The sequence below is a fragment of the Sphingomonas sp. TZW2008 genome (assembly GCF_002117915.1).
Classification (GTDB): Bacteria; Pseudomonadota; Alphaproteobacteria; order Sphingomonadales; family Sphingomonadaceae; genus Sphingomonas.
In genome coordinates, this window is sequence record NZ_BDJB01000011.1 from 114,890 (window position 1) to 165,900 (window position 51,011).

The 51,011-nt window shown below is 69.0% G+C and carries 48 protein-coding genes (1 of these 48 cut by a window edge); 23 read left to right on the forward strand and 25 right to left on the reverse strand.

The features are described 5' to 3' along the window. Positions 1 to 206, reverse strand: partial view of a tRNA 2-thiouridine(34) synthase MnmA gene (gene mnmA / locus B7L05_RS14010; RefSeq protein WP_085810953.1) — the 5' portion only. 898 nt of this gene lie to the left of the window's left edge; 206 of the gene's 1,104 nt are visible here — the first part of the coding sequence; its start codon is at positions 204 to 206; its stop codon lies off the left edge, out of view. Positions 207 to 372: 166 nt separating this feature from the next. Between mnmA and B7L05_RS14015 the strand changes: the two genes are divergently transcribed. The 3 genes from B7L05_RS14015 to B7L05_RS14025 all read left to right on the forward strand — a co-directional run bounded on the left by B7L05_RS14015 (position 373) and on the right by B7L05_RS14025 (position 1,350). Beyond that, entirely contained in the window at positions 373 to 600 is a 228-nt protein-coding gene (locus B7L05_RS14015) for a hypothetical protein (protein ID WP_085810906.1), read from the forward strand. Between the two features lie 102 nt (positions 601 to 702). Further along, positions 703 to 1,002, forward strand: a complete 300-nt coding sequence (locus B7L05_RS14020) for a DUF1153 domain-containing protein (RefSeq protein ID WP_085810907.1) — start codon at positions 703 to 705, stop codon at positions 1,000 to 1,002. 90 nt (positions 1,003 to 1,092) lie between these two features. Beyond that, positions 1,093 to 1,350, forward strand: a complete 258-nt coding sequence (locus B7L05_RS14025; protein WP_085810908.1) for a GlsB/YeaQ/YmgE family stress response membrane protein — start codon at positions 1,093 to 1,095, stop codon at positions 1,348 to 1,350. A gap of 62 nt (positions 1,351 to 1,412) precedes the next feature. Here B7L05_RS14025 and B7L05_RS14030 read toward each other — a convergent pair whose 3' ends face one another. Then, on the reverse strand, positions 1,413 to 2,144 hold the full coding sequence (locus B7L05_RS14030; protein ID WP_085810909.1) for an SIMPL domain-containing protein: 732 nt from the start codon (positions 2,142 to 2,144) through the stop codon (positions 1,413 to 1,415). Positions 2,145 to 2,356: 212 nt separating this feature from the next. Here B7L05_RS14030 and B7L05_RS14035 point away from each other — a divergent pair, with 212 nt between their 5' ends. From B7L05_RS14035 to B7L05_RS14065, 7 genes are all read left to right on the forward strand, one after another. Then, complete coding sequence (locus tag B7L05_RS14035; RefSeq protein ID WP_085810910.1) at positions 2,357 to 3,553, forward strand: efflux RND transporter periplasmic adaptor subunit; 1,197 nt, start codon at positions 2,357 to 2,359, stop codon at positions 3,551 to 3,553. A 4-nt stretch (positions 3,554 to 3,557) separates the two neighbouring features. After that, positions 3,558 to 6,827: an efflux RND transporter permease subunit gene (locus tag B7L05_RS14040; protein ID WP_085810911.1), complete on the forward strand. Its 3,270-nt coding sequence runs from the start codon at positions 3,558 to 3,560 to the stop codon at positions 6,825 to 6,827. A gap of 57 nt (positions 6,828 to 6,884) precedes the next feature. Further along, positions 6,885 to 8,150, forward strand: a complete 1,266-nt coding sequence (locus B7L05_RS14045) for a DUF445 domain-containing protein (RefSeq protein ID WP_256926747.1) — start codon at positions 6,885 to 6,887, stop codon at positions 8,148 to 8,150. Positions 8,151 to 8,249: 99 nt separating this feature from the next. Beyond that, positions 8,250 to 9,347: an ABC transporter permease gene (locus B7L05_RS14050; protein ID WP_085810912.1), complete on the forward strand. Its 1,098-nt coding sequence runs from the start codon at positions 8,250 to 8,252 to the stop codon at positions 9,345 to 9,347. After that, positions 9,338 to 10,237, forward strand: a complete 900-nt coding sequence (locus tag B7L05_RS14055; RefSeq protein ID WP_085810913.1) for an ABC transporter ATP-binding protein — start codon at positions 9,338 to 9,340, stop codon at positions 10,235 to 10,237. Before B7L05_RS14050 ends, B7L05_RS14055 begins: the two co-directional genes overlap by 10 nt. Further along, positions 10,237 to 11,199: an MlaD family protein gene (locus B7L05_RS14060; protein WP_085810914.1), complete on the forward strand. Its 963-nt coding sequence runs from the start codon at positions 10,237 to 10,239 to the stop codon at positions 11,197 to 11,199. The genes B7L05_RS14055 and B7L05_RS14060 overlap by 1 nt, the downstream gene beginning before the upstream one ends. A 1-nt stretch (position 11,200) precedes the next feature. Further along, positions 11,201 to 11,782, forward strand: coding sequence for an ABC-type transport auxiliary lipoprotein family protein (locus B7L05_RS14065; RefSeq protein ID WP_085810915.1), 582 nt, complete (start codon positions 11,201 to 11,203; stop codon positions 11,780 to 11,782). Between the two features lie 45 nt (positions 11,783 to 11,827). Here B7L05_RS14065 and B7L05_RS14070 read toward each other — a convergent pair whose 3' ends face one another. From B7L05_RS14070 to B7L05_RS14080, 3 genes are all read right to left on the reverse strand, one after another. Beyond that, entirely contained in the window at positions 11,828 to 12,724 is an 897-nt protein-coding gene (locus B7L05_RS14070) for a MipA/OmpV family protein (protein ID WP_256926748.1), read from the reverse strand. Between the two features lie 68 nt (positions 12,725 to 12,792). Further along, entirely contained in the window at positions 12,793 to 13,179 is a 387-nt protein-coding gene (locus B7L05_RS14075) for a DUF2141 domain-containing protein (RefSeq protein WP_085810957.1), read from the reverse strand. Next, a complete protein-coding gene (locus B7L05_RS14080) occupies positions 13,148 to 13,960 on the reverse strand; it encodes a sterol desaturase family protein (protein WP_375601264.1) in 813 nt (270 codons plus the stop codon). The genes B7L05_RS14075 and B7L05_RS14080 overlap by 32 nt, the downstream gene beginning before the upstream one ends. 211 nt (positions 13,961 to 14,171) lie before the next feature. Here B7L05_RS14080 and crtY point away from each other — a divergent pair, with 211 nt between their 5' ends. From crtY to B7L05_RS14115, 7 genes are all read left to right on the forward strand, one after another. After that, positions 14,172 to 15,341: a lycopene beta-cyclase CrtY gene (crtY, locus tag B7L05_RS14085; RefSeq protein ID WP_085810916.1), complete on the forward strand. Its 1,170-nt coding sequence runs from the start codon at positions 14,172 to 14,174 to the stop codon at positions 15,339 to 15,341. Next, complete coding sequence (locus tag B7L05_RS14090; RefSeq protein WP_085810917.1) at positions 15,338 to 16,819, forward strand: phytoene desaturase; 1,482 nt, start codon at positions 15,338 to 15,340, stop codon at positions 16,817 to 16,819. The genes crtY and B7L05_RS14090 overlap by 4 nt, the downstream gene beginning before the upstream one ends. Beyond that, positions 16,816 to 17,397, forward strand: coding sequence for a TIGR00730 family Rossman fold protein (locus B7L05_RS14095; RefSeq protein WP_085810918.1), 582 nt, complete (start codon positions 16,816 to 16,818; stop codon positions 17,395 to 17,397). The genes B7L05_RS14090 and B7L05_RS14095 overlap by 4 nt, the downstream gene beginning before the upstream one ends. Before the next feature lie 162 nt (positions 17,398 to 17,559). Further along, positions 17,560 to 18,507 (forward strand): phytoene/squalene synthase family protein, encoded by a 948-nt coding sequence (locus B7L05_RS14100; RefSeq protein WP_085810919.1) that lies wholly within the window; start codon positions 17,560 to 17,562, stop codon positions 18,505 to 18,507. 586 nt (positions 18,508 to 19,093) lie between these two features. Further along, positions 19,094 to 21,037, forward strand: coding sequence for an HAD-IIB family hydrolase (locus B7L05_RS14105; protein WP_256926758.1), 1,944 nt, complete (start codon positions 19,094 to 19,096; stop codon positions 21,035 to 21,037). After that, a complete protein-coding gene (locus tag B7L05_RS14110; protein ID WP_085810921.1) occupies positions 21,034 to 22,182 on the forward strand; it encodes a glycosyltransferase in 1,149 nt (382 codons plus the stop codon). The genes B7L05_RS14105 and B7L05_RS14110 overlap by 4 nt, the downstream gene beginning before the upstream one ends. Continuing rightward, a complete protein-coding gene (locus tag B7L05_RS14115; protein WP_085810922.1) occupies positions 22,179 to 23,078 on the forward strand; it encodes a galactosyltransferase-related protein in 900 nt (299 codons plus the stop codon). The genes B7L05_RS14110 and B7L05_RS14115 overlap by 4 nt, the downstream gene beginning before the upstream one ends. Here the strand turns inward: B7L05_RS14115 and B7L05_RS14120 are convergent. The 3 genes from B7L05_RS14120 to B7L05_RS14130 form a co-directional block, all read right to left on the reverse strand. Then, positions 23,021 to 24,133 (reverse strand): glycosyltransferase, encoded by a 1,113-nt coding sequence (locus B7L05_RS14120; RefSeq protein ID WP_256926750.1) that lies wholly within the window; start codon positions 24,131 to 24,133, stop codon positions 23,021 to 23,023. The two genes, B7L05_RS14115 and B7L05_RS14120, sit on opposite strands and share 58 nt — an antisense overlap. Before the next feature lie 7 nt (positions 24,134 to 24,140). Then, entirely contained in the window at positions 24,141 to 25,730 is a 1,590-nt protein-coding gene (locus B7L05_RS14125; protein ID WP_218776033.1) for an amidohydrolase, read from the reverse strand. A 104-nt stretch (positions 25,731 to 25,834) separates the two neighbouring features. Next, positions 25,835 to 26,212, reverse strand: a complete 378-nt coding sequence (locus B7L05_RS14130; protein WP_256926752.1) for a hypothetical protein — start codon at positions 26,210 to 26,212, stop codon at positions 25,835 to 25,837. Positions 26,213 to 26,287: 75 nt separating this feature from the next. Here B7L05_RS14130 and B7L05_RS14135 point away from each other — a divergent pair, with 75 nt between their 5' ends. Both B7L05_RS14135 and B7L05_RS14140 read left to right on the forward strand, forming a co-directional pair. Beyond that, positions 26,288 to 27,679, forward strand: a complete 1,392-nt coding sequence (locus B7L05_RS14135) for an RNB domain-containing ribonuclease (protein WP_085810924.1) — start codon at positions 26,288 to 26,290, stop codon at positions 27,677 to 27,679. A 192-nt stretch (positions 27,680 to 27,871) separates the two neighbouring features. After that, complete coding sequence (locus tag B7L05_RS14140; protein WP_144037302.1) at positions 27,872 to 29,212, forward strand: O-antigen ligase; 1,341 nt, start codon at positions 27,872 to 27,874, stop codon at positions 29,210 to 29,212. 16 nt (positions 29,213 to 29,228) lie between these two features. Here B7L05_RS14140 and B7L05_RS14145 read toward each other — a convergent pair whose 3' ends face one another. The 9 genes from B7L05_RS14145 to B7L05_RS14185 form a co-directional block, all read right to left on the reverse strand. Then, complete coding sequence (locus B7L05_RS14145; protein ID WP_085810926.1) at positions 29,229 to 30,701, reverse strand: UbiA family prenyltransferase; 1,473 nt, start codon at positions 30,699 to 30,701, stop codon at positions 29,229 to 29,231. Between the two features lie 80 nt (positions 30,702 to 30,781). Continuing rightward, a complete protein-coding gene (locus tag B7L05_RS14150; RefSeq protein ID WP_085810927.1) occupies positions 30,782 to 31,444 on the reverse strand; it encodes a bifunctional 2-polyprenyl-6-hydroxyphenol methylase/3-demethylubiquinol 3-O-methyltransferase UbiG in 663 nt (220 codons plus the stop codon). A gap of 64 nt (positions 31,445 to 31,508) precedes the next feature. Next, positions 31,509 to 33,029 (reverse strand): hypothetical protein, encoded by a 1,521-nt coding sequence (locus B7L05_RS14155; RefSeq protein ID WP_085810928.1) that lies wholly within the window; start codon positions 33,027 to 33,029, stop codon positions 31,509 to 31,511. A gap of 111 nt (positions 33,030 to 33,140) precedes the next feature. Beyond that, the gene (locus B7L05_RS14160; RefSeq protein WP_179187230.1) at positions 33,141 to 33,548 is read right to left on the reverse strand and encodes a PilZ domain-containing protein; all 408 of its coding nucleotides are present in this window, start codon (positions 33,546 to 33,548) and stop codon (positions 33,141 to 33,143) included. A 52-nt stretch (positions 33,549 to 33,600) separates the two neighbouring features. Next, positions 33,601 to 34,416: a transporter gene (locus B7L05_RS14165; protein ID WP_085810930.1), complete on the reverse strand. Its 816-nt coding sequence runs from the start codon at positions 34,414 to 34,416 to the stop codon at positions 33,601 to 33,603. Between the two features lie 17 nt (positions 34,417 to 34,433). Next, a complete protein-coding gene (locus tag B7L05_RS14170; protein WP_085810931.1) occupies positions 34,434 to 35,534 on the reverse strand; it encodes an acyl-CoA dehydrogenase family protein in 1,101 nt (366 codons plus the stop codon). Positions 35,535 to 35,590: 56 nt separating this feature from the next. Continuing rightward, a complete protein-coding gene (locus B7L05_RS14175; protein WP_085810932.1) occupies positions 35,591 to 35,959 on the reverse strand; it encodes an EthD domain-containing protein in 369 nt (122 codons plus the stop codon). 22 nt (positions 35,960 to 35,981) lie between these two features. Then, complete coding sequence (locus B7L05_RS14180) at positions 35,982 to 37,181, reverse strand: acyl-CoA dehydrogenase family protein (RefSeq protein WP_218776029.1); 1,200 nt, start codon at positions 37,179 to 37,181, stop codon at positions 35,982 to 35,984. 72 nt (positions 37,182 to 37,253) lie between these two features. Beyond that, a complete protein-coding gene (locus tag B7L05_RS14185) occupies positions 37,254 to 38,720 on the reverse strand; it encodes an MFS transporter (RefSeq protein WP_256926754.1) in 1,467 nt (488 codons plus the stop codon). Between the two features lie 189 nt (positions 38,721 to 38,909). On the opposite strand from B7L05_RS14185, the gene B7L05_RS14190 reads away from it, so the two are divergent. Then, complete coding sequence (locus B7L05_RS14190; RefSeq protein ID WP_085810934.1) at positions 38,910 to 40,409, forward strand: GGDEF domain-containing protein; 1,500 nt, start codon at positions 38,910 to 38,912, stop codon at positions 40,407 to 40,409. 7 nt (positions 40,410 to 40,416) lie between these two features. On the opposite strand, the gene B7L05_RS14195 is transcribed toward B7L05_RS14190, so the two are convergent. The 4 genes from B7L05_RS14195 to B7L05_RS14210 all read right to left on the reverse strand — a co-directional run bounded on the left by B7L05_RS14195 (position 40,417) and on the right by B7L05_RS14210 (position 44,830). After that, positions 40,417 to 41,505: an NADH:flavin oxidoreductase gene (locus B7L05_RS14195; RefSeq protein WP_085810935.1), complete on the reverse strand. Its 1,089-nt coding sequence runs from the start codon at positions 41,503 to 41,505 to the stop codon at positions 40,417 to 40,419. A 43-nt stretch (positions 41,506 to 41,548) separates the two neighbouring features. Continuing rightward, positions 41,549 to 44,203 (reverse strand): M1 family metallopeptidase, encoded by a 2,655-nt coding sequence (locus B7L05_RS14200; RefSeq protein ID WP_085810936.1) that lies wholly within the window; start codon positions 44,201 to 44,203, stop codon positions 41,549 to 41,551. A 76-nt stretch (positions 44,204 to 44,279) separates the two neighbouring features. Beyond that, a complete protein-coding gene (locus B7L05_RS14205; protein WP_085810937.1) occupies positions 44,280 to 44,582 on the reverse strand; it encodes a YciI-like protein in 303 nt (100 codons plus the stop codon). Between the two features lie 38 nt (positions 44,583 to 44,620). After that, on the reverse strand, positions 44,621 to 44,830 hold the full coding sequence (locus B7L05_RS14210; protein WP_085810938.1) for a hypothetical protein: 210 nt from the start codon (positions 44,828 to 44,830) through the stop codon (positions 44,621 to 44,623). 109 nt (positions 44,831 to 44,939) lie between these two features. Between B7L05_RS14210 and B7L05_RS14215 the strand changes: the two genes are divergently transcribed. The 3 genes from B7L05_RS14215 to B7L05_RS14225 are packed head-to-tail and all read left to right on the forward strand — an operon-like array spanning position 44,940 to position 48,753. Beyond that, the gene (locus tag B7L05_RS14215) at positions 44,940 to 46,364 is read left to right on the forward strand and encodes an amidase (RefSeq protein WP_085810939.1); all 1,425 of its coding nucleotides are present in this window, start codon (positions 44,940 to 44,942) and stop codon (positions 46,362 to 46,364) included. Next, a complete protein-coding gene (locus B7L05_RS14220) occupies positions 46,361 to 47,623 on the forward strand; it encodes a D-arabinono-1,4-lactone oxidase (RefSeq protein ID WP_085810961.1) in 1,263 nt (420 codons plus the stop codon). The genes B7L05_RS14215 and B7L05_RS14220 overlap by 4 nt, the downstream gene beginning before the upstream one ends. Then, a complete protein-coding gene (locus tag B7L05_RS14225; protein WP_256926755.1) occupies positions 47,620 to 48,753 on the forward strand; it encodes a DSD1 family PLP-dependent enzyme in 1,134 nt (377 codons plus the stop codon). Before B7L05_RS14220 ends, B7L05_RS14225 begins: the two co-directional genes overlap by 4 nt. An 18-nt stretch (positions 48,754 to 48,771) precedes the next feature. On the opposite strand, the gene B7L05_RS14230 is transcribed toward B7L05_RS14225, so the two are convergent. The 4 genes from B7L05_RS14230 to B7L05_RS14245 all read right to left on the reverse strand — a co-directional run. Further along, positions 48,772 to 49,200 carry a hypothetical protein gene (locus B7L05_RS14230; RefSeq protein ID WP_256926756.1) on the reverse strand — a complete coding sequence of 143 codons (429 nt, stop codon included), beginning with the start codon at positions 49,198 to 49,200 and terminating at the stop codon, positions 48,772 to 48,774. 368 nt (positions 49,201 to 49,568) lie between these two features. Further along, positions 49,569 to 49,778 carry a hypothetical protein gene (locus tag B7L05_RS14235; protein ID WP_085810940.1) on the reverse strand — a complete coding sequence of 70 codons (210 nt, stop codon included), beginning with the start codon at positions 49,776 to 49,778 and terminating at the stop codon, positions 49,569 to 49,571. 56 nt (positions 49,779 to 49,834) lie between these two features. Continuing rightward, the gene (locus B7L05_RS14240) at positions 49,835 to 50,587 is read right to left on the reverse strand and encodes a TetR/AcrR family transcriptional regulator (RefSeq protein WP_218776030.1); all 753 of its coding nucleotides are present in this window, start codon (positions 50,585 to 50,587) and stop codon (positions 49,835 to 49,837) included. Positions 50,588 to 50,815: 228 nt separating this feature from the next. Continuing rightward, positions 50,816 to 51,011: hypothetical protein (locus tag B7L05_RS14245; protein WP_144037303.1), on the reverse strand; the 196-nt coding region annotated here is incomplete at its 5' end.

Here is a 51,011-nt window from a genome sequence, read left to right on the forward strand (position 1 = left end):
TCCCGGATGTCGCGCCCGGCACAGCATGCGCCCGGCCGCGCCGTCGCCTCGCCGTGATCGTAGAGCTGGAGCGTGACGCCGATCGTTTCTGCGCCGCTCGCCGCGGCGAGCGCCGCGACGACCGAACTGTCGACCCCGCCCGACATGGCGACGACGATGCGGCGCGGGCGCTGGCCGCCCGCAAGCTGGAAATCACCCGGTTCGATCACGGGCGTTTATCTAGGGCGGGCTATCCCTCGGGGCTAGTGAGGGAACGGCGCCGTGCGGCGTGCGATCTTCATCAAGCAGGCGCGAGCCCCGGCTTTACCGCGCGTTCACCTCGCCCGCCTAGACGGGAGATCGCCGTGGAATTGCACAGGAAATCAGCGTCGCGTGGATCTGAGCTTTTTTCGTTTCGACCGCACGACGCCGCTCGTCACGCTGCCGACGGATCTTGCGGTGCTGATGGTGGAGATGACGGCGCGGCAGGCGGCATCGCCGACCGCGACGATCTACGCCCGGTCGGCGCGCGTGCGGCTCGATTCGGCGCTTTTCGCGCCCGTCGACGGGGCGTTCAACGGTCCGGTGGCGGCGGCGATGGTACGATGGAAGGACGAATGAACGCGCTGTTTACCCATACCCTTTAGCGAGCCTTCAAGCGCCCAGATTACAGAAGGCTCACGTGTTGGCGAAGGGGCCCCCGCCCCGAACCGAGGTTTAGGAATGATCGAGAACCAGAAAATCCGTCCGGCACGTGTCATCGGCCCGCTCGGCGAGCCGCTGACGCTGGATAGCCTGCCGCCACCGTCGACGACGCGTTGGGTGGTACGGCGCAAGGCCGAGGTGGTCGCCGCGGTGAACGGCGGGCTGCTGACGGTGGACGAGGTGTGCCAGCGCTACGGATTGACGGTCGAGGAATTCGCCGGGTGGCAGCGCGCGATCGATCGATCGGGCATGCCGGGGCTGCGCGTGACGCGCATCCAGCACTATAAGTCCTTGTACGAGCGGCAGCAGAAGTTCTGATTCGCATTACGGCAGCGGAACAACATTCGCGCCCAAGAGTCTTTTCCCCAGCGCCCCACCGTGCGGGCGGTTAACGTAGGGGAATTAGTTATGGGTATCATTCTCTGGTTGATTGTCGGCGGTGTGATCGGCTGGCTGGCGAGCATCATCATGCGCACCGATGCGCAGCAGGGCATCTTCCTGAACATCGTCGTCGGCGTGATCGGCGCGTTCATCGGCGGCCTGATCATCTCGGGCGGGTCGATCAACAACGCCCCGCTGACGCTGACGTCGTTCCTGGTGTCGCTGCTCGGCGCGGTTGTGCTGCTCGGCATCGTCAACCTTTTCCGTCGCGGCAGCGTGCGCTAAGTCGCACCGCCACTACGGCTTGATAGACGGCCGCCCGAGCAATCGGGCGGCCGTTCTTGATTCTAGCGCAGGATGAAGCGCACGCGGACGGTGGCGCTGATCTCCGTCTCGCCAGGCATCACCCGCGTCGCAGCGTCGCTCGCCATCTCGGCGCGGGCGAACTGCACCATCGGCGGGCGAGGGCTATCGCCGCGGTTCTCACCCGCCTCGTCGATCGCCGCGATGCGGTCGACGCGCAGCCCCGCGGCTTGGGCGTAGAGTTCCGCACGAGCGCGGGCGCGCTTCACCGCATCCGACCGCGCCGCGTCGAGCGCCGCCTCGGGCTGATCGACCGCCATCTGCGGCCCGTCGATCTGGTTCGCGCCTGCCTTAACGAGCGCGTCGAGCGCCGCGCCACTCTTGGCCACGTCACGGAACTTGACCGCAACGGTATTAGTCGCCTGATAGCCGGTGATCACCGGCGGCTGATTGTCGGTGTAGCGATATTGCGGCTGCAGCCCGACGTTGGCAGTGGCGATGTCGCGCGCGGCGATGCCGGCAGCGCGCAGCGCCGCGATTACCCGGTCCATCCGCTGTGCATTCTCCGCCAGCGCCGCGGCGGCGGTCGGCGACTGCGTCACCACCCCGGCGCGCAGCGTCGCGACGTCGGGCGTGCGCATCGTCCGGCCCGTCGCCACCACGTCGAGCACGGTCGCGTCGGGTAGGATCGGCGTAGTCTCGAGTGGCTGCGCCGCGGCCGGGCTCGCGGCGGCGGCGAGCGCGAGCAGCGCGGCTGTGGCGAAATGGTAACGCATGCAATTAATCTCCCGTTGGATCGGTGCAGTCGCTGTGGCCGCGCCGCGGCGAACGCAAGCTGAACGGAAGGAATATTGAGGCAAACCGATTTTTCTGCCATCGCGCCGGCGGGGCAATCCGGCGCTTGAGCCGGGTGATATATTTCGATAATACAGCTAGTATGACTGGCGGACGATCCTGCGATGGCGGATCGAAACGGGATGTGAGGGGCATGAACTACGAAGCCGGCAACCTTGAGGGCGAGACCCTGATGCTCGAGGGGCCGGAGTCGGGCGCCGCGCGGCGGCGCCGGCGGTGGCTGATCGTAGCGCTGGTGGCCGTGCTCGTGATCGCCGCGGCGGCGTGGTTCTTCTCGCGCGGGGACGCGCCGGCGCCCAAGGGATCGGCGGCGGATCAGGCGCCCAGCGTCACCGTGGTGGTGCCGGGTCGTGCCGCGGTGGACCGGGCGATCAGCGCCAACGGCACGCTCGCCGCGCGCCGCGAGATGCCGGTCGGCGTCGCAGGCGAGGGCGGCATGGTGACGCGCGTGCTCGTCGAACCAGGCCAGTGGGTCGGGGCGGGGCAGGTGCTCGCCACGGTCGATCGGTCGGTGCAGACGCAGACCGCGGCGAGCCTCGCCGCGCAGGTCAACGTGGCGCGCGCCGACCTGACGCTCGCGCAGTCCGAGCTCGATCGCGCGCAGCAGCTCGTCGGGCGCGGCTTCATCAGCCAAGCCGACGTGCAGCGCCGGATCGCGACGCGCGACGCGGCGGCGGCACGCGTCAAGGTGGCGACGGCGTCCGCGTCAGAGCAGCGCGCGCGCAACGGCCGGCTCGACATCCGCGCGCCAGCCGCTGGGCTGGTGCTGACGCGCCAGGTGGAGCCGGGGCAGATCATCAGTTCGGCATCGGGCACGCTGTTCCGCATGGCCAAGGGCGGCGAGATGGAGCTGCGCGCGCAGCTTGCGGAAAGCGATCTCGTCACGCTGCGCCCCGGCGCGCGCGCGCGCGTGACTCCGGTGGGCGACACGCGATCGTTCGACGGCCAGGTGTGGCAGGTGTCACCGGTGATCGATCCCACGACCCGCCAAGGCATTGCGCGCATCGCGCTCGGCTACGATGCCGCGCTGCGGCCGGGCGGTTTCGCCTCGGCAGTGATCGTCGGGGGGACGGCCAACGTGCCCGAACTGCCGCAATCGGCGATCATGAGCGACGACAAGGGCAATTTCGTCTATGTCGCCGACAAGGGCAATGTCGTGCGGCGGCGCGACGTGCGGCTGGGCACGGTGAACGACACGTCGGTGGCGATCGCCGACGGGCTGGACGGCAGCGAGCGCGTCGTCGTCTCGGCCGGCGCGTTCCTCAACCCGGGGCAGAAGATCGCGCCGGTGCTGACCAAGCGTCAGCCGACGACCAACAGCGGAGTGTGACGCGATGGGTTTCCGCAACATCTCGGCCTGGTCGATACGCAATCCGGTGCCGTCGATCGTCCTGTTCGTCATCCTGACGGTTGCAGGCATCGTCAGCTTCATCCGCATGGACATCAACCGCGAGCCGGACATCGATTTCCCGGCGGTCGCGGTCGAAATCTCGCAGCCCGGCGCCGCGCCGAGCGAGCTCGAGACGCAGGTGACGCAGCGCGTCGAGGCGGCGGTGCGCACGATCGAGGGCGTCGACGAGATCCAGTCGTTCGTCAGCGAGGGCAGTTCCGAGACGCTGATCCAGCTCGACATCGGCACGCCGGTGGACCGCGCGGTCAACGAAGTGCGCGACGCGGTGACGCAGATCCGCTCGAACCTGCCCGAAGGCATCCTCGAGCCGCAGATCAGCCGCGTGAAGATCAACGACGGCGATCTCGGCAGCTATTCGGTGATCGGCACCGACATGACGATCGAGCAGCTGAGCTGGTACATCGACAATACGGTGACCAAGGAGCTGCTTTCGGTTGAAGGCATGGGCTCGGTGGAGCGCAACGGCGGGGTCGATCGCGAGATCCGCGTGATCCTCGATCCGGCGAAGCTCGCCGCGTACGGCCTCACCGCGACGCAGATCAACACGCAGCTGCGGCAGGTAAACCTCAACGCCGCGGGCGGGCGCGCGGAGATCGCGGGCGCCGAACAATCGGTCCGCGTGCTCGGCAACGCGCGCAACGCCTATGACCTGGGACAGACGCAGATCGCGATCGGCAACGGGCGCACGGTGAAGCTGAGCGACGTCGCGACGGTGCGCGACCTCTACGCCGAGCAGCGCACAGCGGCCGGCGTCAACGGGCTGCCGGTGCTGAGCTTCGACTTCAAGCGCGCCAAGGGCTATTCCGAAGTCACCGTCTTCAAGGAGGCCGCGAAGAAGCTCGAGGAGCTCGAGAAGCGCAATCCCAAGGTGCGCTTCCAGCTGCGCATCAACGGCTCCGAATATGCGATGGAGCAGTATAAGAGCGCGATCCACGCGATGATCGAGGGCGCGGTGCTCGCGGTGTTCATCGTGTTCCTGTTCCTGCGCGACTGGCGCGCGACAATCATCTCCGCGCTGGCGATCCCGCTGTCGGCGATCCCGGCGTTCTTCTTCATGGACATGATGGGCTTCTCGCTCAACAGCATGACGCTGCTGGCGCTCAGCCTCGTCGCGGGCGTGCTGGTCGACGACGCGATCGTCGAAATCGAGAATATCGTGCGCCACATGCGGATGGGCAAATCGGCCTATCAGGCGTCGATCGATGCCGCCGACGAGATCGGCCTCGCCGTGCTGGCGACGACGATGGCGATCGTCGCGGTGTTCCTGCCGGTCGGGCTGATGCCGGGCGTGTCGGGGCAGTTCTTCAAGAATTTCGGCCTGACCGTGGTCGTCGCGGTGCTCATGAGCCTTGCCGTCGCGCGTCTCATCACGCCGATGATCGCGGCCTATTTCCTGAAATCCGCCGGCCCCGAATCGCATGGCGAGGGGCGGCTGATGGACATCTACATGGCGGTGCTGCGCTGGACGCTCGAGCCCGGCCGGTCGATGGCGATCCGCGCGAAGGGCGGGATCCATCGCCTGACGGGCTATCTGCGCGATCACCGCATCTGGACGATGGGGATCGGCGGCATCGCCTTCGTGCTGACGGTGCTCGGCTTCGCGAGCCTGCCGATGCAGTTCCAGCCGTCGACCGACCAGGAACGCTCCACCGTGACGATCACGATGGCGCCGGGCACGACGCTGGCGCAGACGCAGGCGACGGTGGACCGCGTGTACGAGCTGCTGCGCAAGCAGCCCGAGTCGGAGACGGTCTATACCCGCGCGGGCGTCGGCAACGGGCGCGTCACGGTGCAGTTCAGGGACAAGCCCTCGTTCGGCAGCCGCATCGCCGCGTTCTTCAGCGGCGACGACGAGGGTAGCGCGCGCGCCAAGACATCGACCGAGTTCGAGCGCGCGCTGGCGCCCGAGCTCGCCAAGATCCCCGACGCGCGCGTCAACTTCCAGTCGCAGTTCGGCTGGGGCGACAACAATCGCGACGTTTCGGTGACGCTAGGTGGCGACGATCCCGTGCTGCTGCGCCAGACCGCCGACAAGATCGTCGCCGACATGGCGAAGATCCCCGGCTTCCTTGCGCCGCGCATTGCGGGCGACCTCAACCGGCCCGAAATCGTCATCAGGCCGCGGCTCGATCTCGCTGCCGACCTCGGCGTGACGACGAGCGCGCTGTCGAGTGCGATCCGCATCGCGACGCTGGGCGATATCGACCAGAACAGCGCGCGCTTCTCGCTCAACGATCGCCAGATCCCGATTCGCGTGGCGCTCGAACAGGCATCGCGATCGCGCATGGCGACGATCCGCAACTTGCCGGTGCAGACGCAGAACGGCGGATCGGTGCCGCTGTCGGTCGTCGCCGACATCGGCTTCGGCTCGGGCCCGACCAAGATCAACCGGCTCAATCAGCAGCGCCAGCTGACGATCGGCGCGGATCTCGCGCCCGGCCTCGTCCTGTCGAATGCGATGCAGCAGGTGAACGCGCTGCCGATCATGAAGGACCTGCCGATCGGCGTGCAGAAGATGAGCGTCGGCCAGGCGAAGTGGCAGATGGAGATGCTGATCAACTTCGTCTTCGCGGTAATCGCGGGCGTGTTCCTCGTCTTCTCGGTGCTGGTGCTGCTGTACCGCCGGCTGCTGCCGCCGCTCGTCAACATGGGCTCGCTGCTGCTCGCGCCGCTGGGCGGCGTGATCGCGCTGATGATCACCGGCAATCCCTTGTCGATGCCGGTGTTCATCGGGCTGCTGATGCTGCTCGGCATCGTTGCAAAGAATTCGATCCTGCTGATCGACTTCGCGCTGGAGGAGATGAACAGCGGCGTGCCGATCTACGAGGCGATCGTGGACGCCGGCCACAAGCGCGCGCAGCCGATCGTGATGACGACGGTGGCGATGGTCGCAGGCATGGTGCCGACCGCGCTGGCGCTGACCGGCGACGGCGCGTGGCGCGCGCCGATGGGCATCGTGGTGATCGGCGGGCTGATCGTGTCGACGGTGCTGACGCTCGTCATCGTGCCGGCATCGTTCAGCCTCGCGATCGGCACCGAGCGACGGATCGGCCCGTGGCTCGGCCGCAAGCTGCTGACCTATCGCCCCGGCGACGACGGCAGCGCGGTGATCGATCACAAGCCGGGAGGCGGGCCGCTGCCCGCGCCGCACGGCCGGATCGGCTATCACGAGGGCGAGGCACCGGCGGAGTGAGCGCGCGCCGCCCGGCCGGCACGTGAACCATCGCGCGCGTCGCGGATTGATGCGCGCATGATGCCGCCCGCGCTACGGCGCCCTTCGTCGACACGCCCGCCCGCCGGGCTGGTGCGCATGCGGCTCGTCGCGACCGGCATGCTCGTCGCGATGGCGGTGACGTTCCTCGTCGCGCGCGGTCTCCAGCCGCTGCATCCGGCATGGGGCTTCGTGCGCGCCTTCGCCGAAGCGGCGATGGTGGGCGGGCTGGCGGACTGGTTTGCGGTGACCGCGCTGTTCCGCCATCCGATGGGACTGCCGATTCCGCACACCGCGATCATCCCGCGCAACAAGGACCGGATCGGCGACCAGCTGGCGCAATTCCTGCGCGACTATTTCCTGATCCCCGTCGTCGTCGCGCGGCGCATGCGGCGGATGGATCTCGCCAGCGCCGCCGGCCGCTGGCTCGCCAACCCGACCGCAGGCAGCAAGCGCGTGACGCGCGGCGCCTCGCGCCTGTCGGTCGAGGTACTCCAGGCGCTCGATCAGGAGCGGCTGGGCGGCATGGTGCGCGGGGCGATGGTAACACAGGTGCGCACGATCGAGCTTTCGCCGCTGCTCGGCCGCGCGCTGGAGGCGGCGATGACGGAGAACCGCCACCAGCCGGTGATCGACGGCGCACTCCGCTGGGCGCGCACCGTACTCGAATCGAACGATTCGATCGTGCGCGCGATGGTGCACGATCGTGCCGGTGCGATCCTGCGCTGGACCGGGCTCGACGAGACGCTGGCCAACAAGATCATCGACGGGCTCGACAAGATGCTCGCCGAAGTCGCCGAGCAGCCGGCGCATCCGATGCGCGCGAAGGTGGAGGAGGCGCTGGCGGGACTGGCGCACGACCTGCAGCACAACCCAGAGATGCGCGCGCGCGTCGAGACACTGAAGCTGTCGCTACTCGAGAATCCGGCGATGCAGCAGTGGATCAACGGGCTTTGGGAGCAGGCGCGCCATGCGATGCTGCGCGCCGCGCGCGATCCCGAACGGCTGCTCGCGGGCAAGCTGGGCGAGATGCTGCGCCAGCTGGGCCAGACGCTCGAACGCGACGCGCGGCTGCGCACCACGATCAACCGCTTTGCGCGCCGCGTCGCGGTGGGCGCGGCGGCGGATTACGGCGACGTGATCGTCGGCCTTGTCTCCGAGACGGTGCGGGGGTGGGACGCGCAGACGATCACGCAACGGCTGGAACATGCGGTGGGCAAGGACCTGCAGTTCATCCGCATCAACGGCACGCTCGTCGGCGGGCTTGTCGGGCTCGGCATCCACGCGGTCGACGTCGTTCTGTAACGGCACATTGGCGTACGATCGCGGATTGAGCGTGCAACATCCCGTCGCACTGCACGTTCATCTTGTCGGCTAGCGGTACTTCCCGCTAGAGGCGGGGGAATGGGCGCATTGGCCGACTTCAGCGACGACGGGGGACGGTTGCGCTTTTCCGGCGACCTGTCGCTGGCGCAGATCGGTGACTTGCCGACCAGGCTCGACGCGCACACCGGCAGCGTGTCGGCGATCGACCTGTCGGGGATCGACCGGATCGATACGATCGGGGCGTGGATCGTGCACCGCTTTGCCAAGCGCACCAATGCGGCGATTGAGGGGCTGAAGCCCGAACAGCAGCACTTGCTGGAACAAGTGCAGCGCGCCGATCAGGCGGCCCCGATGCGCAAAGCCCCGATCAGCCCGTTCACCCGCGTGCTGGGCGAGATCGGCGAGGCGGTGGCAATCGCCGGGCGGACGTTGCTCGGGCTGCTCGGCTTCCTTGGTGCGACGGTGATCGCGTTCTTCAACGTCATCCGCCACCCGCGTCGCTTCCGCTTCAACGCGACGGTGCAGCGGTTCGAGGTGGTCGGCGTCTCGGCGCTCGGCATCGTCGGGTTGATGAGCTTCCTGATCGGTATCGTCATCGCGCAGCAGGGCGCGGTGCAGCTGCGCCAGTTCGGTGCGGAGGTATTCACGATCAACCTCATCGGGCGGATCACGCTACGCGAGCTCGGAGTGCTAATGACCGCGATCATGGTCGCGGGCCGATCGGGATCGTCGTTCGCGGCGCAGCTCGGCACGATGAAGCTGACCGAGGAAATCGATGCGATGCGCACGATCGGCGTCTCGCCGATGGAGGCGCTGGTGCTGCCGCGCACGATCGCGGCGGTGGTGCTGATGCCGCTGCTCGGCTTCTATTCCTCGCTGATCGCGATCATCGGCGGCGGGCTGCTGTGCTGGTGGCAGCTCGAGATCCCGCCCGTCACCTATATCGCGCGGCTGCGCGAGGTGGTGCCGATCACCGATCTTTACGTCGGGCTGATCAAGGCGCCGGTGTTCGGCGCGATCATCGCGGTCGCCGGCTGCTTCCAGGGGATGCAGGTGGAGGGCGATGCCGAGCAGGTCGGCACGCGGACGACCTCTGCGGTGGTGCAGGCGATCTTCCTCGTCATCGTGCTCGACGCGATTTTCGCGGTATTTTTCGAGCGGATCGGATGGATCTGATGCCGGCGGCGACAGGCGACAACATCATCGAGGTGCGCGGGCTGAAGAACGCCTTCGGCGATCAGGTGGTGCACGAGAACCTCGATCTCGACGTGCGGCGCGGTGAGATCCTGGGCGTCGTCGGCGGCTCGGGCACGGGCAAGTCGGTGCTGATGCGGTCGATCATCGGGTTGCAGAGCCCCGTCGCGGGCGAAGTGACGGTGTTCGGCGAGCCGACGCTCGGTCGCGAGGAGACGGAGGCGGTCGAGATCCGCAAGCGCTGGGGCGTGCTGTTCCAGGGCGGTGCCTTGTTCTCGACGCTGACGGTGGCGGAGAACGTGCAGGTGCCGCTGCGCGAATTCTATCCGCAGCTCGATCTGGCGCTGCTCGACGAGATCGCGTCGTACAAGGTCATGATGACAGGCCTGCCCGCCGACGCGGGGCCCAAATATCCCGCCGAACTCTCCGGCGGGATGAAGAAGCGTGCAGGGCTGGCGCGCGCGCTCGCGCTCGATCCCGAACTGCTGTTCCTCGACGAGCCGACCGCCGGGCTCGATCCGATCGGCGCGGCGGCGTTCGACGATCTCACCAAGTCGCTGCAGAAGACGCTGGGGCTGACGGTGTTCCTGATCACGCATGATCTCGATACGCTGTACGCGATTTGCGACCGGGTGGCGGTGCTCGCCGACAAGCGCGTCATCGCGGTGGGCACGATCGACGAGCTGCTCGCGCTCGATCATCCCTGGATCCAGGAATATTTTCGCGGACCGCGCGGGCGCGCCGCGGTGGCGACCCAGGAAGCACAGGAGCAGGCGCACGCTCAGGAGCACGCGTCCGCACAACAGACTACGCAGGCCGGTGCGCCGGGCGCGCGCAATGACGACACTCGCCAGATCTCAGGGGCAGATTGATGGAAACCCGTTCCAACCACGTCCTTGTCGGGGCCGTCGTGCTGATCCTGCTGGCGGTGCTTGCGCTGTTCACGGTGTGGATCGCGCGGCTCGGCGGGTCGACCGAGAAGGAATATGACATCTTCTTCAAACAGTCGGTCGACGGTTTGGCGAAGGGTTCGTCGGTCACCTATTCGGGTGTGCCGTCGGGCCAAGTCAAATCGATCCAGCTGTGGCGCAACGATCCGCAGTTCGTCCGCGTCCGCATCAGTGTCAATAACGAGACGCCGATCCTGCAGGGCACGGCGGCGACGGTGCAGGGCAGCTTCACCGGCACGAGCACGATCAGCCTCGACGGTGCGCGCAAGGGCGCGCCGCCGATCGTGTGCCCGGAAAACGACATGGCGAGCCAGTGCCCGTACGGCGTGCCGGTGATCCCGACCAAGACGGGCGGCATCGGTGCGATCCTCAATTCCGCGCCGCAGCTGCTCGAGCGGCTGTCAACGCTGACCGAACGGCTGACCGGGCTATTGACCGACCGCAACCAGGCGTCGATCGCCGGGATCCTGGAGAACACCAACCGGCTGACCAACGCGCTCGCCGATCGCGGGCCCGAGATCGCCGCGACGCTGGCGCAAACGCGGGTCGCGATCCAGCAGGCCGGCACCGCGGCGGAGCAGATCGGCGCGCTGGCGGCAACCACCAACGGCGTCCTCGCAGAGGATGTGAAGCCGGCGATGGCCAACCTCAACGAGACGATCCGCTCGGCCAAGCAGAGCGCCGACACGCTCAACGGCGCGATCCAGGATGCGCGGCCGGGCCTGCAGACCTTCTCCAAGCGGACCGTGCCCGAAATCAACCAGCTGGTGCTCGACCTGCGCCAGATGTCGCAATCGCTCGCCTCGGTGGCGGAGAAGGTCGACCGTCAGGGGGCAAGTTCGCTGATCGGCCAGCAGAAGCTGCCGGACTATAAGGGCAAGTGATATGAAGAAGCTTCTGATCGGCCTTGCCGCTTTGCCGCTCGCCGGCTGCCTGAGCTTCGGCGGGAAGACGCCGGATACGCTGCTGAGCCTGACGGCGGCGCAGCAGGTGCCCGTCGGTCAGGCGCAGTCCTCGGCCGGGGCGCGCACGATCACCGTTCAGGTGCCCAGCGTGCCGCAGGCGCTCGCCAACAACCGCGTGCCGGTGCAGGCGACGGCGACCGACATCGCCTACGTCAAGGATGCGCAGTGGATCGAGCCGCCGGCGCGGCAGTTCGCGCGCGTCCTGTCGGACACGGTGGCGGCGCGGACCGGGCGGGTGGTGCTGTCGGGCGCGCAATCGCTCGCCGATCCGGGCGCGCGGCTGGCGGGCGAATTGCGGATGTTCGGCGTCGATGCCGCGGCGTCGAGCGCGGTGGTGACGTACGACGCGGCGCTGGTGCGCGACGAGGGGGGGGCGCTGGAGAAGCGCCGCTTCGAGGCGCGTGTGCCGGTGTCGGCAATCGAGGCGGGGCCGGTCGGCGTCGCGCTCAACCAGGCGGCCAATCAGGTCGCCGGCGAGGTCGCCGACTGGGTCGGCCGTTGAGGCAGTGACGGCGCGCGCCGGGACGGACCCGACGCGCGCACCCCATCAGAAAGTAAAGGCGACGCCGACCGCGCCGAGCCACTGCGTGCGCGATCCGGCGATGCGGACGAGCGGGCTGTCGGCAACGTCGTTGATCATGCGGCGATAGGTCCCGCCGGCGACGAGCTTGAAGCCGCGCAGCAGGTTGCCGGTGAGCGAATAGGTGCCGAGCGCGCCAACGGTCCAGTTCTTCCATCCGCCGCGGCCGGTGGTGTAGGTGGGCAGGCCGCTGATCGCCGACTGGCCGACCGGGACGTAGAAATAGGTCTGGACGTATTTGGTCCCGACCCGCTCGGCCGAGGCGAACAGCGCGACCGCGGATTTCTCGCTCAATGGCGTGAAGTAATTGACGGTCGGCTGCCAGATGCCGCTGCGATGCACGCCGCTAACGTCGTGGCGATAGCTGACCGAGACCGACAATTTGTCATACTGACTGGTGATGACGCCGGTCTTGCCGATGCCGGCATAGCCGCCGAGCTCGATCGACGTATCGCGCTCGCCCAGCCGGCGAACGCGCGCGTCCTCGATGCTCTGACGGTTGCTGCGCATGAAATTGATCGCCGCAACGGGGCCGAGCTGGACATCCCACGACGGGCCGCCGGGGCTGGGGATGAGATCGGCGCTGGCGCGGCTGCCCAGCACCGAGAAGCTGATCCCGCCGATCGTGCCGATCGCCGCCGGCCCGGGCGCGAAGCGATAGTCGTTCGACCCTTCGTAATCGGGCAAATAGGCGAGCCCGAGCCCGAGCGTGATCGTGTCGCGACCGAAATCCGCCATCGCGTTGGGCGCGTCACTGGGCGCGGGCGCCGATGCGGCTTCGGCGGGCGGCGCATCCTGAGCGACGACGGCGGTCGGCAGCGCGGCAGCGACGGCCGCGCCGATGAGCAGATTCCTGGCGATCACGAGAAATTGTCCCCTTCTTACAAGGGACGCAAACCCGCCTAATCTGGTTTAGCTCCGGCCAGTATTGCTCACAGCATGTAGCGCATTTTGATCTGTTGCCTTTCGGCATCACCTTCGACCGAGAAGCGGGCGGCCGCGAAGCGCGGCGGGCCGAAGCGGATCGGCGGATTGCGCGAGAAGCCGAAGCCTTCGCGCGGGATACCGGCAAAGGTATCGAGCTTCTTGTTGCCGTTCTCGTCGTGGATCACGGCGATCGCGTAGGTACCGCGCGGCAGCCCGTCGAAGCGCAGCGCGTCGCTGCCCGCCGGGACGGAACGGCGCGTCGCGTTGTGATCGTCGACGCAGGTCGGGAAGTTTTCGGGATCGGCGGTCAGGCAGACGCGCAGCACGCCCTTGGCGGAGCGCACCGCATCGAACGAAACGTCAAGCCGCGCGACCGGCGCCGCGCCGATCAGCGTGCTCGCCGCGAGTGCCAGCAGCAGCACCTGCGCGGGCCTGCGCACGGGCGCGGTCGCGCGCGAAATCGCCGAGCCCGTCGTCGGTGCCGCACAGGCGATCCCAGAACCGGAAATATAGCCCATAATTGCACCCGTACCGCTCGTGATGACGCTGATGATGGCTCGCCGTGATGAGCCATGCCCCCAATGGCCCACGCCACATGAACCGGGGGAAAATCTCCCAACCCATGTGATTGGTGACGCCCATAACCGTCATGATCGTCAGCACCAATCCGAGCGCGGCGACGTGGATGGGAATGATGAACACCAGTAGCGGAATTACCACAGCGCCGGTCAGCGCCTCGATCGGGTGGAACGCCATCGCCGCCCAGGCGGTGGGCGGGCGGCTGGCATGATGGACGGCGTGCGCGAGGCGGAAGGGCTTCGGCCGGTGCATCCAGCGATGCGTCCAGTAAAACCACGTATCGTGCGCCGCGAGGTACAGCAGCACCGACAGCGGCAGGTACCATAGCGGCCAGGCATGGACGTCGCGATAGACCTGCGTCCAGCCATGATTCTCCCATCCCCAGGCGACGACGCCGGCAGGGATGCCGTAGATCGCGGCGGAGACGAGACTCCAGCCGATCTCGCGCCGGATCTGCGGATCGAGCCCGGTGTAGAGGCCGGGGTGCCGAAGCCGCGTGGCGAGCGCGAACCCGCCGCTGGCGGCCAGGTAGCGCACGCCGACGATCGCGGTCATCGCGGCGGCGGACAGGATAATGGCCAGAGCGACGGTCACGCCCCGCCTTACGCGCTGCAACGCCGGCAGAAAAGGCGCGGCGGCGAAACGGCCGAACCGGTGGCGGCCAGTGCGGCGAGGGGCGTGCTGGAAACGCGCGTGACGGCGATGTGCGCGGACGACACATGCGAGGTCGGCGTGGCCGGGGGTGGGACAATATGTCCGCCAATCGCCGCTTTCGCCGACTCGGCCGATCCGCTAGGCGGGACCGATGCCGGAAACCCACCATTGCGACCTGGCGATCGTCGGCGGCGGGCTGGCAGGCGGGCTGATCGCGCTGGCGGTGGCGCAGCGCCGCCCCGAGCTGATCGTGCGCATCGTCGACGCGGGCGAGAGCCTGGGCGGCAATCACGTCTGGTCGTTCTTCGATGCCGATGTGGCGAAGGAAGATCGCTGGTTGCTGACGCCGCTCGTCTGCCACGCGTGGCCGGCGTACGACGTACGCTTTCCGGCGCACGCGCGCACGATCAACCAGCCCTATTATTCGATCGAATCGGAGCGGTTCGACGCGGTGGTGCGCAAGGCGCTGCCCGCCGAGGCGATCATGCCGGGGCGCAAGGTGCTGGCGTGCAGCCCGACCGCGGTGGTGCTGGCTGACGGCGATCGGATCGAGGCGAAGGGCGTGATCGACGCGCGCGGCGCGGGTGATCTGTCGACGCTGGAGGTTGGATGGCAGAAGTTCGTCGGCCGCACGCTCGACATTCCTGCCGGCCACGGCATCACCCGCCCGACGGTGATGGACGCGACGGTGACGCAGCACGATGGCTATCGCTTCGTCTACCTGCTGCCCTTCTCGCCGACGCGCCTCTTCGTCGAGGACACCTATTACAGCGATACGCCGTCGCTCAACGTCGGCGCGCTCAACCGCCGCATCGACGTCTACGCCGCCGCGCGCGGCTGGGAAGTCGCCGCCGGGGCCAACGACACGCGCGAGGAGAAGGGCGCGCTGCCGGTGGTGATCAGCGGCGATTTCGAGGCCTATTGGCGGTGGGGCGGCGCGAAGGTCGCGAAGGCGGGCGCGCGTGCCGGGCTGTTCCACCCGACGACGGGCTATTCGCTGCCCGATGCGGTGCGGCTCGCGGTGCTGATCGCCGACGCCAAGGATTTGAGCGGCGACGCATTGCACACGCTGACCCACGATTATGCCCGCGCGCGCTGGGACGAGCGCCGCTTCTACCGGATGCTTGACGCCATGTTGTTCCGTGCTGCCGATCCCGATGCGCGCTATCGCGTATTGGAACGCTTCTATCGCCTGCGCTCCGGCCTGATCGGCCGCTTCTATGCCGCGCGGTCGACGCGGGCGGACAAGCTGCGCGTGCTGGCGGGCCGCCCGCCGGTGCCGGTAACGCGCGCGGTGCGCGCGCTGCGGGGCATCAAGTGAGCCGCGCAATCGTCATCGGATCGGGGTTCGGCGGGCTGGCGCTCGCGATCCGGCTGCAATCCGCGGGGATCGACACGACGATCCTGGAGGCGCGCGACAAGCCGGGCGGGCGGGCCTATTATTGGGAGCGCGACGGCTTCACCTTCGATGCCGGGCCGACCGTGATCACCGATCCCGCCTGCCTGCAGGAATTGTGGGCGCTGTCAGGCAGCGACATGGCGGCCGACGTCCTGCTCGAACCGGTGCAGCCCTTCTACCGGCTCAACTGGCCCGACGGCACCAATTTCGACTATACCAACGACGACAGCGTGCTGATGGCGGAGATCGCCAAGCTCGATCCCGCAGACGTCGCGGGGTACAAGCGCTTCCTCGACTATTCGGCCGGCGTCTATCACGAGGGCTATGAGAAGCTCGGCCACGTCGCGTTCCTCGACTTCGCGTCGATGATCAAGGCGGCACCGGCGCTCGCGAAATACCAGGCGTGGCGATCGGTCTATTCGATGGTGTCCTCGTTCGTGAAGAGCGAGAAGCTGCGCGAGGCGCTGTCGTTTCACACGCTGCTGGTGGGCGGCAATCCGATGACGACGAGCGCAATCTACGCGCTGATCCACAAGCTGGAACGCGACGGCGGCGTGTGGTTCGCGCGCGGCGGCACCAACCGGCTGGTGGCGGGGATGGTCAAGCTGTTCGAGCGGCTCGGCGGCACGATCCGGCTGGGCGACGCGGTGACGCAGATCGAGACGCTGGGCGACCGGGTGACGGCGGTGCGCACCGCCAGCGGCTGGCGGCAGGAGTGCGACACCGTCGCGGCGAACGGTGACATCGTCCACACCTATCGCGACCTTCTGTCGGGATCGAACAGCGCGCGGCGCAGCGCGGCAAAGCTCGAGCGCAAGAAGTTCTCGCCGTCGCTGTTCGTCGTCCATTTCGGCATCAAGGGAACGTGGCCGGGCATACCGCACCACATGATCCTGTTCGGGCCGCGCTATAAGGGGCTGCTCGCCGACATTTACGACAATGGCGTGGTGAGCGAGGATTTCTCGCTCTATCTTCACCACCCGACCGTCACCGATCCGAGCCTCGCGCCCGAGGGCTGCTCGACCTTCTACGCGCTGGCGCCGGTACCGCATCAGGGCAAGTTCCCCGAGGATTGGGAGCGAATAAAGCCTATCCTGGAGAAGCGCATCCTCGATGAGGTAGGACGGCGGCTGATCCCCGATATCCACGAGCGGATCGTCACCAAGTTCAGCTACTCGCCGGCTGATTTCTCGCGCGATCTCAACGCGCATCTCGGCAGCGCGTTCAGCCTCGAGCCGGTCCTGACGCAGAGCGCGTGGTTCCGCGTGCACAATCGCGACGATGCGATCCCCAACCTCTACTTCGTCGGCGCGGGCACGCATCCGGGCGCGGGCATTCCCGGCGTCGTCGGTAGCGCGAAGGCGACCGCGGCGCTGATGCTGGAGGATGCGCGGCGGTGAAGCGACTGGCGGTCTATTGCGGGTCGGCGACGCCGCGTGATCCGGTGTATCTGGAACTGGCGCACACTGTCGGCCGAACGCTGGCGGAACGCGGCATCGGGCTCGTCTACGGCGGCGGGCGGCTGGGGCTGATGGGTGCGATCGCCGACAGTGCGCTGGCGGCGGGCGGCGAAGTGATTGGCGTCATCCCGCAGGCGCTGGTTGATGCCGAAGTGGCGCATCGCGGCCTCACCGAGCTTCACGTCGTAGAGGGAATGCACGATCGCAAGCGGCGCTTCACCGACCTTGCCGACGGCTTCGTCACCATCCCCGGCGGGACGGGCACGATGGACGAACTGTGGGAGGCGTTGAGCTGGGCGCAGCTCGGCTACCACGCCGATCCCGTCGGGCTGCTGAATACCGCGGGTTATTACGATCACCTCGTCGCCTTCTGGGAGAAGATGGGCGAGGTCGGCTTCCTGCGCCCGCAGCACCGCGATCTGCTGATCGTCGCCGACACGCTCGACACGCTGCTCGACCGGATGGCCGCGCACGTGCCGACGCAGCCAATCGTGCGGATGAGCGCGGCGGATCTTTGATCGAGCTAAGGCTCACCTCCCGTTTTTCCTGAGGAAGTGCCGAGCGTAAGCGAGGTGCCGTCTCGAAGGGCATGGTCCGCAACGCTGCTGCGAGACGGCGCTTCGCCAGCGGCTCAGCACCTCCTCAGCACGAACGGAGGCTTTGGAGAACGTGACGCAGTGATGGTGCAACACCAGTCCGACCCGAGCGAACGCGCCGCGCTGGTCGTCGCCGCGCGCGATTCGATCGTCAAGGGATCACGCAGCTTCGCCACCGCGAGCAAGCTGTTCGACGCGGCGACGCGCGAGCGCGCATGGCTGCTCTACGCCTGGTGCCGCGCGTGCGACGATATAGTCGACGGGCAGGACCACGGCCATGGCGCGAGCCACGTCGCCGACGCCGAGGCGCGCGTTGCGATCATCCGTGGAAAGACCACGGCGGCGCTGGCGGGGCGCGTCGTTGGCGACATGCCGTTCGACGCGCTGCGCGTCGTCGCGGCGGAGACGCGACTGCCGCCGCGCTTCGCGCACGATCTGATCGACGGGTTCGAGCTCGACGCCGCCGAGTGGCGGCCGCGCAGCGCGAACGACCTCTATCGCTACTGCTACCATGTCGCCGGCGCGGTGGGGTGCATGATGGCGGTGATCATGGGGGTCGATCCTGCCGACGACGACACGCTCGACCGCGCGTGCGATCTCGGCATCGCGTTCCAGCTCGCCAATATCGCGCGCGACATCGAGGAGGATGACCGCGTCGGGCGCTGCTACGTCCCCGAGGAATGGTTGGTCGAGATGGATATCCCGCCGGGCCAGCACATGAAGCCGCCGTTCCGCGACCGGCTGGTGGTACTCGCACGGCGGATGGCGGCGAGTGCGGCGCTGCACGAGGCGAGCGCGCGCGTCGGCGCGGCGCGGCTGCCCGCCCGCGCGCGCTGGGCGGTGCTGGCGGCTGCGGGGATCTACGGCGATATCGCGCGCGAGGTGGCGGCGCGCGGCGCGCATGCTTGGGACCATCGCGTGACGACATCGAAGGCGGCGAAGCTCGGTTGGGTGGGGAAGGCGGGGGTGGCGGCGCTGCGCCCGGTTCCGGTGACGCAGCGCGACGCGCGGCTGTGGACGCGCCCGCGCTGACTGCAGGCGGCGAACCGTCCCTCCGCGATAGACGCACGGTAGCCGCCCGCTTCGATCTCGGCGCTTCCAAATGACCGGGATGCCTTGGGCGACATCAGATCTCAGATGGCGGCGCTTCGTGATGCAAAACGATCGGGCGGAGCCTGGCGGGACTGGCCGCGATGGCTCTCGATGGTGAAACCTGCCTTGGCTGTTCCGGCATAGGTCAGTCCGGCTTTCTGCGGATCGGCACGGCATCGGTGCCGGCGCTATGCCCGAGGAGCGGGCCGTAGAGGTTCGCGGCAGATCGTCGGTTTGCTGTAGTACGCTGCGTGCTTCCACGGCCACCGGACGGCACCGTCGATACCCTTGCTCATTGCCGATCGGCTGACGGATGACTCACGATATGACTAATTCAGATCAACATCTTATTTTACAGCCGAGCCGAAACCGCGCGTGAGGGATCTTCGTTGAGGAAGCGAATCGAAGTGGCTGGCATTTCGACGTTCCGGGGGGCGCGCCGCTGCTTATCCTTTCCATCGCGCTTGGTGGCTGCCTGAAGGGGCCGCCGGTCGAGTTCGGTCTGACGGCTGATACCGGCGGCCACATTACTTACGCACTCGGCGCAGCGCAGGCACTCGCCGCGCGCGACGACGTTACGGGCGTCGAAATCGTCACCCGCCTGATCGACGATCCAACCCTCGGGCCGGCCTATGCGCTGCCGTACGAGCCGATCGACGCCAAGCTGGCGGTGCGGCGCATTGCCACCGCGAACCGCGCCTATCTGTCGAAAGAGGCCAACGCCGCGGACCGCGACGCCTTCGCCGAGGCGCTGATCGCGCATCTCGCCACGGCGCCGCACCTGCCCGACGTGATCCATGCGCATTTCGCCGACGCCGCGGAGGTCGCCCGCAAGGTGCGCGACCGCTTCGGCATCCCGTTCGTCTACACCGCGCATTCGCTCGGTATCGATAAGCTGCACAGCGGCGTCGGTGATCCCGGCATGGCGCGCCGGCTGGCGGAGGAGACCGACGCAATCGGTGCGGCGGACCTGATCGTCGCCTCGTCGCGCGATGAGGCCGAGCGGCAGCTGATGCTCTATCCCACCGCCTGCCCGACGCGGATCCACTGCCTGCCGCCGGGCGCCGGCATCGCGGAGAGCACGCCGACCGATCTCGACGCAGCGCGCCGCCTGATCGCGCCGTTCCTGCGCGATCCGGACAAGCCGATGATCCTGGCGATCGCGCGCGCGGTGGCGAAGAAGAACCTCGCCGGGCTGGTCGACCTGTATGGCGCCGACGCCGATCTGCGCGCGCGCGCGAACCTGGTGATCGTCGCCGGGCTGCGCGACGGCCCCGACAGCGGCGAGCCCGAGCAGCGCGCGGTGATCGCCTCGCTGCTTGCGGGGATGGACCGGCACGATCTCTACGGCTCCATGGCACTGCCCAAGCGGCACAGCCGCGCGGACATCGCCGCGCTCTACGCGTTGGCGCGTGCGTCAGGCGGGGTGTTCGTCAATCCCGCACTGGTCGAGCCCTATGGGCTGACGCTGACAGAGGCGGCGCTGCACGGCGTACCGGTGGTCGCGACCTGCCACGGCGGGCCGGCCGACATCGTCGCGACGCTGCACCACGGCCGGATCGCCGACCCGCGCGATCCGCGCGCCTTCGCTGACGCGATCCGTGCGCTGCTCGACGACGGCATCGAATGGGCGCGCTGCTCGGCGGAAGGGGCGATCCGCAGCAAGACGCTCGACTGGCACGGCTATGCCGCGCGCTTCGTTGAGATCGTGCGATCGCTCCGCGCGGTGCCGGCCGCAAGCCCTGCGCCGACCAGGCTGCTATTGTGCGATATCGACAACACTCTGACGGGCTGCACCGCCGGGGCGGCGGACGTCGCGCCGTTCCTCGCCTCGCAACCGACGCTCGCGTTCGGCGTCGCGACGGGGCGCTCGCTGCAAGAGGCGGAGCGGCTGCTGCGCGAGTGGCGCATGCCGACGCCGCGCGTGCTGATCACCTCGGTTGGCAGCGAGATCTACTGGCGCGACGGGACACGGCTGCGGCCCGACACCGGCTATGCGGAGTGGATCGACGAAGGCTGGGATCCGGATGCGTTCGACGCGGTGGTCGGCGCGCTCGAAGGCGTCGAGCGCCAGCCGGCGGTGGAGCAGCGACGCTACAAGCGCAGCTATTTCGTCGAGGCGCGCGGCGCGATCGCGGCGGTGCGTGCGGCCGTCGCGCATCTGCCGGTGCGCGTGATCCACAGCCATGGCCGCCTGCTCGATATCCTGCCGGCGCGGGCGGGCAAGGGCGCAGCGATGAAATGGGTCGCCCGCTCGCTCGGCATCGCGGCGGAGCACGTCTACGCTGCCGGTGACAGCGGCAACGATCTCGACATGCTGAGCCAGGTGCGCAACGGCATCCTCGTCGCCAACCACAGCGCCGAGCTGAAGCCGCTGATCGGCCGCCCGACGATCTACGTCTCGCGCCGACCACATGCCGGCGGCGTGGTGGAGGGGATGCGCGCCTTCGCCGGCCGCGCCGCGGCATGACGCGCCCGATCGGCTATTTCGTCCACCATCAGGGGCGCGGCCACGCCGAGCGCGCGGCGGAGATTGTCAACGCGATGCCGGAGCGCCCGGTGACGCTGTTTTGCGCGCGCAACGACATCTTTCCGCCGCTCGGCGCCCATGTGCACATCGAGACAATCCCGTCGCTGTTCGAAGCACCCGCCGATGCCGCACCCGCGCTCGCCAACGCACGCACGCCGGCAACGCTGCACTGCGCGCCGCTCGGCTGGAGCAGCATCACCCGTGCGATCGCAACGATCGCGCAGTGGTTCGACACCGCGCGCCCCGCGCTGTTCGTCACCGACGTGTCGGCCGAACTCGCACAACTGGCGCGGATTGCGTCGATCCCCTGCGTCAGCGTGCTGCAGCACGGCGACCGCGACGATGCGGGGCATATGGCGGCGTATGAAGCGGCGCTGGGCATTCTCGCGCCCTATGCGCCCGCGCTGGAGCAGCCCGGCCGGCCAGCCTGGATGCTGGCTAAGACGCATTATGCACCGGGCGTGGGCATTGACCCCGCCACGATCGGCGCACCGATCGACAAGGCAGCGGCGCGCGCCGCGCTCGGCTTGCCTGTGGCGGGCGAGATCGTCCTGGTGATCGCGGGCGGCGGCGGCAACGGGACGCCGGCGACGCCGCTGACGCTCGGCGCGCGCGCGATGCCCGACACGCAGTGGCGGACGATCGGCGCGGTCGAGCGCGAATGGCATGAGACAATGCCGGGCAACCTCCACCATCTCGGCTGGGTCGATTGTCCGGCGACCTATATCGCGGCGGCCGACCGGATCGTCTCGTCCGCCGGAAACACGACGGTGCACATGATCGCGGCCGCCGGGCGGCCGTGGATCGTGGTGCCCGAGTGGCGCTATTTCGACGAGCAGTTATGGAAGGCGCGGATGCTCGACGCCGCGGGCGCGGCGGTGATGCTCGATCACTGGCCGGCGCACGGCGGCGCGTGGGCAGCAGCGTGGGCACGCGCCGACGCGCTCGATCTGACGCGCCAGCGTGCGCTTGTGAACCACGATGCCGCGACCGAAACCGCTGCCTGGCTGTGCACGCTGGCCGACGCGGGCTGGGCAGCGCCCGACGTCGAAATCCTCTCCCTCCTGCCGGAACAACGCGCATGATTTCTGTTTGCACGCTCGCTGGTGGCCGCGCCGCGCACTTGCACAACATCGTTCTGGGGCTCGATGCGCAACTGGTGCCGCCCGACGAACTCGTCATCGCGGTGATGCAGGACGAGCCCTATGTGCTGCCCGAAAAGCGCTTTCCGGTACGCCAGCTGATGATCGGCGGCGGCGGCATCCCGCTCGCCGCGGCGCGCAACGCCGCCGCGCGCGCGGCCGAGGGCGAGACGCTGATCTTCCTAGACGTCGATTGTATTCCCGATCCGGCGTTCGTCGGCGACTACGCCCGGTTGCTTGATGAAATGAACGCGGTGCTGATGGGCGAGGTGCTGTACCTTCCCGCCGGTGCGACCGACGCCGGGATCGATATCGATCGGTTCGCGCGGATCGGCGTCAAGCATTCGGAACGCGCGGGGCCGCCGGTCGAGGCGACGGGCGCGTGCAGCGACTATCGCTGCTTCTGGTCGCTCAACTTTGCGATGCGTCGCGCGACGTTCCTCGCACTCGGCGGGTTCGACGAGCGCTACGTCGGCTATGGCGGCGAGGATACCGATTTCGGGCGGTTGGTGGTGGAGGCGGGCATTCCAATCCGCTGGTGCCGCGGCGCGCGCGTCTATCACCAGCATCACGCGCACCACATGCCCCCGGTCCACCATGTCGACAGCGTGATCGCCAATGCCGCGCGCTTCCGCGACAAATGGGGGCATTTCACGATGGAACACTGGCTGCGCGCGTTCACGCTGATGGGGCTGGTGCGGCTGGAGAACGGCGAACACGTCCGGCTGCGTGACGTTAACGAGGCGGATCTGGCGCTGACGCGGCAGCAGGCGGACCAGCCTTATGCCAGCACGGCGACCGTGCTTGCGCTGCTCGAGGCGCGGATGGCGGCGGCATAAGCCGCCTCGTAGCCGTCGATCATCGCGGCGACCGAGAAAGCGCGCTCGATCCATGCGCGGCAATCGGGCCGCGGCACCGCCATCGCGGCGCGGATCGCGCGGGCGAGATCGGCCGGATCGTCCGAGGCGTAGGCACCCGCTTCGCCGACCACTTCGCGCATCGCGCCGCGATCGATCGCCGCGACGGGCACGCCGCATGCCAGCGCCTCGGCGGCGACTAGCCCGAACGGCTCGTCCCACATCGGCGTCGAGACGAGCACCGATGCGGCGCCGATCGCGTCGACCAGCGCGTCGCCGCCGAGATGGCCGTGATAGACGCAGGCCTCGCCGAGTAGCGGCGCGACGTGGTCGCCGAAATAATCCATGCAGTCGATGGGTCCGTAGATGTCAATCGGCAGGCCCGCGATCGCAGCGGCCGCCGCTGCCACCGCGGTGCCCTTGTTCGGCGTGATCCGCCCACACCAGATCGCGCGGCCGTTGCCATGCGCCGAGAAGCGCCAGCGCGCGGTGTCGATCCCGTTGTGGACGACCGAGGCGGTGGCGGGTGCGTCGGCCCACCAGCTGCGCGCGTGGCTGCGCGACGTCACCGTCTGTCGCAGCCACGGCGCGGCGTAGTCCGCGATCGTATCGGCCAGCCCTTTGAAGGGCGGAACGTGGAGCGACGTGACCATCGGCTGGCGATCGCGCAGCGCCCAGCGATGCAGCGCGGGGTGCATCGCATTGTTGTGTACTACGTCGAAGCCGCCGTGCGCGATCGCCGCCCAGGCGCGCCCGAACGCCGCATCCTGGAACGCGGTGAGCTCGTCGGTACCGTGCCACAGCGCCCACGGCAGCACCGCCTCGTAATGCTGCGGGACGACGCCGTGCAGCGGCAGCGCGGCGTCGCTGTCGGCGCTGGCGAACAGCGTCACGTCGTGCCCGCGCGCGACGAGCGCGTCGGCGAGCTGGTGGCAATGCGCCTCCATCCCGCCCATGAAGGGCGAGGCGATCGGATGGCGCAGATGCGCCACCACCGCGATGCGCAGCGGCCGCTCGTCTTCGGGCAGATCGATCATCGTGGCGTCACTCGGGCTTGGTGATGCTTGGCCATTTGACGCCGAGCTGCTCGAGATAGCTGCTGTACTTCTTGGGGTTGTAATAGGTCGGGCGCATGCGATCGCGGAATTGCGCCATGATGTCGGCGTTCATCTCGATATAGGGTTTCTCGTTGGTCAGGGTCGGCTGGTACTTCACCGTCTTGGTCTGCACGTCGGTGAAATAGCTCTTTGCCGCGGTGACGAGTTCCGGGCGGGTCAGCAGATCGAGCAGCGTCATCGCCATCACCTTGCCGCCGGCGACCGCGCCCTTGTGCGCGATCGGCGTCGCCATCGCGATCGCGTTCGACCAATTGTGCCCCGGTAGCTCGGGAATGTTCGAGGGGTAGCGGATGGTGATCGTCGGCTTGGTCCACGATACGTCACCGATATCGTCCGATCCGCCGCTTTTGGGCTCGGCTTCGGGCGGCTTCATCGGCTCGAGCGCGGTGTCGAGCCCCTTCTGCTCGCCGCCGACCAGCTTCTGCACCGCCTTGGCGAACTGCTGTTCCTCCGCGGTCCAGGTCGGCAGGCCGACCTTCTTGATATTCTCGTATGCCGCCTCCGCCATCGGGCGGTTCATGTGCTGCGGGGCGGCGGTGCCAATGATGCGGTGGGAGACGGTGGTATCGGTCATCATCGCCGCGGCGGTCGCGATCTTGCTGCCGATCTCGTAATTCTTGCGGATTGCGTCGAACGACTGCTCACGGAAATAATACCAGACGGTCGCGGTCGAGGGCACGACGTTGGGAAAGTCGCCGCCGTCCTTGATGACATAGTGCGAGCGCTGCTCGGGGCGCAGATGCTCGCGGCGGAAGTTCCAGCCCGCGTCCATCAGCTCGACCGCGTCGAGCGCGCTGCGCCCGCGCCACGGCGCGCCGGCCGAATGCGCGCTCTCGCCATTGAAGGTGTAGAGCACCGACACGCCGCCGGTGCCCGATGGCTGGCCCCAATTGGTCTGCAGGTTCGAGCTGACGTGTGTGAACAACACCGCGTCGACGTCCTTGAACAGGCCGTCGCGCACGAAGAACGCCTTTGCCGCGACGGGTTCCTCGGCGACGCCGGGCCATAGCAGCAGCGTGCCCGGGATCTTCTCGCGGATCATGATGTCCTTCACCGCCAACGCCGCGGCGATGTTCACCGCCTGCCCGCTGTTATGCCCCTCGCCATGGCCGGGCGCGCCGGCGATCATCGGTTCGCGCCATGCGACGCCGGGCTTCTGGCTCGCCTTGGGGATGCCGTCGAGATCGGAGCCGACCGCGATCGTCGGGCCGCCGGACCCTTGCGACCACGTTGCCGACCAGGCGGTGGGTATGCCGGCGATACCGCGCGTGACGGTGAAGCCGTTCTTCTCGAGGATCTCGGTGATGTAGCGCGAGGTCTCGATTTCCTGCATCCCGAGCTCGCCGAAGCTGAAGATCGAATCGATCATTTCCTGCACCAGCTTGGCCCGCTTCTCGACCCCAGCGGCGGCTTCGACCTTGAGCGCGTCGAGCCGCTGCGGCGCGACCTGCGCGGCGGCGGGCACGGTTAGCAGCAAGGCAGCGGCACCCGCCGTCGTCATCCACGCCATTCGCATCATCGCTTTCCCCCTTGTGCTTCGGCGCCATCATGGCGGCACCGCAACGATCGGCATAGCCGGAACCACGGGCGATCATGCGTTTTCGTGCGTCGCCGTGTGGCTCACTGATAGCGCGACAGTCGGTCGAACCCCTCGTTCGCCTTGGTCATCTTGGCGAGCTTGCGCAGGAAGGCGCGGACGTGGCGATCGAAGCGATCGTCGTCGTGCACGCCGCGCCAGTGATAGTCATCGCGGTCGAGCAGCGCGCGCATCGCGGCGGCGAACGTCGCCTGATCGCGGGTGGTGTCGGTCGCGGTCAGTAGCGTCGCAACCATCTCCTCGGCCGATGCCTTGTCGCTGTCGTCCGCCTCGCGCCGGCCGCCGCGCGCGGCGACGGCCTGCTCGGCGCGCGCCGCGACGATGCGACGGTCGAGCCATCGCCGCACCGCTGCCGCATCCCACGGCGCGGCAGCGTTTGCGGGTGCCATCTTCGTCGTCATGTCGCCTTGCGCTCCCGCCGTTGCCCGCCATGCACCCGCTTTTCGTCATGCAGCGGCGGCGTATAGGTGGGCGCGATGAAGACCTTAGTCGATCCCGACCGCGCGCTCGTCAACGGGCTGGCGGCGATTCGCCGTGAATTTCAGGTGCCCGCGTCGTTTCCGCCGGCCGTGCTCGCCGCCGCCGAGGCTGCGGTGCGCCGCCCGCCGGCGGAACACGTCGATCGGCTGGACGTACCGTTCGTCACGCTCGATCCCGCCACCTCGACCGATCTCGACCAGGCGTTCTGGATCGAGCCGAGCAATGGCGACCTGCTGCTGCGCTACGCCATCGCCGATGTCGCGTGGTTCGTGACGCCTGGCGACGCGATCGACGCGGAGGCGTGGCAGCGCGGCGAGACGATGTATTTGCCCGACGGCAAGGCTGGGCTCTACCCCCCGATCATCGGCGAGCGCGCCGCGAGCCTACTGCCGGGCGATCCGCGACCCGCGGTGGTGTTCGCCGTCCGCGTCGCGCCCGACGGTGCGGCGACGCTCGACGGCGTCGAGCGCGCGATGATCCGCAGCCGCGCAAAGCTCGCTTATGCGACGGTGCAGCCACGCGACCTGCCGCCGACCTTCGAGGAGCTTGCGCGCCGTATCGCCGCGGCCGAGGCGCGGCGTGGCGCCTCGCGCGTCGATCCGCCCGAGCAACAGGTCGCAGCGGATGCGGACGGCGGGTTCACGCTGTCGTTCCGCCCGCGGCTCGCGTCCGAGGATCGCAACGCCGCGCTGTCGCTCGCGACCAATCTCGCCGTGGCAGACTTGCTGCTCGCACATCGCACCGGACTGTTCCGCACGATGCCCGAGCCCGATGCGAGCGCCGTCGCGCGGCTGCGCGCGATCGCGGCAGCGACCGGGATCGACTGGCCGGCCGATCTGTCGCTGCGCGCGTTCGAGCGCGGGCTCTCGCCCACCGGTGCGGCCGACGCGGCGATGATGACCGCGATCCGCCGCGCGGGATCGGGCGCGAGCTACACGCCGTTCCGCCCCGGCGAGACGCCGTGGCACGCGGCGATGGGCGCGACGTACGCTCATGCCACGGCGCCGCTGCGGCGCCTTGCCGACCGCTACGTGGTGATGGCCGCGCTCGCGCTCGCCAACGGCCGGGCGGTGCCCGAGCCGATCGCGGCGGCGTTCGAGACGCTGCCGCCCGTCATGGCCCGCGCGGGCGCACGGCAGGGGCAGATCGATCGCGCGGTGCTCGATCTCGCCGAGGCGGCGATGCTGCGTCCCCGGATCGGCGAGACGTTCCGCGCGGTCGTCATCGACGCCGATCGCGGCCGCGCGCGCATCCAGCTGTGCGATCTTCCGGTACTCGCCCGTGTCGCGGCCGAGGATGTCGCCGCCGGCGACCCGATCACGGTCCGCCTCACGCGCGCCGATCCCGACGCCCGGCGGATCGACTTCGAACCGGTTCCGGCTGCGTGACAACGCGAAACGGATAAGTTTTGACAGTGCGCCGAGCCAGCCCTTATCCCCGCGCATAAGCCCGGCGAGCGGCCGGCGGTGCGGGGATCGCAGATCCGGCCAAGCGCGGCAGCGCGTGCGGTGCGGTCTGGTCGGCGCCTGTCGCCGCATCGTTCCCGCGCGATCGACGATCCTGGTGGATGGATGACCGATATGGATACGCCCGCGGCGCCCGAAGCCTTTCGCCTGGCGCGCGTGTCGCGCGCGCGCACCGTGCGGCGCGACAAGCGGCCGCGCTGGGCGGAGCTCGCGGCGCAGGCGGCGTTCGTAGTGTTGATGATCCTGTGCCTGTCGGGGCCGTGGGCGGCGGGCGAAGCCGATCCCGCGCTCGCGCAGCTGCGGCAGATCGGTTACCTCGCGGTCCTCGCCACGACGATCGTCGCGCTCCGTCCGTGGCGTAACCCGCAGGCGCTGCTCGTCGTGCCATGGCCGCTGCTTCTCTCGCTCGGCTGGTGCTGGTTCAGCTTGAGCTGGGCCTTGTACCCGGGTGCCGGCTTGCGGCGGCTGGTACTGACGACGATCGTCGCCTGGTCGCTGCTCGCTTTGGTGCGGGAGATCGCGGTCAGCCGCCTCCTCAACATCCTCCACGTCCTGCTCGCGCTACTGCTCGTCGCCAACTATTTCGCCGTGTTCCTATTTCCGGCGACTGGGCTCGATCCAGACGTCTATGAAGGCGTCACCAACACGTGGCGCGGGGTGATGGGGCAGAAGAACTTCGTCGGCTTTGCCTGCGCGATGACGGCAATCGTGTTCACCATTGGCGCCGGCTTCCCCGCGTGGAATACGCCGCAAGGGCGCCCGCTGCTGATCGTCCGGATCGTCGTCGTGCTCGCCGCGGTGAATTTCCTGATCCAAAGCCAGTCCAAGACGTCGATGGGTATCGGCGTATTCGCGATCCTCGTCGGCGCGCTGTTCACCTATCTCGCGACGGTGAAGGGGCAGCGGCGGCTCGCTGCTCCCGGGTGGGCGTGGATCGCCATCGTGCCGTTCGCGATCGTCTGCCTGGGCATGGCGATCGATGCGACGCCCTATCTCGAGATGGTCAGCGATCCTGCCGCCTTCACCGGCCGGACGCAGATCTGGACGGGGTTGATCAAGGCCTATGTCGATCAGCCGCTGCTCGGCGTCGGTTACGGCTCGCTGTGGGACGTCGGCCCCGACGGTCCGATGAAGATGTATGCGGAAAAGTGGGCGGGCGAGGTGTCGCAGGGGCACAACGGCTATCTCGACATGCTCGTCCAGGTCGGCGCGATCGGCCTTTTGTTGATCCTGTTCGCTACGCTCGTCTGGCCGCTGCAGCGCCTGCTGCGCGGCGGCGATCATCCCGCGCGCGTGCTGGGCGCGGCGATGCTGTTCTTCAGCCTCGGCCACAACTTCACCGAATCCTCGCTGTTCGATCGCGACCTGCAGGGGCAGGTGTTCCTGATGATCGCGATCGCCTTGCTGTGGAAGACGACCGCGGCGGTTGCGGGAGATACGCGCCGGCCGGCGTGACGCCGCGCACGTCGGCCTACCAGAACGTCAGCTGCTTGGCCGCCGCAGTGAAAATCAACGCGAACAGTGCCGCGATCGCAAGACTCTGCGGATCGCGTGCGGCGAACACGACCGGATCGTCGTGCACCTCGCCGCGATGCGTCTTCATCCACAATCGCGTGACCCAGTAGAGCATCGTCGGCGGCATCAGCCATAGCCAGACGGACGCGGGATAGAGCCGCTCGGTTGACTGGCTCTCGACGTAGAGCGCGAGCACCAGCACGCTGACGAGCCCGCTGCCGGTGCCGACGCCGATCAGCACCGGCAGGTCCGCCGGCGTGTAGCCGCGCCCCGCCAGCATGTCGCCGTCCCCGCCGCCCTCGCCGGTGCCGGCAGCGCGCAGCTCGGTGCAGCGTTTCACCACCGCGAGGCTGAGGAAGATGAACATCGAGAACGCGAGCAGCCAGAAAGACGGCTTGATCCCCGTCGCCGCCGCGCCGGCGATGATGCGTATGGTGTAGAGCCCGGCGAGCAGAATGACGTCGAGCACCACCTGCTGCTTGAGCCGGATCGAATAGGCGAGCGTGATGGCGAGATACAGACCGGTGACCGCGGCGAAGACAGGCGGCAGCACGAGGCAAAGCGCGATAGCCGCGACGAGCAGCAGGACGGCAAGCCGGATGCCGGCGGCAATCGACAGGGCGCCGGATGCGAAGGGCCGGTGCCGCTTGCGCGCGTGGCGGCGATCGGCCTCGAGATCGAGCAGATCGTTGACGCCGTAACCGAACGACGCTGCGGCGCAGATCGCGACGAAGGCGAGCGTCGCCCTCGTGAGCAGGTCCATATTGGTGATCTGCTGCGCGGCAAGCAGGGGAACGAAGACGAGCAGGTTCTTGAGCCACTGATGCGGCCGCAGCGCCAGTGCATAGGCCGCCCACGCCGAGCCGTCGGTTGCCAACCGGTCGACGGCGTCCCGCCCCGCGGCGGCGCGGCGGTGCAGGCGCCCGTCGTTCGATGCCACGATCACGCGCCGCGCGTGGCGCCATACCGGCAGATCGGCGTAATCGTTGCCAACATAATCGAACCCGCCCTCGCCGAACCGCTCCACCAGCCGCGCCGCCTTGGCCTCCGCCGACAGGTTCGTCGCCGCGTCGCTGCTCAACACCTCGTCGAACACACCCAGATGGTCGGCGATCGCCGACGCGATCTGCGGTGCGGCGGCCGTCGCCAAGACGATCGGTCGCCCCTCCGCGCGCGCTTCGTCGATCAATGCCAGCACGTCGCGGCGATAGGGTAGGTGCGCGGCTTCGAAGCGGATGCGATCAGCGATCCAGTGCTTCGTCGCTGCTTTCCCCTGGAACAGCCGCGCGGTTGTACGAGCGAAGGCGATCGGCGCGGTGCGCAGCAGGAGCATCGCCGATTCATGCAGCATGTCGGTGCGCACCAGCGTGCCGTCGAGATCGACGCACAGCGGAATCGGACCTGGCGTTGGCGCGGCGGTAGTCGGCACTCAAGGCTCCAGCGGCAAAGGAGGGGGCGGGGCTCGGTTTGGCGGCTTACCGGGCGATGCTGTAAGCCAATACTACCCGCTTACGTTGCCTGGCGGACGACAAGCAGTTCGTGCGCATAAGGGCCCATCGATCGCGCCGCGCGGTGGATCACCGTGCCGCCTGCCTGCTCGACCCATGCGCGTACCTCCTCGATCGGACGATAGCGGATCCACTGGCGCGCCATGACGAGGTCGTGGAGGCGATTCCATCCGGCCTTCAGCAGCGGCCGATCGGCCATGTCTTTGTAGATCAGCACGCCGCCGGGCGCGACGTGCGCCAGCGCCTGCTCGACCACCGTGCGCTGGCCGTCGACGGGAATGTGGTGCAGCACGTCGACGATGCTGACCGCGTCGAACGGCCTCGCCGGCCACGCTTCCTCGACCGCGCTGTAGCGGAAGTCGATGCGCTCGTCGCCGAAATGCTCAAGCGCCATCTGCTGCGCGGCGGCGATCGCACCGCGGCTCGCGTCGAAACCGATCGCCGTGATCTGCGGCCGCGCCTGCGCGACGAGGCCGAGGAACAGCCCCGCGCCGCACCCGATATCCAGCATCCGGCCGCGCTCGGGCACCCAAGGCAGTAGCGCCTCGAAAGGGCAGATAAACGGCCGCAGGCTCTGCAGCGCGCGCGGTGCGGGTGACGCGTTGCGATACAGGTCGCGGGCGACTGCGGCGATCGCCGCCGGTCGATCTAGGTCGGTGCGCATTGCTATCCCCCAATCCCTATCGTCGTACCACCGGGGGGCGTCGGCGCAAAGGCCGGGGGCCGGTCTAGCGCGCGGAGTAGATGACGTAACCGCGCAGGCGCCGTGCGACGACGAGGCCGTGGCGCTGCGCCAGCCGCCGGAAGAACCCGTCCGCGTCGACCGTCTCGGGCCGCTCGACCAGCATAGCCTGCGGCGGCGGCAGTCGCGGCGCGAGCACGCGCCAGTCCTCGGTCGCGGTCGCCGCGATCATTGCCGCGCCGCGACCGGCGGGCGTCATCGCGGCGTGGAGCGAAATCGTCGGCACCGCAAGGCGGTCGCGCACCAGCGCGGTGCCGATCCACCAGCCGCGGCCGCCGGCGGCGCGCACCCGCGCCATCGCGTCCGCCGCCGCGCGCGTCTCGTCCTTGCCGTGACGATCGGACACGTGGAACACCGCGGTGGACAACAGCATCGTCGCAGCGATAAGCAGCGCCGCGAGCCGCGTTGCGCGTGCGCGCGCCTCGACCATGCCGATCGCGACGACGAGCAGCAGCATCGGGCTGGCAAAGGCGATATGGCGGCCGACGACGCGAAACCCGATCGCGATCCCGCCGATCGCGACGCCGAGAATCGAAACGACGGTTACCGCTAGCACCGACGCCACGAGCCGCCGATGCGACGAGCGCAACGCCTGCGCCGTCAGAACCGCGGCGCCGATCGCCAGCGCAGACAGCGCCGCCCATTGCCAGCCGGCGATCGCGCCGATCCCTGCTTGGCGCAACGCGTCGCGATCGGGCGCCAGCCCCGCGCCGCCGAGCACCTCGATCGCGCCGTAAATAAGTGTCGCGGCGCTAGTCTTGTTGCCGAGCTCGGGGGTCGCGCCCTTTGCCATGCTGTACAGCACGAGCCCGGCGAGCAGCGCGGCAAGCGCGACGCAGATAACGATCAGCAGGATATGCCGCCGCAGCAGCCCGGGCACCAGCGGCATCACGCGTCGCCCGGCGAGCACGGTGGCGCCGATCACCGCGGCGATGACGAGCGGCGCCGCCACCGGCGACGCAGCGAAGCTGACGAGCCCGCCGAGCACCAGCCAAAGGAGCGCGGCATCCGCCGCCCGCGGTTCGTCTGCCGAGCGTCCGGCCCAGGCTAGGGCGAGCAGCAGGAACGTCGCTCCCATCATCAGCATGACATAGGGGCGGGCCTCGTTGAGATAGGCCCAGGTGAAGCAGCTGATCAGCAGCAGCGCGCACCACGCGAACCGCACCGGACGCGCGAGCGCTTCGCTACGCAGGATAGCTGCCACAGTGCCGGCTAGGAACACGGCGTTGAGACTGCGCAGCGCCGCTTCCTCCACCCCAAACAGGCGGCTCCACAGGAAGATCAGGAAATGGTACGCCGGCAGTTGGCCGTCCGAATTGTCGATCGCGAGGAACCGGGTGATCCAAGCGGGCAGATTGGCGGCGCGCGCGTAGCTCCACGTGCCAAGTTCATCCATCCAATAGGCCTGACGGTCGATCGCGAGCAGCGCGACGAGCAGCGCCAGCGCTATCCCGCCAATCGTGATGATCGCCGCGCGCGGACGGGCGGCTCGCGCGTGAATGATCATTGAAGTCCCAGAGTTGCGTGACGGGTGTGCGCTACCAGACACGGCGGGGGACGGAAAGTCGGGGGCGGGCCGGCGCCGAAGCGTCAGCGCGGTTGCAGCTTCGCGCGCGCCTCAGCGCCGGGCGTAAGGATTGTTGAGGTTGGGGATCCACCCGACCTTGGGCCCCTCACGCGTTGCGCCGGCATCCTTGGGGCGGGGCGCGATCGCGGCCTTGGCGCGCGCGGCTTCGGGATCGATCTGCTCGGCGAACTGGAGGCCGGCGGTGCCGTCGCGGACCCAGCTTACCGTTGCGCCGACTGCGGCGAGCGCGCCGACCGACACGAGCACCGTCGCGCCGACGCGCAGATCACCGGCCTGATCGATCCGCGCACCGCCGCTCGACAGGTCGCGGATGCGATGCTGCGTCGCCGGCCCCCCGCCGAACCGCTCGATTGTCGCGTTAAGCATCACGCGCTGGCGGGGCGCGCGGGGCAGGCGGCCAGCATCGGCGCCGGGGTTCGGATCGTCGCGGTCGATCATCGCCGTCTCTATCTGGATCGCCGCTGCCGAGGTGGCAAGGCTTGCCGCCCAATCAGAAGTGGCGCGCGATGCCGACGTAGATCTCCGCGTCCGGCGCATCGGCATCGAGCGCGAGATTGGCGCCGACATCGAGCTGCAGATCGTCGGTGGGTTTCCAGTCGAACGACACGGCGCCGAGCCACTGTGTCGCGCGCTGTGTCGGATCGCGGTCACGCAGACCCTGCACCTCGACCGTCGTCTCGACCGCGTCGCTCAACACGACGTCGAGCCCTATCGTCCCGCTGTAGGCGGCGTGTCGGCCGTGCCCGTCGGCATCCGGCGCGGCGTCCGCCTCGCCGGTGAATTCGAGCTTGAGCGCGTCGCTAATGTCGTAGCTGACGGGAACGAGGATGCCTGCACCCCAATCGCCGGCGCCGATCGGCGCGCTCCCGATCGGCACGGTCACGAACGGCTGCACCGCGATCGAGAAGCCGCTGCCGTCCGGATTGGCGAGATTGGCCTTGAAGCCGAGATAGGCGTCGCCGACGCCGCTTTCGCGCGTCACGACGGCCGACGCGGCATCGCGCGTACGCTGGTGGCCGAACGGCGCCCAGCCGATTATCGCCTCGCTCGTTTCGCTCAGTCCGATGCGTAGCTGCGTCTCGGCGAGGGTGATGAGATCGTCGCGCACGCCGCCGGTATCGTCGCTCTGCCAGTCGGCGATGCCTAGCTCGACCGAGACGCGGCCGGGCGCCATGGTGCACGCCGGCGTGCCCAGACCGGGGCGCGCCGCACAGTAATCGCGCTCCTGCGCGCGTGCCGGCGCCGCGGCGCACCACGCCAGCAGGATCGCGAGCGCGCCGCCTGCTATCGACCATCGGTTCGTCACGGCGCGTCACCCCTACGTCAGCCGGCGAGCGCCATGGCGCGCGCGAGATGATCGTCGCTCGTCCCCAGCATCCCCTCGATCACCGTCGCGCGCTTGAAATAATGCCCGACGGCGAGTTCCTCGGTCATTCCCATGCCGCCGTGCAGCTGCACGCCGTTCTGGCCGACGAAGCGGCAGGCGTCGCCCACCAGCACCTTGGCGCCCGACACCGCGCGCGCGCGCTCGGCCGCGGGCGCATCGAGCATCATCGTCGCGCGATAGGTGGCGGACGTCGCCATCTCTATCTTCATGAACATGTCGACCATTCGGTGCTGCACCGCCTGGAAGTCGCCGATCGGCTGGCCGAACTGACGCCGCTCGCGCGTGTAGGCGATCGTATCGTCGAGGATGCGGCGCATCACGCCGAGCGCCTCGGCGCACGCTGCGGCGATGGTCGCGTCGGCGGCGGCCTCGATGGCGGGCAGCGCGCCGCCCTCGTTGCCGAGCAGCGTGTCACTTGGCACGCGCACGCCGTCGAGCCTGAGATCGGCGGCGCGGCGCCCGTCGATCGTGCGATAGGCGTGGATCGACAGCCCGGCGGCATCGGGCGCGACCGCGAACAGCGACGGCCCGGCGGGCGTCGACGCGCTGACCAGCAACATGGTGGCCCAGGGCGCCGCGACGATCGCCGCCTTGGCGCCGTTGAGCCGCCAATCGTCACCGTCGCGCGTGGCGGTCGTCGCGCGCGGCGCACCGGCCAGCCGCATGCCGGCCTCATGGCCCGCAAAGACGACGATCTGCGTGCCGGCGGCGATCCCGCTTAGCAGCTCCTTCGCGCGTGCACCGCTGGCCGCGCGCAGCAGTGAGGCGGCGGTCACCGCCGTCTCGGCAAACGGTTCGCCGACCAGCGCCACGCCCAATTCATGCATCACGACGAACACGTCGAACGGGTCGGGCGCGTCGGCGGCGCCGAGGCTTAGCACGCCGAGCCGCTCGGCCAGATCGCGCCACAGCGCGGGATCACGCCCCGTGTCGCCCGCGACCGAAGCCTGCCGCGCGGCGAAACCGTGTCGATCGCGCAGATAGCTGCCGAGCGAGGCGCGCAGCTGCTCCTGTTCGGCGGTGAAGGTGAAATCCATGGCGCCGCGCCTCCCTTGTCGCGCGTGATGTGGTCCGCTGCGTCGAGCGGAACGGATCAGACGATACGGTGCTCGTTCACCCAGAAGAGCGGTGAATTGGCGAGATCGATGAACCGCGCCTCATCCTCGAGCAGCCGCCGCCCCGCCTCGCGCGCCTCAGCGCTTGCCCCGGTCGCGACGATATCCTCGACGCTGTCGAAGTGCAGCTCGGCGACGCCGTCGTACGGCGGCACGACGCACGCGCGGGCGTCCGCCGTCGCGGCGAGACGCGGATCGTCGAAACTGTGACTCTGCACATAGCCGCGGATCCGCAGCACCTCGGCAAAGGAGGCGACGAGCGGCGCGTGATGGTCACGCCAATAAGCCTGGAAATCGGCACGGGTCATGCCCTCGCGCCGACGCAGGCAGAAGATCAGCTTGATCATCGCATTCCCCCTCGGATGCCGTTCATCGCGACAGCGCGGCGTTGGCGCGATCGAGCGCGCGCCACACGATCGTTTTCTGGATCTCGGTCGCGCCGCCGTAGATCGTCTGCGCACGCTCGAAGAGGTAGGAGGCGGTGCGCGGCACGGCGAACGGCGCCGCCTCGGGCACGGTGTCGCGCCAGCCCGGCTGCGATCGATCCGCCACCGCGATGCGATCGCCGCCGGCGAGCTCGACCCACAATTCGGTGATTTCCTGCGCGAGCTCGGTACACGCGATCTTGAGCGCGGATACCGCCGCGGGCGCCGCTTCGCCGCACAGCACGCGCAACACCGACAGCTCGACCGCGTCGAGCCGCAGCTCCGCCAGCGCGACGCGGCGCGCGAACAGCGGCTCGTCCGCCATCGTACCGGCGAACGCGCCGGGCAGCGTCGCGGCGACGCGGCGCAGCTCGGCCAAATCGGCGCGCTTGCGGCCGACATGGGCGTAGGACACGCGCTCGGCCGATAGCAGCACGTTGGCATAGTGCCAGCCCTTGCCCGCCTCGCCGATCATGTTCTTCGCCGGCACGCGCACCTGGTCGAACTCGACGCGATTGAGCTCGTGCGAGCCGTCGATGGTGATGATCGGATGGACGGTAATTCCCGGCGACCGCATGTCGGCGCAGATCATCGAGATGCCGTCCTGCTTGCGCGGGCATTTTTCGGTGCGCACCAGGCAGAAGATCCAGTCCGCCCAATGCGCGCCCGACGTCCAGATCTTGGTGCCGTCGAGGATGTAATCGTCGCCGTCGCGTACCGCGCTCATCCGCAACGAGGCGAGGTCGGAGCCGGACTCGGGTTCCGAATAGCCCTGCGCCCACATCGCGCGCGATTCCAGGATGTCGGGCAACCAGTGCGCCTGCTGCTCGGGCGTGCCGAACGCGCAGATGATCGGGCCGATGTAGACGACCGCCATCGGAATGATCGACGGTGCGCCGGCGAGCTCCAGCTCCTGCTCGAACAGGTAGCGCTGCACCGGCGTCCACCCCGGCCCGCCATGTTCGGCCGGCCAGCCGACGCCGAGCCAGCCCTTGGCGTTCAATGCCTGCTGCGAGCGGACGTGGTCTGCACGCGACAGCTTCCGCCCGTCGCGCAGCAGCGCCAGGATGTCCTGCGGATATTCCTCGGCGAAGAAACGGCGGACGTCGGCGGCGAACGCCTGCTCGTCAGGGGATAGCGTCATGTCCATGGCCGTTCGTCCTCCGCCCCTGCCGCAACGTCAATTGTCACATCCGATACCGTCACCATGCCGGGCCTAACCACCGGGGATTGAATCGCGGCCGGCACCGCGGACGAACATCAGTCCGATTTGCCCGATCACGAGCAGCAGGATGATGCTCGCGAACCCGCCCTGCTGGCTCTGCGTCACGCGGGTTCCGATGTTGACGAGCGCCGGCGCGAGCCACGCGGTGGCGACGCCCGACAAGGCGTAGACGCCGAAGAATGCGCCCGTCTGGCTCGGCGGGGCGAGCCGCGTCAGCGCGGTGCGGCTGGAGGCATATTGCGCGGTAATGAAGATCGCGTTGTTGAACCCGATCAGCAGGTAGATGAGCGAGGGCCAGGTGCGGTAAACCGGTCCGTCCCACAGCGGCGGATGCGCCGCGGCGTCGTACGCCCAGAAATACAGGATCCGATCGGGCGCCATGCCGAGCAGCGCGACGAGGCCGACGATCGTCATTGCGATCTCGACGCGCAGCGCGTTGCGCGGCCCCATCCGCTCGTCGAGGATCCGGCCGACGAAGCCGCCCGCCACCGCGACGATGCTCAGGATGATGCCGGTGATGAGCAGGTCGAGCGCGCCCCAGCCCATCACGCCCGCGGCGAGCACGCCGAAGAAGAACAGCACGCCGTTCATCCCGTCGAAGAAGAACATCCGCGCGCCGAGGAAGATCGCAGCGTCGCGATAGTTGCCCACCGTGCGCACCATCGCGACGAGATCGCGCACCCCTTCACGCAGCGCGCGCGGCACCGGCACGCCGGTGCGCGGCGCATCGGGGGTGAGGAGGAACAGCGGCAGCGCGCCGACCGTGAGTAGCGCCGCGGCGAGCAGTGCGACGACGCGTTCGGGCTCGTGCATCGCGGGGTTCATGCCGAGCAGCGGTGCTTCGGGCACCCACCACCAGTCGACCTTGCCTGGCAGCGCGAAGGCCCAGGCGGTGAAGCCGAGCGCCAGCACCGACGCCGCATTGCCGAGCGACAGCGCGAGCCCCGAGGCGGCGTGTGCACTGCGTAGCCCGGCGGCGCGGATCAGCATCGAATTGTGGAGCACCTCCGACCAGGCGAACAGGACATTGACGGCGAGCGCAATCGTCATCGTCGCCGCGACGGTGAGCCCGACGCTGCCCGGTGCGGCGAACCACAGAGCGGCGATCAGCGGCACCATCAGCGCCACGCTCGCCGCCAACCATGGTTTGCGCGGCCCGATCTTGTCGATCGACGCGCCGAGGATCGGCGCGGTCGCCATGACGATCCAGCCGGCATATTGCTGGAAACGCGAGATCAGCTCCTGCCCGCGCACCGGATCGCCGACCATCGTCGCCGACACGTAGGGCATGAAGATGTAGATCGTGATGAGGATCACATAGGGGTCGCGTCCGCCCTCGAAGATCGACCAGGCGACGCCGCCGCGGTTGAGCCGCGCATCACCTGCCTCGCCCGACGCGATCGGCGGGGCGACGACAGAAGCGGGGCCAAGGACGTCGACGGGGGTCGGTACGGTCAAGCGCGTGATCCTCTCATGCGCGCGCAGCCTCCTGCCGGGCCGCGTCGCGACGCCATCGTGGCGCACTCCGTGGGCGAGCGCCAGCGCCTGCGTCTAGCGGCGCGGATCGGCGTCGCAACGTCGCCCCCTCCGACAGAAGCGACAGTATCGTTACCCCTTGTTTACGCAACATCTTCTACGCAGGGCGCCATGTTCCGCGCGACACACGATTGGGCCCGGCTGCGTGCCGACGATCGCCCGGATCCGCCTGTCACCGCGCCGCGCCGCCCCGCCGGCCGGCCGCTCGCGTTCGTGCTGCTCGGCCTCGCCGTGTTCGCCGCGAGCATGCTGGGCCTCGCGTCGCGGCACGCCTTTTCGGTATCCTTCTGGCCGGCGAACGCGGTGCTCGTCGGGCTCGCGCTGCGCGATCGGCGGCTGTTCTCGCTGCCGGGCTATGCGGCGGCGGCCATCGGCTTCGTCGCGGCGGACCTCGTGTTCGGCCGGCCGCTGACGCTCGCGCTGTTCTTCGCCGCGACCAACGTCGTCAGCGCGCTCGTCGCCGCGCTGCTCCTCGCGCGCCTGTCCGCGGCCGATCTCAGCCTGCGCCGCTCGCACGCGGTGCTGCGCATCCTCGCCTGCCTGCTGCCCGGCAGCATCGCCGCCGGATTGTGCGGCGCGCTGCTCGTCCGGATCGAGTTCGGCGGGTCGATGATCCAGGCGCTGCAGACCTGGCCGGCAAGCGAGCTCGTCAACTACATGGTCGTCCTGCCCGCGCTGCTGACCGTCCGACCCGGCTGGATCGCGCGCGCGCGCCTCCACAGCGTCGCCGACCTGTGCCCCGCGCTGCTGCTCGCCGCCTCGTGCGCCGCGGCCGTGCTGTTCGACGGGCCGGGCAGCATCGTCTTCCCCGTGCCCGCGCTGCTGTGGTGCGCACTGACCTATTTGGTGCCGGTCACCGCGGTGATGACGACGGCGTTCGGCACCTTTTATCTGACGATGATCGGGCTCGGCCTGATTGACATCGGCCAGGACATGGCGGTCCCGCATATGGTGGTGTCCGTCCGCGTCACCGTCGCGTTCCTGGTGCTTATCCCGCTGACCATCGGCAGCGCAGTGGCGGTGCGCGACGATCTGATGCGCCAGCTGCGCCACGCCGCAGATCACGACGGGCTGACGGGGCTGCTCAATCGTCGCGCGTTCGAGATCGACCTGCAGGCACGGCTCGCCGCCGCGCGCGACGGCCGCACGGGGCTCGCGATCCTGTGGCTCGACGTCGATCGCTTCAAGGCGATCAACGATCGCTTCGGCCACCTCGCCGGCGATGCGGTGCTGCGCGGCTTCGCGACGACGCTGCGCGGCTGCTGCCCGCCCGATGCGGTAGTGGGTCGGCTCGGCGGCGAGGAGTTCGGGCTGGTGATCGACGTCGAGGACGCGCGCGCGGCGGAGGATGCGGCGGAACGGCTGCGCGCCGCGATCGCCGATCGGCCGGCGATCTGGGGCGGCGCGCCGATCGCGGCGACGGCGAGCATCGGCGCGTGCTACCTGCCCGCCGGGCGCCGCGCCGCGCCTGATCTGCTCCACCGCCTTGATCAGGCGCTGTATCGCGCCAAGGACGGTGGGCGCGACCGGATTGAATGGTGCGTCGCCAGCGATCGGCCGAACGCGGCGCCGAGCCCGGCAGCCGCCATGCCCCTGACGTGCGCCGCGTGAGGCCGCGTCAGGCCGCCTTCGGCTCGACGAACCCGGCCCAGTTGCGCATGTAGTCGACGAACAGCGGACTCAGCCCCTCGTCGAGCAGATGCTGCGCGCTGACGGGCGTCGGCGGCGAGGTGTAGTTCGGGTCAGCGGCGACGCGCTTGGGGAAATCGTGGCGCAGGATCGCGGCGCGGCCGATGACGACGAAGTCGCAGCCAGCATCGATCGCCGCCGCGGCGTCCGCCGCGCTCATGATCTTGCCCGCCGCGCCGAGCCGCACGTCGCCGCGGGGCAGATCGGTGAAGAAGCTCATCAGCGACCGGCCCTTGTGCTCGTCCTCGTGCGGCTCCTTCGCCGCGTCCCACAGCGACATGTCGAGGAAGTCGATCTTGCCGTCTGCCAGCAGTCGCGCGGCGACGTCGCGGATCTCGAGCAGCTTCAATCCGAAGCGCTCGGGCGACAGGCGCACGCCGATCTGGAAATCGGGGCGGCACGCCGCGCGGATGCCGTCGACGATCTCGAACACGATGCGCGCGCGGTTCTCCAGGCTGCCGCCATAGCGATCGTCGCGCCGGTTGATCTCGGGCGAGAGGAATTGCGCGAGGATATAGCCGTGCGCGCCGTGCACCTCGACGCCGTCGAACCCGGCCTGGTCCGCACGCCGTGCCGCGGCGATGAAATCGTCGCGCACCTGCTCGACCTCGGCGAGCGTCAGCCCGCGCGCGCCCGTTTCGGGATCGTCCGACGGGCAGACCGGCGTGCCGACCAGCTCGGCGGGCGAGCGATTGCCGGCGTGGTGCAATTGCAGTGACGAGATCGAGCCTTCGGCACGAATTGTGTCGGCGAGCCGCGTCAGCCCTTCCAGATGCTCGTCGCCGAACGCGCCGATCTGCCCGGCGAAGCCCTGTCCCACCGCCTGCACGTGCGCCGCGGCGGTCATCGTCACCGCGAAGCCGCCGGTCGCGCGCATCGTCAGCCAGCGATGCTCCTCGTCCGACAGCCGCCCGTCGGGATGGCTCTGCTGGTTGGTCAGCGGCGCCAGCATGAAACGGTTCTTCATCGCGGGGCCGCGCGTGAGGGCGAGCGGCTCGAACAGCGTGTCGACGGGCATGGGTGTCTCCGAATCGTCGTTGAAGGAGGCGGCGCTGCTTCGGCTATTTCGCCTGCCGCAGCGCGGTGCCGAGTTCGGCCGACTTGGCATCGCGCAGCGCGCCGCACAGCCGGATGTTCTCCAGCGTGCGCTCGTAATCAAGCACGCCGTTGCCGTCGGCACGGATGCGCGCGCCGATCGCGGCGTCGATCTGCGCCGCGCGGTCGACGCCGCACTGCGTCGCGAAGGCGCGCGCGACGCGCCCGGCAAAAATCCCGTTCGCGCTGCCCAGCACCTTGTCGATATTGGCGATGAACCAATCGCCGGTCATTGTCGCCGTTCCCGGCGCCAGCGCGAGCCGCTGGATGAGGTTGGCGCGATCGAGCGTGCGCAGCCGCGGATCGTTGAGCGCCAGCGCCCAGGTCGCGATCGCCGGCTGGCCGCTGTCCGCCACCGCGGCGAAGGCCGCGTCGCGCATTACCGGCTCCTCGCTGGCGAGCCCCGCCTCCATGATCCGCTTCGCCGCGGGGAGGCCGCCCTGCTGCACCACCGCGCCGAAGCCGTCGCCGAGATAGGTCGCGTCCAGCGCCGCCTTGTCGCCGCCGAGGTAGCGTTCCGCCGCCGCGGCGAGCTTCGCCAGCAGCGCCCTGTCCTCCGCCTCGCCCGCCAGCAGCGCGACGGTGTCGGCGCGCAGCTTTTGCCGGTCGGGGTCGTCGCCAGCATGGGCGCCCGCCGCGGGATCGAAGCCGAGCGCGGCGAGCCGCGGCGCGTAGGTGCGATCGAGGAAGGCGCGATAGGCCGGCAGCGCGGCAGCGGGGATCAGCCCGCGGCTGTGCATCCCGGCGAGCCGCTGCCCGCCGTCGAGCGCGGCGTTCGAATCGGCGTTGCCCGCCATCGCCACCGTGCCCGCGAGCACGCGCGCCGCGTCCGTGCGGCCGGCGCGGAACGAGGCCCACAGGCTGTCGCTCGCCGCGATTGCCTCTGCCCCCGAGAGCTGCGCGAAGCCGACGATCAGCCGGTCCCAGTCCGCCGCCGGCATGTCGAACCGGTAATAGCCGTTGCCGCCCGCATTGGGCATCAGCGCGGCATTGCCCGCCGGCACGTCGATCGTCGCGGTCGCGCCGTCGATCAGCTGGCAGCTGCGCGCCTCGCCGACGCGGTAGCAGAACGGCACCGTCCAGCGCGTCGGCTGCGGCGCCTGGCCGATGAAGGTGTAGCGCGATTGCGTTGCAACCATCCTGCCGCCCTGCCGGGTGAGCGAGATCAGCGGCACGCCCTGCTGGTCGACGAAGCTCTGCATCGCCGTCACCACACGCGGGTCCTGCGCCGCATCGGCGAGGCTCTTGAAGAAGTCCGCCGTCGCCGCGCTGCCATAGGCGTGGCGCTTGAGGTGGAGGCGTACGCCATCGCGGAACTTCTCGTCGCCGAGATACGCCGCGATCATCGCGATGACATGACCGCCCTTGCCGTAGGTGATACCGTCGAACGCTGAATCGATCTTTGCATTTTCGCGGATCGGCTCGTGGATCGGGCGCCCGACGGTGAGCGAATCGGTGTTCATCGCCGAGAAGCCCTCTTCGAGGCCGCCGACGCCGATGTTGAGCTCGGGCCGCCACTCGCCGCCGATGCGAAAGCCCATCCAGTTCGCGAAGCTCTCGTTCAGCCACAGATCGTCCCACCACACGGGCGAGACGAGATCGCCGAACCACTGGTGCGCGAGCTCGTGTGCGACGACCATGCCGAACAGCTTCTTCTGCGACACCGGCGCATCGGGGGCGAGCGCGATAATTCCGTCGCCGTAGATGTCGGCGCCGGCATTCTCCATCGCGCCGGGCATGATCGGCGAGCCAATCTGATCGAGCTTGGGGAAGGGGAAGGGCGCACCGAAATATTTCTCGAGCAGGCTGACGATGCGCGGCGTCTCCGCCATCACATAGCCGGTCTTGTCCCTCTGCGCCTGCGTCAGCACCGCGCCGAGCGGCAGCGGCTGGGTGCGCTCGGGCGTCGGCGGGACGGTGCCCGTCGCGTGGACGAACGGCCCCGTCACCAGCGCGACGAGATACGTCGGCAGCGGGCGGGTGGCGGCGAACTGGTGCTTCTCGAGCGCGCCGTCGGGCGTCACGCCGGTTTCGGGCGCGTTGCTCACCGCCTTGCTGCCGCGATCGGTGGTGATCGAGACGGTGAATGGCGTCTTGAAGCCAGGCTCGTCGAAACTCGGGAAGGCGGCGCGCGCGTCGATCGATTCGAACTGCGTCCAGCTATACCATTGCTCGCCCACCTTGACGCGGTAGAGCCCCGACGCGCTGTCGCCGAAGCTGCCGGTCCAGTCGAACACCAGCGTCACCGCGCCGGCAGGCAGTTCCTGCGCGAAATCGAGCCGCGCGGTGCCCGTCTTGTCGACCTGCGTGAAGGTCGCCGGGATCATCCGGCCGCCGACGCGCGCCGACGCCTTCACCGCCAGATCGCGACCGTGGAGGTAGAGCCGGCGCGTCGCGGCCTTCAGCGCGACGTCGATCTCGCCACGGCCGGAAAAGCCGGTCTTCGCCGGCTGGATCGTGAAGTCGAGCCGATACGCCTTGGGCATCGCGGCATCCGACAACCGGCCCTTGGGTGCAGCGGGATCAGCGACGATGGCGTTCGCGCGCGGGGCGGGGGCATTCTGCGCGCCGGCGGCGGTGCCGACGAAGGAAAGGGCGGTCGCAAGCAGGAAGGCGCGCATGGAAGCTCCGTGATCGTACGGTCGCAGGGGTTAGGCCGGTGCGCCGGCAGCGACAAGCGTCGCGCGTGGGGTGCCGTTATCCCGCCGACCGCAGCGGCGTTGCCGCCCCGTCGCCGACCACCGTAGTCCAAGGCATGACGCGCCAGCCAGTGACGATCCCCTCGATGACATAGGGATCGGCCGCCGCGAACGCCGCGGCGCTCGCCGCACCGTCGAACAGCAGTAGCGAAAACGACACCGGATCGCCGACCGCGCCGCCCAGGATCAGCCGCCCCGCCGCCGCCGCCTCCCACGCGAGCGCGAGATGCGCGTCGCGAAAGGCGCCGCGCCGCGCGAGGTAATCGGGTGCCAGATCGTAGTGGAGGAGGAAGTGGGCCATGCTGCGCTATTACCCGACCATGCCGCCGAACGCTTGCCTCATGCCTTGGGCGCGCGGGCGACCACCGCCTGCGCGGTGCGCAGCCGTGCCTTCCACGTTTTCACCGAAGGATGGCCCGCCGCGATGTCGGCCAGCTTGCCCTCGATCTGCGCGATCTCGCGTCGCGCAGCGTCGAGTTCGGCCGGGGTCGGTGGCGGCTGGATGTTGGCGCGCGCATGTGCACCGGTGCGGCCCTTGCTCTTGCTCATCGCGCGTCCTCGTGCGCCGGGAAGCCGGGGCGGTCAACGCCGCAGGCGATGGTTGCCCCGCCCGGCATTTGCGCCCAGCATGGCGCGAAAAGAGACGGTAGGAGCGGCAATGCAGAATTATTCGTCGCACGACGCGCTGGGCCTCGCACAGCTGGTGCGGACGCGAGCCGTTTCCGCCACCGAACTCGTCGACGCCGCGATCGCGCGGACCGAGGCGCTCGACGGTACGATCAACGCGGTCGTTCATCGCGATTTCGACGGCGCACGGGCGGCTGCTGCGGGGCGGCTGCCCGATGGACCGTTCGCGGGCGTGCCGTTCCTGGTCAAGGATTTCGGCATCGCCGTTGAGGGCTGGCGCAATACCAGCGGCAGCCGCTTCTGCGCCGACGTGATCGATGCCGAGGATAGCGGCCTCGCGCGGCGTTACCGCGAGACCGGCGTCGTCATGCTCGGCCGCGGCGCGTCGTCCGAATACGGCATCATCGGCAATGTCGAGACGTCGCTGTTCGGGGCGACGCGCAACCCGTGGGATCCGGGGCATATTGCGGGCGGCTCGTCGGGCGGGTCGGCGGCGGCGGTCGCAGCGGGGATCGTGCCGATGGCACATGCCTCCGATGGGCTCGGCTCGATCCGGATCCCCGCCGCGTGCTGCGGCCTCGTCGGCATGAAGCCGACGCGCGACCGCGTGTCCAACCTGCCCGACGGCTTCGACTATGCGATGGGCTTCTGCGTCGACCATGTGGTGACGCGCAGCGTGCGCGACAGTGCCGCGATGCTCGACGCGACCGGCATTCCCGAGCCCGGATCGCCCTATGCCCTCCCGGCGAAGGACGGCAGCTATCTCGACGACGTCGCGCGCGGGCCGGGGCGGCTGCGTATCGGCTGGTCGCCCGAGACGCCGACCGGCAATCCGATCGATCCCGAAGTCGCCGCCGTGCTCGCGCATACCGCCCAGACGCTCGCCGCGCTCGGCCACGACGTGCGCGAGGAGAGCCTGGGCGCCGACCATCGCGCGATCGCGCGGGCGCGGGCGCCCGTTTCCGCCGCCAATTTCGCCGCCGGCATGCGGCGCGTGATCGATTGCGTCGGCCGCGAGCCGCGCGAGGACGAGCTTGAACCGATGACCTGGGCCGCGTTGCAGGGCGCGCGCCAGGTTACGGGCGAACAGGCGTTCTGGGGTTATCAGGAACTGCGTAAGCTGACGCGCGGGGTGCTGCAGCGCTTCGCGCCCTATGACGTATATCTGACGCCGGTGATGAGCATGCCGCCGCCGCCGATCGGGTTCAGCGATCCCGCGACTGTCACCCCGCGCGAGATCGGCAAGCGGCAGATCGCGCTCTATCCCTTCGCCGCCTTGTTCAACTTCACCGGCCAGCCGTCGCTGTCGCTGCCACTGGGGATGAGCGCGGGCGGGCTGCCGATCGGCATGATGTTCACCGCGCGCTATGCCGACGAGGGAACGCTGTACCGGCTCGCCGGGCAACTCGAGAAGGAGCTGCCCTGGGCGCAGCGCCGGCCGCAGGTGTGGGCATGAGCGAATGGCGCAACTGGTCGGGCAGCGTCGTCGCGCATCCCGCCGCGATCGCCCGCCCGCGCAACGAGGCCGAGCTTGCGGCAGTCGTGCGCGACGCGCGGCAGGTGCGCGTGACGGGGGCGGGGCATTCGTTCATGCCGCTATGCGAGACGACGGGCACGCTGGTGTCGCTCGACGACATGGACGGCGAGCTGACCGTCGCGCCCGATCGCCATACGGTCGACGCGCCGGCGGGCTGGAGCCTCAAGCGGTTGACGGAGGCGCTGTGGGCGCAAGGGCTGTCGCTGCCAAACCAGGGTGACGTCAATCCGCAGTCGCTCGGCGGCGCGCTCGCCACCGGCACGCACGGCACGGGGCGTGATCTCGGGTCGCTCGCGACGCTGGCGCAGGCGTTTCGCCTCGTGCTGGCGGACGGCAGCATCGTCGATTGCGACGCGGCGACCACGCCCGATCTGTTTCAGGCGCAACGCCTGTCGCTCGGCCTCACCGGCATCGCGACGCGCGTGCAAATCGCGGTGCTGCCCGCGCTGCACCTCGAGGAGCGGATCGAGCGCCGGCCGCTCGCCGAGGTGCTTGATCGGATCGCCGATCTCGCGCTGGCGACGCGGCACATGGAATTCTTCCTCTTCCCCTATGCCGACAGCGTCACCTTCAAGACGCTGCATCCCACCACCCCCGCCGATCTTTCGCAAGAGGAGGGCAGCGATCGTGTGTTCCAGGCGTGCTGCGATCTCGCCGCCGCCGCGCCGCGCACGGTGCCGATGATCCAGCGCGTGATCTCGCGCATCGGCAGCCCGACGCAGCGCGTCGGCCCGGCGTGGCGCATCTTCCCGTCGGATCGCAACGTGCGGTTCGAGGAGATGGAATACGAACTGCCCGTCGCCAACGCGGTCGCCGCGCTGCGCGAGGCGCTGGCGCTGCTGCGCCGCCGCCGGATGCCGCTGATCTTCCCGTTCGAGTTCCGAATGGTCGCTGGCGACGACATCTGGCTGTCGCCGTTCCACGCCGGCCCGTGCGCGTCGATCTCGGTCCACCAATACGCGCCGATGGAGTGGCGGCCGCACTTTGCCGAGCTCGAAGCGGTGTTCCGCGCGCATGGCGGGCGCCCGCACTGGGCGAAGCGCCACACGCTGACGAGCAGCGACGTGTGCCGACTGTATCCCAAGGCGGAGGCGTTCGGCGCAGTCCGCCGTCAGGTCGATCCGGAGGCAAAGTTCATGAACGACCACCTGCGCCAGCTATTCGATTTCTCGCTGTGACGGTGACGTACAGCGAGCGTCTGCACGGCGCGCTGATCGGCCAGCCGGGGTCGCGCGAGCTGCTCAACACGCCGGCGCTGATCCTCGATCGCGACGCGTTCGACCGCAACGTCGATCGCATGGCCCGGTTCGCACGGACGCACGGCCTTGCGCTGCGCCCCCATGCCAAGTCGCACAAGAGCGCCGACATCGCGCGCGCGCAACGCGCGGCGGGGGCGGTAGGGCTGTGTTGCGCCAAGCTGGGCGAGGCAGAGGCACTCGCGGACGAGGGGATCGACGGCCTGCACCTTACGTCGCCCATCGTTACCGCGCCGACGATCGCGCGGCTCGCGGCGCTGGCGCGGCGAACGTCGTGGCTCAGCATCGTGGCGGATCATCCCGACCCGGTCGACGCGCTTGCCATCGCCGCGGCGGGCGGACCGCCGATTACCGTTCTCGTCGATATCGACCCAGGCATCCACCGCACCGGCGTCGCCTCGCCCGAGGCGGCGGTCGCGCTGGCGCAGCGGATCGCTGAGAGGCCGTCGCTGCGCTACGGCGGGGTGCAATTCTACTGCGGCGCGCAGCAGCATGTCGCAGGCTTCGCCGACCGGCACGCCGCGATCGCCGAACGTACCGCCTATCTCACCACCTGCCTCGACGCGCTGGCGGCAGCGGGCCTTTCGCCGCCGGTGGTGACGGGCGCGGGCACGGGAAGCCACGCAATCGACGCCGAACTCGGTGTGCTTACCGAACTACAGGTCGGCTCGTACATCTTCATGGACCGCGAATATGCCGATTGCGACATCGACGGCAGCGGCACGCCGCCGTTCGAGACCGCGCTGATGGTCGACGCGCGCGTCATCAGCGCCAATGCGGCCGGGATGGTGACGATCGATGCGGGATTGAAGGCGTTCGCGACCGAGGCCGGCGCCCCGCCCGTCATCGCCGGGGCGCAGGCGCGCTACCGCTTCATGGGCGACGAGCAGGGCGCGCTGATCGGTAGCGGATTGCCAGAACTGGGTCGCCGCGTAACGATGGCGACGCCGCACTGCGATCCCACCGTCAACCTATACGACGCCTATCACGTGGTCAGCGGTGACACGCTCCTCGCGATCTGGCCGGTGACGGCGCGGGGGCGCTCGGCGTAAGCCGACGAATAACGCCTTTCAGTGGCGGAACCGCTCCTTGCGCTGCGCCATCTGGTCCGCGCCGATGCTGTCGACGACCTGCTCGTACTGCGCGTCGGTGAAGCCGGCGGCGCGAAAGCGCTCCACTTCGCGACCCTCGACGACATAGCCGTGATGCCAGCTCAGCACCGCGATCCGGCGCAGTGCCTCGAGCCGCTCGTCCGCCAGCCGCGGATTGGGGCGCATGCCGAAGACGGTGCCGAGCGCGGTCGAGAGCCGGCCGGGCGTGCGCAGCGAGGACAGCCGATCGTTCTTCGCCAATGCGACCACCAACCATTCGAGCGAGGTCAGCGTGCCGGGGGCGGCCGGCGCGTTCGGCGCGATCGTGTGAGCGACCTGGCCGCCGACGGCGTCCCCTTCGGCAAAGGCAAGATAGGCCATGCGGATACCCTTTCGTTCGGCGGCCATCGCGCCGCGCAGCGGCACCCGACCGGGTGGCGGCGTTCACGAGCCTGTCCGCGTCGCCCGCAAAGGCAGCGGGCGGCACGGCGTCTCGCGCGACGCTGCGTTGAGCTTGCCGCGCGTTACCGGGCGGCAGGTGACGAAGCGAAGATGCCGACTTGCTGTGCGATCATCTTCTATACCAAACGGTATAGAAGCGGAGGGCGAACCCGTCAATCGTTATTCGTACCAAGCGGTATTTATTTCCCTGCAGCCGGCTCAGCGGCTCGGCCACACTGCCATGCTGGTATCGCTCAGCCGCTCGAGATGTGCGCGCGAAGCGCCTGATCTCGCCTGGATCGCTATGCCCTGCCGCAGCGCATAAAGGTAGCTCGTCAGCCCGCCGGATCGACGTTCGCGGGCAGATCGCCGTCGCGACGCGCCTGTTCGAAGCGCTCGACCAACAGCGCCTGCAACGAGGCGCGCCGTGCGATCACGTCGGTCCGGATCGACTCGGCTTCGGCGCCGCGCGCCACCGAATTGATGATCCCCATGCAGCCCTTCGGATCGCAATTGCTGGTCTGCGCTTCGAGCGCGCCGCGCATCTAATATTCCGCCACTGTCCGCCGTTATCCAAGTCATGGATACGCGGCGCTCGGCATCAGCGCGACGGCAGCGCGGCAGGTTCGGCGTTAGCGGCCGGGCGACGCGGCCGCGTGCGGCGTCGCGCTGCACCGCGCGCGTCGCACGTCTCACGAAGCCCACCCGCAACGAACGCGATCAGCCGCTCCTTGGCGTCCGCCATGTCATAGTCGGCGCAATTCCCGCCTGCCACCGGCACCGGCCGCCTGGTGCCGCACAGCGTGATCATCAGCGCGCCCGACATGAAGTGGCAGCCCCACAGTATGTCTTCGTTGTTACAGCCGGGCAGCGCCTTCTTCAGCAAGCGTATCAGCCGCAGCATGACGGGATCGAAATGCGCGTCAATCACCGCCTCACCGGGCGACCGCGGCTCGCTCATCCGCGCGCCCAGCGCCCCGAAATGACGCCAGCCGCGGTCGCTGCACGACGAGCCGTCAGCGTCGGTATCGAGATAGGCGTGGAGGATGCCCTCGAGCGTCAGGTCGCCCGCGTGATCGCGCTCATAGGCGAGCAGCGTGGCCATGCGCCGTTCGCTGGTGATCGGCGTGCGCTGTGCGACGACAGCGTCGAACAGGTCCTGCTTGTCGCGGAAATAATAGCGCAGCAGCGAATTGTGGACGCCGACATGCTCGGCGACGTCCTTGAGCATGACGTGTTCGGGGCCGCGCTGCGAGAAGAGCTCCTCCGCCGCATCGAGGATCCGGTCCATCGTCGCGGTGTGGTGCTTCGCCTTAGGATCGTGCGGCACGGATTTCGTGTCGGTCTTGGTCATGTCGGCCCCGCTCACGTTGGATAACGATAGCTGTCGTTGACATGCCAGGAGGGCGTCGGGATGCGCGTCGCGGGCGGATCTCTGGTGCGGCGCTAGGGCGCCCGCATGGTTCGGGCGTTCCCTGCGCCGCGATCGGCCGCAGGGTGCCACGTACCCGTCGGAGGCCCGAACAAACCTCCTGCTGAAGGCTGCCGGCCGGCCCGTCGAAACGGACCGGCCGACACGCGATCAGAATTTGAAGCCAGCGGCGATGCCGTAGCGGCGTGGCTCCAACGTGAAGATATTGGTGAACAAGCCCGACGACTGGTCGGTGAGGTACAGGCCGGTCGTCGCGTTATTGTCGAACACGTTCTGCACGAAGCCGCGGACGAACCAGCGCTCGTCCATGCCGTTGAGCTGGATCTGCGCGTTGACCTGCTCGTAG

Excerpts from the sequence above, each read along its gene's own strand:
- B7L05_RS14155 (WP_085810928.1), bottom strand. The coding sequence starts at position 33,029 with ATGATCATTCACGCGCGAGCCGCCCGTCCGCGCGCGGCGATCATCACG.
- B7L05_RS14130 (WP_256926752.1), bottom strand. The coding sequence starts at position 26,212 with ATGACGACGAAGATGGCACCCGCAAACGCTGCCGCGCCGTGGGATGCG.
- crtY (WP_085810916.1), top strand. The coding sequence starts at position 14,172 with ATGCCGGAAACCCACCATTGCGACCTGGCGATCGTCGGCGGCGGGCTG.
- B7L05_RS14160 (WP_179187230.1), bottom strand. The coding sequence starts at position 33,548 with ATGATCGACCGCGACGATCCGAACCCCGGCGCCGATGCTGGCCGCCTG.
- B7L05_RS14100 (WP_085810919.1), top strand. The coding sequence starts at position 17,560 with ATGGTGCAACACCAGTCCGACCCGAGCGAACGCGCCGCGCTGGTCGTC.
- B7L05_RS14020 (WP_085810907.1), top strand. The coding sequence starts at position 703 with ATGATCGAGAACCAGAAAATCCGTCCGGCACGTGTCATCGGCCCGCTC.
- B7L05_RS14240 (WP_218776030.1), bottom strand. The coding sequence starts at position 50,587 with ATGACCAAGACCGACACGAAATCCGTGCCGCACGATCCTAAGGCGAAG.
- B7L05_RS14060 (WP_085810914.1), top strand. The coding sequence starts at position 10,237 with ATGGAAACCCGTTCCAACCACGTCCTTGTCGGGGCCGTCGTGCTGATC.
- B7L05_RS14150 (WP_085810927.1), bottom strand. The coding sequence starts at position 31,444 with ATGCGCACCGACCTAGATCGACCGGCGGCGATCGCCGCAGTCGCCCGC.
- B7L05_RS14050 (WP_085810912.1), top strand. The coding sequence starts at position 8,250 with ATGGGCGCATTGGCCGACTTCAGCGACGACGGGGGACGGTTGCGCTTT.
- B7L05_RS14055 (WP_085810913.1), top strand. The coding sequence starts at position 9,338 with ATGGATCTGATGCCGGCGGCGACAGGCGACAACATCATCGAGGTGCGC.
- B7L05_RS14175 (WP_085810932.1), bottom strand. The coding sequence starts at position 35,959 with ATGATCAAGCTGATCTTCTGCCTGCGTCGGCGCGAGGGCATGACCCGT.
- B7L05_RS14230 (WP_256926756.1), bottom strand. The coding sequence starts at position 49,200 with ATGGCCGCCGAACGAAAGGGTATCCGCATGGCCTATCTTGCCTTTGCC.
- B7L05_RS14065 (WP_085810915.1), top strand. The coding sequence starts at position 11,201 with ATGAAGAAGCTTCTGATCGGCCTTGCCGCTTTGCCGCTCGCCGGCTGC.
- B7L05_RS14235 (WP_085810940.1), bottom strand. The coding sequence starts at position 49,778 with ATGCGCGGCGCGCTCGAAGCGCAGACCAGCAATTGCGATCCGAAGGGC.
- B7L05_RS14135 (WP_085810924.1), top strand. The coding sequence starts at position 26,288 with ATGAAGACCTTAGTCGATCCCGACCGCGCGCTCGTCAACGGGCTGGCG.
- B7L05_RS14035 (WP_085810910.1), top strand. The coding sequence starts at position 2,357 with ATGAACTACGAAGCCGGCAACCTTGAGGGCGAGACCCTGATGCTCGAG.
- B7L05_RS14215 (WP_085810939.1), top strand. The coding sequence starts at position 44,940 with ATGCAGAATTATTCGTCGCACGACGCGCTGGGCCTCGCACAGCTGGTG.
- B7L05_RS14125 (WP_218776033.1), bottom strand. The coding sequence starts at position 25,730 with ATGCGAATGGCGTGGATGACGACGGCGGGTGCCGCTGCCTTGCTGCTA.
- B7L05_RS14170 (WP_085810931.1), bottom strand. The coding sequence starts at position 35,534 with ATGGATTTCACCTTCACCGCCGAACAGGAGCAGCTGCGCGCCTCGCTC.
- B7L05_RS14140 (WP_144037302.1), top strand. The coding sequence starts at position 27,872 with ATGGATACGCCCGCGGCGCCCGAAGCCTTTCGCCTGGCGCGCGTGTCG.
- B7L05_RS14030 (WP_085810909.1), bottom strand. The coding sequence starts at position 2,144 with ATGCGTTACCATTTCGCCACAGCCGCGCTGCTCGCGCTCGCCGCCGCC.
- B7L05_RS14205 (WP_085810937.1), bottom strand. The coding sequence starts at position 44,582 with ATGGCCCACTTCCTCCTCCACTACGATCTGGCACCCGATTACCTCGCG.
- B7L05_RS14115 (WP_085810922.1), top strand. The coding sequence starts at position 22,179 with ATGATTTCTGTTTGCACGCTCGCTGGTGGCCGCGCCGCGCACTTGCAC.
- B7L05_RS14180 (WP_218776029.1), bottom strand. The coding sequence starts at position 37,181 with ATGACGCTATCCCCTGACGAGCAGGCGTTCGCCGCCGACGTCCGCCGT.
- B7L05_RS14025 (WP_085810908.1), top strand. The coding sequence starts at position 1,093 with ATGGGTATCATTCTCTGGTTGATTGTCGGCGGTGTGATCGGCTGGCTG.
- B7L05_RS14040 (WP_085810911.1), top strand. The coding sequence starts at position 3,558 with ATGGGTTTCCGCAACATCTCGGCCTGGTCGATACGCAATCCGGTGCCG.
- B7L05_RS14200 (WP_085810936.1), bottom strand. The coding sequence starts at position 44,203 with ATGCGCGCCTTCCTGCTTGCGACCGCCCTTTCCTTCGTCGGCACCGCC.
- B7L05_RS14210 (WP_085810938.1), bottom strand. The coding sequence starts at position 44,830 with ATGAGCAAGAGCAAGGGCCGCACCGGTGCACATGCGCGCGCCAACATC.
- B7L05_RS14220 (WP_085810961.1), top strand. The coding sequence starts at position 46,361 with ATGAGCGAATGGCGCAACTGGTCGGGCAGCGTCGTCGCGCATCCCGCC.
- B7L05_RS14110 (WP_085810921.1), top strand. The coding sequence starts at position 21,034 with ATGACGCGCCCGATCGGCTATTTCGTCCACCATCAGGGGCGCGGCCAC.
- B7L05_RS14120 (WP_256926750.1), bottom strand. The coding sequence starts at position 24,133 with ATGATCGATCTGCCCGAAGACGAGCGGCCGCTGCGCATCGCGGTGGTG.
- B7L05_RS14190 (WP_085810934.1), top strand. The coding sequence starts at position 38,910 with ATGTTCCGCGCGACACACGATTGGGCCCGGCTGCGTGCCGACGATCGC.
- B7L05_RS14195 (WP_085810935.1), bottom strand. The coding sequence starts at position 41,505 with ATGCCCGTCGACACGCTGTTCGAGCCGCTCGCCCTCACGCGCGGCCCC.
- B7L05_RS14045 (WP_256926747.1), top strand. The coding sequence starts at position 6,885 with ATGATGCCGCCCGCGCTACGGCGCCCTTCGTCGACACGCCCGCCCGCC.